This is a genomic window from Micromonospora sp. DSM 45708 (genome assembly GCF_039566955.1).
Classification (GTDB): Bacteria; Actinomycetota; Actinomycetes; order Mycobacteriales; family Micromonosporaceae; genus Micromonospora.
This window is the reverse complement of the sequence record NZ_CP154796.1, coordinates 2,158,853-2,216,523: the sequence shown is the minus strand read 5'-3', so window position 1 is coordinate 2,216,523 and position 57,671 is coordinate 2,158,853. Positions and strand designations below refer to the sequence as shown.

Here is a 57,671-nt window from a genome sequence, read left to right as displayed (position 1 = left end):
ACCAGCGCCGCGATGATCGACGGTCGCACGTTCGGCCAGCGGCCCGTGATCAGGATCTTGGCCATGACCATCCCGACCACGAACTCGAACATCCGCGAGATCGGAAGGTAGTAGATGAACCAGAGCTGGGGCCAGGAGAGCGAGGCGGAGACGGGGGTCGGCGGGCTGTCGGGCACGAACAGCCGCGCGGCCACCGGCACGAGCAGAGCGGCCACGGCAGCCAGCCCCGCGTACAGCCACAGCCGGCTGGGGCGGATGCGGTTGACCAGGATCAGCAGCAGCGGGAAGCACAGGTAGAACAACAGCTCCACCGACAGCGTCCAGGTCGGCGGGTTCACCGCGAGCAACATGTAGTCGAAGCTCGGCACCCAGGCCTGCATGAGCGGGAGGTTGGCCAGCGCCTCGGGCCACAGGATGGTGCGCCCCGCCACGAACATCAGGACCAGCAGGATGGCGTAGACCACGAGATGGTTCGGGAAGATCTTGAAGAAGCGCCGCCGATAGTAGTTCTTCAGGCCGTCACGCGGCTTGCCCGACCAGGTCAGGATGAATCCGCTCAGCACGAAGAAGAACATGACGCTCAGCGGGCCAAGGTTGCGGGAGAACTCGTTGTAGGCGTTCTGCACGCCCTGGTCGGAGAACAGCGGCTGAAACATCGCGTGGTGGATGAACACCAGGGTCGCGGCCACGGTCCGTAACGCCGTCAGGGAGGGAAGTCTGGTGCCGGAAGGCGTGGGGGAAGCCGTTGCCCCGTCCACCTTTTCTTGCACTGTCATCGGCGGCTGTCCTTTCGCTCCGGCCGAGGATCCCACGCGTCCACGGCGAACGCGTCTTCGGAAATGCGTTCATGTCGGCGCGCAGCGAAGGCCCGGGCGACGGGTCGGCGAACGTCATGCAGACCGATGCCGGCCGGCGGACCGACCGGCGTGGCACCTGCCGACCCCGCGACGCCCGCCGGGTGACATGGCACGGCGGGCGACGCGAAGTCATTCAATGTAGTCGGTCAGACGCGTAGCGTCAGCGCATTCGTACCCGGGTGAGTTCCCGTACGGCCACCGTCGGCAGCAGGACCGAGATGCCGCCGTGGCTGTGCAGCATGGACATGTCCCGCCACACCCGCTCGAGCCGCTCCCCGTGCCGGACCGAACTCGCGCCGGCGGTGGGCATCAGGTAGTTGGCCACCGCGTCCCAGCAGAGCTGGATCACGTGTCGGCAGATCGCCGAGAGCCGCAGGTCCTCTTCCCTGGTGACCGCTGCGGGGCCACGAACGCAGTTGTCGTGCCACTGCTGGACGCCGTTGAGCAGTGCGGCCTCGGCGGTGCCGATCATCCCGACGGCGTCGCCGTACCAGAACTGGTAGTCGGGATCGTGGTGACGGGCCACGATCGGCGGTACCAGTGTCGTTCTGTCCCGCAGGAGATCCTCGTAGATGTCGAGCGCTCCCCGCGCGATGCCCACGGCCAGGGCCGCGTTACCCAGGTTCGTGAAGGAGAGCGGCCCGCCGCCGTACTCCGGATTGCCGTGCAGGGCCCGGCCCGGCGTGCCGACCGAGACGTCGGCCTCCATGATCTGCACACCGGGGAGGGCAAGGTGGTCGGGGACGGAGGCGTTCTCCATGGTGATGCTGTGCGACCCGCTGCCCCGCAGGCCCAACTGCTGGCCCCAGTCGTCGAGCCGGGTCCACTGGCTACGCGGCGCGAGGAAGAACAGGGGCTTCGGAGGCGCCCCGTCGTCGCCGGAGATCAGGGCGTGTCCCAGGAAATGCGTCGCATAAGGGGAACCGGAGCAGTAGGACCACTTGCCGCTGATTGTCCAGCCGCCGTCGGCGTTGCGCACGGCTGATCCGCTGGGGACGGCGGTGCCGGGGCAGATGAAGTCGCCGACACCGAACACCTCAGATTGCGCCTGCTCGCCGAACATCGTGGCCACGATTTGCGTGTGCATGGCCCCGAGGGTGAACATCCAGCCGGTCGACGGGCATCCGCGCAGCAGGGTCGTGGAGACGCGTACGAAGGTGTCGAGACCGAATTCGTAGCCGCCGTAACGACGGGGCTGAAGAATGCGGTAGAAGCCGTTGCGGGCGAATTTCTCGTGGATGTCCTCGGCGTAGAAGCTACGTTCCTCGACCTCCGCCTGCCGGCTGATGAGCTCGGGGATCATCGCCTCGGCTCTCGCCAGCATCTGCTCCGCGGTGAGATCAGGCTCGGCCGGAGCAGAGAATTCGTGTTCGGCGGTGCTGCTGATTCGTGTCACGGTGCGCGATCCTTTCGGCTGCTGACGGTTCTCCCGTTCAGAGGCAGCGTGTCGGAGTCCAGTCCGCAGACGATCCGTGTCGCCGAGATGGTGCTGGTACCGCTTCGACGGCCTCGTCGAGTGTCCCAAGTCCGTGGTCCTGCCACATCTCTACGATTGCTGATCGACTTCAATGTGTGGGCTGTCCGTAGCGCAGTCCTGAAGGCGCTACTCGATCGACGCCGGCGGTACGTTCCCTCCTATGAGGTCTGGTCTGCCAACCAGTGGACGGAGATGAGGCGGCATGGGTTCCGAGTCCATCCAGGAACAGTTCGCCAGGCAGGTGGCCCGGACACCCGACGCGCCGGCGCTGACCGGGGGGAACACCCGGCTGACCTATCGTCAGCTCGATGAGCGCGCCGACCAGTTGGCGCATCGGCTGATCAGCCTCGGCGTGCGGCCCGGAGAGCCGGTCGCGGTGCTGCTCACGCGTTCGCCCGAGCTGGTGGTGGCGACCCTGGGCGTGCTCAAGGCCGGTGCGGTCTACCTGCCGTTGCACCACGCCCATCCGGTGGAGGCCAAGCAGCGGATCATGGACAACGCCGGCCGCCCGGTGCTGCTGGCCGATGAGGAGACCCGCCGCGCGGGCCTACCGGTCAGCAGGCGGACCGTGCTCGTCGACTCGGCCCCCGCGCGGCAGGAACAGTCGGTCGCCGCCCCGGACATCGACGTACGACCCGACGACGTGGCGTGCATCATCCACACCTCCGGTTCGGAAGGGCTGCCGCGTGGCGTCTGCGTGACACACCGGGGCGTGCTGAGCGTCGCGCTGGACTCGTGCTGGGACACCAGCCCCCAGGACCGGGTGCTCATGGTGGCGCCGTACGCGGCGGCGGTGTCGACCTACGAGATGTGGGTCCCGCTGCTGCGTGGCGGTCACCTGGTCCTGGCACCGCACGGTCGCCTCGACCTGGGCACGCTCCGGCGGCTGATCCGGGACCACGAGATCACCTCCGTCCAGCTCACCAGCGGCCTGTTCCGGGTGATCGCCGACCAGGCGCCGGACTGCCTCGCCACCGTCGGCGAGGTCTCGACCGGTGGTGATGTCATCTCGCCGGGCGCGGTCGAACGGGTGCTGAAGGCATGCCCCGGCATCACGGTGCGTGCCACCTACGGGGCGACCGAGGTCACGTTGTTCGCCACCACCACCACGATGACCGCGCCGTACGTGCCCGCGACGAGGGTGCCGGTCGGCCGCTCGCTGGACAACGGCGAGCTGTACGTGCTCGACGAGCGGCTCCGGCCGGTCGGTCCCGGCCAGGTCGGAGAGCTCTACATCGCGAGCGAGCGCCTGGCCCGTGGCTACCTCGACCGACCGGGCCTGACCGCGGAGCGTTTCGTGGCGAACCGGTTCAGCGGTTCCGGGACGCGCATGTACCGGACCGGCGACCTGGTCCGCTGGGCCACCGAGGACATGATCGAGTTCGTCGGCCGAGCGAACGACCAGGTGAAGATCCGGGGGTTCCGGGTGGGGACCGCCGAGGTCGAGGCCGCTCTCACCGCCTACCCGGAGATCTCCGAGGCGATCGTCGTGGCCCGGCCGACCGAGGACGGCGACCATAGTCTGGTCGGGTACGTCGTCGGCGAGACCGATGCGGTGGACCTCGCGGCGCTGCGCGGGCACGCGGAAAAGGTGCTGCCCGACTACTCGATCCCCGCCGCGTTCGTCGTGCTCGACTCGCTCCCGCTCACCGCGAACGGCAAGGTGGACCGCCGGGCGCTGCCCGAACCGTTGTTCGCCGGCTCGTCGACCCGCCACTCCCCGAGCACTCCCCAGCAGGAGACCCTGTGCGCCGCGTTCGCCAGCGCGCTGGGCGTGGCAGAGGTGGGACTCGACGACAGCTTCTTCGAACTCGGTGGCCAGTCGCTGAACGGGATCCGGCTGGTGCAGACGGTCAACGAGGCACTCGGTGTGGAGCTCACGCTTGACCACCTGTTCGAGCTACCCACCGTCAGCGAGCTGGACCAGTACCTCCTGGAACATGCCGAACCAGTTGATAGGAGCCGGGATGAGCCCCACTAGGACCACAGGTGTCGACGCGCCCGAGACGATCCCGCTGTCGCTGAACCACCAGTTCGTCGACGTATTCGATCACGGCAGTGACGACGGCCCGTTCGGTCCCCGGTACCACGTGGTGGACGCGTGGCGCGTCACGGGCGGGCCGATCGACGTCGCCGCACTGCGCGAAGCCCTGCAGGACGTCGTCAAGCGGCACGAGTCGCTCCGGACGCGCATCGTCGGCACGGCCGGGAACCGACACCAGGAGATCTCGCCACCCGGTCCGGTGAGCGTGGAGATCCGCGACCTTTCGGAGACGCCCGAGGCAGCGCGCGAAGACCGGGCCGACGCGCTGCGCGGGGAGGTCGAGAACGAGACGATCGGCGCGGACGAGACGCCCGCGCTGCGTGTCGTGCTGGGCAGGTTCGACGACCAGGACACGGTCCTGGTGCTGATGATCCATCACATCGTCTCCGACGGCATGTCCATCGAGGTGGTCATCCGCGACCTGGCCAACCGGTACGCGGCGAGGACCGGTCACACCGTCCCGGACCTGCCGGCGGCACCGCAGTTCCGGGAGTTCGCCGACTGGCAGCGCACCGGGGGCGGTGCGGGCACGGAGGCCAAGCGGGAGTACTGGCGTCGCAAGCTGGACGGCGGGCTGTTCTCGGCGCTCCCCACGGACATCCCACGGTCCGCGAACCTTCCCGAGTCGACCGCCGCGCACTGGTTCGTGATCCCGGACGAGGTCTTCTCGAACATCGACCGGCTGGCCAGAACCTACCGCGCCACGCGGTTCATGACGCTGGTCGCGATGTACAAGCTGCTCGTGCACCGGCTGACCGGCGCCACCGACGTCGTCATCGCGACGTTCACGCCGGGGCGTGGCGGGCAACTGTTCGAGAACACCGTCGGCCCGCTCTTCAACTTCCTGCCACTTCGCACCGACCTGGCCGGGTGCGGGTCGTTCGAGGATCTGCTCAAGAGGACCCGGACCACCTGCCTCGAAGCGTTCTCGCACGAGATGCCGACCCTGGAGATCTTCGGGCAGGCTCCGGAGCTGATGCGGACGGCCGCTTCCGACAACGCGGCGGCGGCCGTGTTCCAGGCCGTTCCCGACCAGCAGCAGTACGTCGCGGCACCGGGAGAGCTGAAGTACGGCCGGATACCGCGGATGACGGGTCTCCAGCCGCGGAAGTCCGCCGTGCCGGACGGTGCGCTGTGGACGCTGACCAGGGGGCCGTCGGGTGACGCGTCGGTGTCGCTCTCCTTCAAGCGGAACCTGTTCCACGAGGAGACCATCGCCTCGATGGCCGCGAACTTCGAGGAGATCGCCCGGACCTTCAGCTCCTCGCCGGACGCGCCGCTGAGGCTGAGCTGACGCGGCATCGCGCACCCGACCGCCGAGCGCAGGTCTGCCGAGCCGGCAGGCCTGCGTTCGACCGGCGTGACGACCTCGCCCGCTCGCCGTCGGCCCGGCCCGGCCGGCACCGGAACCCGCCGCCGTCGCCATCCGGTTCGGCAATTCGCGAGATGGAAACGACACCACGGCGGTCATTACCATGACATGGCGGTCGAATGTGGCGTTTCACCACGGCGATTCGACAGGTCTCCTCGGACCCGGCGCGGACGACGCGACCGTATCCGCTCAGCGACACGGAAGGAAAGTCATGACGAACCCGTTCGAGAACGAGGAAGCCAACTACCTGGTGCTGGTCAACGACGAGAACCAGCACTCGCTGTGGCCGGCGGACATCGAGGTGCCCGAGGGCTGGCGCACCGTGGTCGAGGCCAGTTCCCGTCAGACGTGCCTGACGTACGTGGAGGAGAACTGGACCGACATGCGCCCGACCAGCCTCGTCACGGCCACCGAGGCGGCTGGCTGACATCGGGTCGGTGACCACCGGACGTCGCGGCGAACGCGCCGTCGCCGGACGGCGGACCGGGCCGGCGCGCCGTCCGGAACCGGCCGGCCCGCCGGCCCGTCCCCGCCCGCGTCGACCGGGCGGCCGACCCGTTCTGCCGGGCCGTCGGGGACCACGACGGCCCGGTCCGCCCGCACCGCCGGGTACGTGACCACGACGGTGCGGGTCTTCGCCCGGGCCGCCTCGGCGGCGGTCCGGGCCGGCGCACCGGCGTAGCGGAGGGCGGCACCGGCTGCCCGCGCCGCCCACCCGGCCGGCACGGGAGCCGCCGCCGCTCTTCCCGCGCCGACGGACCGGTCGTCGAGGACGACCACACCGGTCGGGTCCGCTACGACCGGTAGCCGGCCCGCCCACCCGCCGGGCTCCGCCCCGCGGATATCCCGCATCGGCGCACGTCAGCGACGTATAGCCGCATCGGTAATCCCGATGGCAAACAAAATTCGGCGGAGCGTCGAGTTCGGACGCCCGGTTCGTCGCTGCTGTCCGGCATTGCCCTGCCGTTTTCTCCACCCTCCCCCGCAAACAGTGGGAATGCGGCATCAACGAGCTGCGCCCATCCGGCGGACAGGGCGTGACACCGGGTTCACACGTCATCGCGTTTTGTCGGACCTGTCTGGACACCTCAGGTTGCGGATCCGCACGGCTTTCTGTTTCGGGCCTTGAATCGGAGATCCACGTCGTGCATGATCACCGCGAATGTGCGACGCGCCCACCCGGCGGACAGTCGGGCTAATTCCGCATGCGTGAGGAAGGCCCAGCAGTGTGTGGTTAGTCAAAAGTGGATCGATGATTATCGACCCGGAGCTGGTGGGCCACAAGTTCGCCAGGCAGGCCGAGCTGGCCCGGGACGGATTTCCCGTACCGCCGTTGCTGTGTGTGCCCGCGACCGTATTCGACCAGGTCGTCGGCCCTGTCCTGACCGATGCCCGAGCCGTGTCGACCGAGTCGACGGCGGCGCTGCTCACGCGCGCGGAAGAGCTTCGGCGGAGAGTCCGGAACCTGACAATTCCATCAGAGCTTCTCGATGAAATAGGCACGCACTTCGACGAGATCGCCGGACCGGATGAACTGGTGGCGGTGCGTGCGTGCGCGGTGCCTCGACCGAATCAGCAGGAGTCGGGCGAAGATTCGGCGGAGGATCCGTTCGCCGGGCTCAGTGACAGTTTCCTGTACGTTGGGCGGGCCGGAGTCACCGAACGACTCGTCGCCTGCTGGGCGTCCGCGTTCAACCCGGAAGCAGTGCTCTACCGCGCCCGCCGGGGCCACGCCCCGTTCGCCGCGCGAATCGCGGTCGGGATTCAACGAATGGCCATGGGCACCCGGTCATTCGTCGCGTTCACCCGCGATCCACGCGACGGCGCGGCGCGGCTGGTGATCGCCGCCGCATATGGCATCGGCGAAGGGGTGGTCCAGGAGAAAGCCGATGTCGACCACTTTTTCGTGGACCCGGCGACCGGCGCGGTCGAGCCCCACGTGACGGTCAAGACCAGGTCGGTCGGGTGGGACCCGGCCCGTCACGACCAGGGGCCCGTCGACCTACCGGTACCCCCGGAACTGGCCACCGAGCCGGTGCTCACGGACGCCGACCTGGCGGCGATCGCGGAGCTGGCGGGACGGGTCGAGGCCCGCTTCCACGCGCCACAGGACATCGAGGGCACGATCACCGGGGACGGCGCGATCCACCTGGTCCAGGCGCGGCCGGTCGCGACACCGGAACACACCCCGGACCAGGCGGCAACCCCGGCACTGCTCTGGGACAACAACAACGTCACCGAGAGCTTCCCGGGCATCAGCTGCGCACTGACCTACTCCGTGGCCCGGGAACTGTACGAGGTCGGGTTCACCGACCTCTACCGGCGGATGGGCGTGCCCGCCCGCACCCTGCGGCGCGAGCGACCGACCCTGCGGCGGATGATCGGGCACCTCGACGGCCGGATCTACTACCAACTCGACTGCTGGTACCACCTGCACAGCATGATCCGGTGCTTCCGCCCTCTCTGGTCCACCTGGGAACGGTCCCTCGGGCTGGCCGCGACCGGCACCGGACGCGACGGGACGACGGCCCGGCGCGACGGCGCGCCGGGCGGGCGGCGCGGCTCCCGACTCACCGACGCACTCGACGTGCTGGAGATCCTCGCCCGGCTGGTCGTGCACCCGTGGCGGGTCCGCCGCTTCCTCCGCTGGTGGGACGGACACCACGCGGGCCTCGCCGACGTGGCGGCCAGGCGTCCGCGCGAGATGGTCGACGCCTACCGGACGCTGTGGGTGCAGGTGAGCCGCCGGTGGGGGGTCACCCTGGTCAACGGGATCTTCCTGTTCACCGCGACCCGGGCGACCGACGGGCTGCTGCGCCGGTGGGTGCCGGGAGCGGACCGCAGCCTGCTCAACGGGCTGCTGTGCGGCGGTCCGGAGAACCGCTCCACCGCCGCGCTGCACTCGGCGATCGCCCTGGCGGCGACCGCCGCCGAGGACCCGGACACGCAGGCGGCGCTGCGGTCCGGCGCGGACCCGGGGCAGGTCTGGGACGACCTGGTCGCCGGCCGCCACGGCGCACGGTTCCTGGCGGCGCTGCGCGAACACCTCCGCCACCACGGCGACCGGGGCATGCACGACCTCAAGCTGGAGACGCCCGCCCCACGGGACGAGCCGTGGAGCGTCCTCCAGCCGGTGCGGGCCTACCTGACCCGGGGACTCACCGTGGCGGCCAGCCGCGCCGCCGGGCGTCAGGCGCACGAGCAGGCGGTACGCGAGCTGCGCGAGCGGTGCCGGAACCCGGTGAAACGCGCCGTGCTGCGGGGCCTGGGCCGAACCATGCGTGCGTTGATCAACGTTCGGGAGGACACCCGGTTCTGCCGGAGCCAGCTCTTCGGCGACTCCCGGGTGCTGCTCATGCGCCTCGGTGCGGAGCTGGCCGCGCAGGGCCGCCTGGACCGGCCGGGCGACGTCGTCGACCTCACCGTCGACGAGGTGCTGGGCGCCTTCGACGGCACCCTCGCCGGCGCGGACCTGCGCGGGCTGGCCGCGGTCCGGGCCGCCGAGCGGGCCCGCTGGACGGACACCGACCCGCTGCCCACCCGGCTGCGCACCGATCCCGACCTGCCGCTCGCGGTGGCCCTGGCCGGCGTGCGCGCCACCGGCGGCGCTGCCGCGTCCGGGCCCGGCACACCCGTCGGACCGGACACGGACGTCCTCACCGGACTGGCCTCCAGCTCCGGCGTCGTCCGCGGCCCGGCCAAGATCGTGCTCGAACCGTCGATCGACGCCGAGCAGTGCCGCGACCACATCCTGATCGCCCGGGAGACCGACCCCGGCTGGCTGTACCTGATGCTCTCGGCCAAGGCGCTGGTGGTGGAACGGGGCACCCTGCTGTCGCACACCGCCATCACCGGACGCATGCTCGGCATCCCCACCGTGGTGGCGGTGGACCGGGCCACCGCCCGGATCACCGACGGCAGCCTCATCGAGGTGGACGGCACGGCCGGCACGGTGCGGATCCTGGACGGAGTCCGGTGACCGGCCGCTGGGGGCGGTACGTGGCCGCCGCGTACCCGCCGGCGGTCCACCTGCCGTTCATGCTCTCCTGGGCGATCGGCCTGACCGCCCTCTTCGCGGCGGTCACCGAGGTGCCACGCTGGCGTCCCGACGGCGGGCTCGCCGTCACCGCGGTCACGCTGGTGGTCGGCATGCTGCTGCTGCGGGCCATGGACGACATCCGGGACCACGAGTACGACCGCCGGCACCACCCCCACCGGCCGTTGCCCGCCGGTGTGGTCCGGGAGCGGGACCTGATGCTCCTCGTCGCCCTCGGCGCCGCCGCCCTGCTGCTGCTCAACGCCGGCCGGGGCGTGGTCCTGGCCGCGCTGGCCGGGCAACTCGGCTACGCGGCCGTGGTGATCACCCTGGACCGGGTGTACGGCTGGCCCTCCGGCGACCGGCTGGCCCTGCACCTCGCCGTGAACCTGCCGATCCAGCCGCTGCTCAGCATCTACGTGTACGCCGGCTTCCTGCACGCCCAGGGGCGGCGGCCGGACCTGGCCGGGGTGCTCGCCATCGTGGCGGTCACCCTCAGCGGGGTGTGCCTGGAGTTCGGCCGCAAGGCCACCCGCCGGCCCCGGGCCGGAGAGCGGACGTACAGCACGGTCCTCGGTCCGTGGGGGACCACGGCCGTCGCGCTCGGCGCCGCGGTCCTCGCCACCGGCATCGTGTTGGGACTGCTGCGGCCGTGGCAGTCCGGCGCCGGGCACGCCTGGGGCTGGCTGGCGCTGGCGCCGCTGGCGTTGCCGGTGGCCGCGGCGTCCCGGTTCGTCGCCGGCGCGCCCCGCTGGCCGGTGGGCCCCACCATCGCCTACATCCCGGTGATGTACGCGAGCTATCTCGCAGTCGGGTGGCTGACGAAGGGAGCATCAGCGTGATCCGCTCCGACGGCACCGGGTTCTGGGCACTGCTCGGGCCGGACCTCGCCGGCAAGTCCACGGTGTTGCGCCGCCTGCACGACGAGCACGGCTGGCGGGTCATCTCCTACGACGAGCGGTACCTCGGGCCGTACCCGCTGATCCGTCAGCTACGCAGCAGCTGGATCACCGACGCGTTCGGGTGGGCCGGCAAGCGCTACTCCCCGGAACTCGTGGTGTCGGTGCTGAACCCGATCGTGCTGTACTTCCGTGAGGAACTGGCGCGGGCCGCCGGCGCGGACCGGGTCGTCATCGACTCGTACTACTACAAGCTTCTGGTCAAGTGCCGCCTGCTCGGTGTGGAGCACACCCCCACGTTCGACTACTGGCGTTCGTTCCCGCAGCCCGGCCGGGTCCTCTACCTGGACGTGCCGGCGGAGACGGCCTGGGCGCGCAGCGGCGACGGCACCCGGGTCAACCGGTTCGAGCACTACGGACCGACCGTCGGCCGAGCGGATTTCGTCCGCCTGCAGACGGACCTGCGCGCGGCGCTCCTGGCCGAGGTCCGCGACCTGCCGGTGCGGATCGTCGACGGCGCGGCGCCGCCGGACGAGGTGGTCGCGGCGGTCCTGACGACGATGCGTGAGCCCGCGGTGGCCATGGCGGGCAGCCGGGCGGTGGGCCGGTGAGCACCCCGGTGGACCTCGACGGACCACCGTCGCAGAACCGGTTGGCCGAACTCCTCGCCGCCCGCGCCGCCTGGGTGGGCCACGAGCCGCACCGGCCGGCGGACGACACCGGCGGTTGCACCGTGCTGGTGCTGCTGCGCAGCGTCGACCTCGACGACCTGGTACGCGGCGCCCGGCGCTTCGCCGCCGGGCTGTCCGACGGGGAGGCGGACGCCTGGCGCCGGTCCTGGACCCGGACCCGGTTCCTGTTCGGCAACCCCGCCAACCTCACCGCCCGGACCCCGGCCCGGGTCGTCGCCCCGGCGGGCAGCGCGGCCTGGTTGGGTCCCTTCCCGGCGGGCCGGTTACCGGGGCTGAGCCGACTGCTCAAGCCGGTGACCGGGGTGCTGCCGCCCCTGCCGGAGCGGATCGACCTCCCAGCGGTCGAGCCGGCCGCCGCACCGGCACCGGCCCGCGCCCACCGGGAACTGCACCTGGCCGTCCGGTCGCTGACCCTGGCCGAGTACCTCGTGCACCTGCACCACACCCTGGCCGAGTCGGTCCTGCGCGGCGCCCTGCACCCCGACGAGCCACTGCGCCTGATCCACCGGACGGACCTCGACGCCCGACTGGTCCGCACCGAGCCCGGCTACGCGCGGGTCCACCACGCCCGCCGCGACTCCCCGGCACTTCGCCTGTTCGCCTGGCTCTCACCGGAGCCGGGCGGCCGTGCGCCCGACCGAATGATGAGGACACACATGGATGCACCGGACTTCACCGAGGCCGACCTCTCCCGCCTGGCGTTGTCCGCGCGGTTGCAGGCGCTGTCCGAGGCGCTGCGCCTGGCGGTCGCCACCCCCGACGGGGAGGAGCCGCTGGCCCCGAGGCTGTGGAGCCTGCTCGGCACCGAGGTCCCCGAACTGCACGACGCGATCGTCGGCTACCTGCGCAGCACCGGCGGGTCCTGGCAGGACGTGGCCCGCCTGAGCGGCCTGACCGGCGAGCAGGCACGGGACCGCTGGGCCGACGCGGCGACCCCGCACCTCACCGATCCGGCCGCGACCGCCGCCGAACTCGACGCCTGGTACAGCCGGCACGCGCAGCTGGAGCCACTGGCCCGGGTCCGCGACCCGTTCACCCGGCTGCTCAGCGGGCGCACGCCGCAGGAGCGCCAGTGCCTCGTCTGCGCCAAGTACGCCGGCCTGCCGGTGCCCGCCTGGGCCGGCTTCCCGACACCGCCCGGCGGACACCTCGTGGACGACGGAACGTGGCGGGTGGGCCACGGGCCCACGCCGTACTGGCCGCTCGGCACCCTGCTCATCGAGTCCCGCCGGCACTTCCTCGACTACGCCGACTTCACCGACGAGGAGGCGGCCGGCATCGGCGCCCTGGTGCGGCGGTTCACCGGCCCGCTCAAGGAGGTGACCGGGGCGCCCCGGATCCACATCTTCTCCTGCATGGAGGGCACCGAACACTTCCACCTGTGGATGGTGCCCCGCACCGTCGGCGGCGTGGCCGGCCGTACCTTCATCGCCGACCCCGGCTACTGCACGCCGGTGGAGGCCGAGGAGGTGGTCGGTCGCCTCCGGAAGGCGCTGGAGGAGTCGGCGGCGGACCGATGACCCACCCGCTCCCGACCGGGGCCGGGTCGCGGATCCTGCTGGCGCCGGTCACGGTCAGCCCCACCAAGCCGTTGACGCCGACCCACCTGAAGTACCTGCTGTCCCTGGACGTGATCGTCCGGGTCAGCGCGCTCTTCGCCGACGTGACAGTCGCGTACCAGCACGGCGCGTACGCGGGCAGCCAGCAGGTGGCGGGGTTCTGGGACTACCTCGACCGGCACCGTCCCGGGACGGCGTACACCGGTCTGGGCGAGGTCGAGATCGGCGAGCTGTACGTCGCGTACCACCAGACGCCGCGGCTGCCGTTCGCCGCGATCGAACCGACGGTACGGCGTGCCGAGGCCGGCTGGCTCCACCCGGCCAGCGCCCGTCTCCTGGACATCTGGCAGGACCACTACGACCTGTTGGGGATGTTCGACCCGGAGCTCGGCCGGCACGGCCCCGAGCTGATGGGCGAGGCCGACCTGCTCGACCTGCTCGTCCGCCGGAACCTCTGCATCGACGGCCGTCCGCTGGGCGCTCCGGTGTACCTGGACGCGACCTCGGCGGGCCACTCGCTGCGGGTCGTCCTCGGCGCGGACGGGCAACCCAACTACCTGCTCTACCTGCTGCGGGAACTGGTGCCGCTGCTGGCCGACCACGACCTGGTGGTGCTGGCCCACGACGAACAGCTCCGCACCGACTACCAGACGGTGAGCCAGATCCTCACCGCGCTCGGCGCCCGCGTGGTCCGGTTCGAGGTGCCCCGGGTGCCGATCGACGGCGTCGCACAGTCGAGCCGTCTCGGCGGATGGCAGGGGTACACCCTGGACGCCATCGCCGACCGGTTCGTCGACGAGTACGGCGTCGACGCGTTCCGGCTCGGCCTGCGGCTGTACCTGATCGCCGGGCTCGGGCGCACCGCCCGGGAGAGCTACTCGGCACTCCAGCTCAGGCGGTGGATCCGCCGCGCGCAGCGGCTGCTCGACACCCACGCCGGTCGGGACGAGCAGGGCACGACCGGGGGGCCGGTCCCGGCCGGGCTGTGGGGCGCGCTGACCGCCCGGCGCGGCTACGCGGACCCGTACCGGGTGGCCACCACGCTGATGAGCCGGCAACCCACCGTGCCGGTGGGCGCGCTGCTGGACGCGGTGACCGGCCCGGTCCGCACCCGGGCGACAGTGGGCGGTGGGCGATGACCGGGGTGGCGGTGGCGACCGCCGACCGGGAGCTTCTGGTCGCCGCGGAGTCGCTGGACTTCGCGCGTACAGTCGACCGGTCCGTGCTGCACCGGCGGAACCTGACCGAGGTGTTCCTGACCGACGTCCGGCCGGTGGGCCCGCACGGCTTCGTCGCGGCGGCCCTGCTGCCGGCCGTCCACCCGTACTACACCGGGCACACCGGGGCGGCCAACCGGCTGCTCGACCCGGTGCTGCTGGTCGAGTGCTGCCGGCAGGCCGAGACGTACGCCGCCCACGTGCTCTTCGACGTCGAGCCGCAGGCGGCCTTCGTGCTCCGGGGCTGGTCCGCCGAGCTGTTCCGGCCCGGGTTCGGGGCGGCGCTGTCGGACCCGGCGTCCGGCCCGACCGAACTGCGGATGACGGTGACCACCGGTGCCCCCCGCCGGGTCGGGGGCCGGGTGCGGGGGCTGGACTACGAGTTCACCCTCCGGATCGCGGGCCACCGGATCGGCGTGGTCCGCATGGCGGTCGGCTACCTGGCCCCGGACGCGTACACGGTGGTCCGGTCCCGGGGGCGCGGCGGGCCGCCGCCGAGGTCGTCCCGACTGGACCCGGCGGGCGACGCCGGCGAGCTGACCGCGCCGCACCGCGTCGGCCGCTGCCGCGCCACCGACACCGTGCTGCTGGACGTGCGGACCGCCGAACGGGCGGTGACCGCCGGCCTGCGGGTGCCCGTGGAGAACATCAGCTTCTTCGACCACGACCACGACCACGTGCCGGGAATGGTGCTCCTGGAGGCCGCGCGGCAGCTCGCCACGCTGGCGACGGCGCAGTGGGGCGGCGGCGCGGCGCACCGCACCGTCATGTGCCGGATGACCGCGTCGTTCTCGGCCTACGCGGAACTCGACCGACCGGTCGCGCTGACGGCGGTACCGGCCGGGGCCGACGGACCGGCGGCGGACCCGGGCGGGGCCGCGGAGGCGTCCCGACCGGTCGACGTGACGTTCCACCAGGGCGGTGCCGAGATCGCGCGGATGGGTCTCACCATGGCGCTCGACGCCGACACCGCCCCCTCGACCACGGACCGGGGGCAGGTGTGACGCGGCGGGCGGCGGTGGTCGCCGGGCTGGGCGCGTGGGTGCCCCCGAGGATCGTGACCAACGGGGAACTCGCGGCGTGCCTGGGCGTGGACGAGGACTGGATCGTCACCCGCACCGGCGTCCGGCAACGCCACGTCATCGCGCCGGGCGAGGCCACCAGCGACCTCGCGGTCGAGGCGGGCCGGCGGGCCCTGGCGTCGGCCGGCGCGGCCGGCGCCGACGTGGTCGTGGTCGCGACCAGCACACCGGACCGGCCCTGCCCGGCGACCGCGCCCGAGGTGGCCAGCCGACTCGGCCTGGCCGGCGTGGCGGCGTTCGACGTCGCGGCGGTCTGCGCGGGGTTCGTGTACGCCCTGGCGACCGGGGCGGGCCTGATCGCCACCGGCACCGCGACGAGTGTGCTGGTCATCGGCGCGGACACGTTCTCCACGATCCTCGACCCGGACGACCGGACGACCCGGGCCGTCTTCGGCGACGGGGCGGGAGCGGTGCTGCTGCGCAGCGGCACCGCCGACGAGCCGGGCGCCCTGCACGGGTTGAGCCTGGGCAGCGACGGCGGCCGGAGCGAGCTCATCCAGGTGCGCGCGGGCGGATCTCGCCAGCGCTCCACCGGCCTGCCGGTCAAGCCGGAGGACACCTACTTCGAGATGCAGGGGCGGGCGGCGTTCGCCGAGGCGGTACGCCACATGTCGGCCTCGATCGGACGCACCACCGAACTGGCCGGCTGGGCGTCGGCCGACGTCGACCGGTTCGTGCTGCACCAGGCCAACCTGCGGATCATCGCCGCCGTCGCCACCCGGCTCGGACAGCCGGTGGACCGGTTCGTCACCAACATCGACCGGGTGGGCAACACGGTGGCCGCGTCCATCCCCCTGGCACTGGCCGACGGTGTCGCCGCCGGCGCCGTGCGACCCGGGCACCGGGTGGTGCTCGCCAGCTTCGGGGGCGGACTCACCTGGGGGTCGGTGGCGCTCGTCTGGCCGGAGTGCCGGGCGGTACGACCTGGCGGAACTGACAAGAGCTAGCGGGAGCATACGGATGAAGACAATCGAAGACCAGATCATCGAGGTGCTGGCGACCCAGTTGAAACTGGTGCCGGACGGCATCGAGCCGGACATGACCTTCGAGTCACTCGACATCGACTCGCTGGTGATCGTGGAACTCGGGCTGCTGCTCGACGGCGCGTTCGACATCGCGATCGACGACGGGGAACTCACCAACGAGATGACCATCAGGGACGCGGCGCGGCTGGTCGAGACCAAACAGGCGGTCGCCTGATGGCGGACCGCCGGGCGTCCTTCGGGGTGGCGGTCACCGGCCTCGGCCTGGTGACCCCGGCCGGAATCGGGGTGGCGGCGAACTGGGAGCGGATCCGGTCGGGGCTGAGCTGCGCGCGCGTCGACGACAGCCTCCGTGACGCGCCGACCGCCCTCAGCTGCCGGGTGCCCGGGTTCGAGCCGGAGGCCGCGCTCGGCGGCTTCGCGTCCTGGCAGCTCGAACGGTTCGCGCAGTTGGCGATCGTGGCGGCCCGGGCCGCCGCCCGGGACGCCGGCTGGCAGCCCGGCGGTTGGGACGGCGCCCGGGTCGGTGTGGTCCTCGGCAACTCGCTCGGCGGGGCCGGCACCCTGGAACGGCAGCACACCGCGCTGACCGGGGGCGGGCCGCGGAAGGTGTCGCCGTTCCTGATTCCGATGTACATGGTCAACATGGCCGCCGGATACGTCGCGCTGGACCTGGACGCCCGGGGTCCCAGCCTGGTCACCGCCACCGCCTGCGCGTCGGGGACGACGGCGGTCGGCGTGGCGCGGGACCTGCTGCGCACCGGGGCCTGCGACATCGTGCTCGCCGGCGGCACCGAGTCGGCACTGACCCCGCTGGTCGTCACCGGGCTCAGCCGGATGGGCGCGCTGTCCCGGCGGGCGGACGCGCCGGCCGAGGCGTCCCGGCCGTTCGACGCCGACCGGGACGGGTTCGTCGTCGCGGAGGGCGCGGGCGTGCTCGTCCTGGAACGGGTCGAGGACGCCCGGGCCCGGGCCGCCCGGACCCGGGCGGTGGTGCGCGGCTACGGCGCCGCGACCGACGCGTACCACGCCACCGCTCCGGATCCGCAGGGACGCGGCATCGAGCAGGCGTTGCGGGCGGCGCTGGCCGACGCGGGGCTCGGCCCCACCGACGTCGACCACGTCAACGCCCACGGCACCTCGACCCCGCTGAACGACGTCACCGAGGGTCGGATGCTGCACCGCGTGCTGGGCGACCGGCCGCTGGTGACCTCGACCAAGGGGGTGACCGGGCACACCCTGGCGGCGGCCGGCGCGATCGAGGCCGGGTACACCGCCCTCGCCATCGCACACGGCAGCGTCCCGCCCACCGCGAACCTCGGCCGGCTCGACCCGGAACTCGACATCGACGTGGTGAGCGGTGCGCCTCGACCGGCCCGGATCGACGTGGCGGTGAGCACGTCGCTGGGCTTCGGCGGGCACAACGCCGCACTCGTGCTGACCGCGGCGTGACCCGCCACCCGCCCGAACGACCGACCCATCGACCGACCGACCGTCTGGAGAAGAAGTGAGCAAGCTGGACAAGATTCGTCTCGTCGCCCTCGACAGCGACGGGGTGGTGCTCAACGACACGTACAGCCCGGTGATCGAGAGCTTCGTGACCATGCACGGCGGGACGTACACCGCCCACGTCGAGCGGCACGTCTGGGGTTCGCCGCAACTGGCCGCCGGGCAGAACATGGCCCTGGCCTGCAAGCTCCCCTGGTCGGCGAAGGAGACCATCGCGGCGTTCTTCGCGCACCGCGAGGAGTACCTGAGGACGCACCCGGTCGAGGTGACCGAGGGCGCCGAGGAGCTGCTCGCCACGCTGCGGGAGGTCGGCGTACGGGTGGTGTGCTACGGCGGCCGGAACCGCGAGTACACCTTCGACAGGTACCTCGGCCACCTCGCCGGGTACTTCGACGCCGAGATCCCGTACGTCGACGTGAACGACTTCCGGCCCGGCACCAAGGAGATCGTCCGGGACATCTTCGGCTACGAGTTCGACGAGGTCGTCTTCGTCGACGACATCAACCGGGTGGCCGAGGTCGCCAAGGCGCTGGGCACCGGTTTCATCGGCGTGCCGGCCAGCATGCCGCACAACTTCCAGCGGGAGGAGATGGTGGCCACCGGGGTGCGGTACCAGGTCGACGACATCCGGAAGATCGACGCCGACCTGCTCCGCACCGTCGACCAGGAGCTCGCCGCCGGCACGCTCTGGTCGGGCCGATGACCCGATGACCCGACAGACTCCCCGGTCCGTCGCGCTGGGCGCCACCGGCCCACCGGTCGGCCGGCAGGGGCTCGGCTGCATGGGAATGAGCGAGTTCTACGGCCCGACTGACGTCGAGGAGTCACTGCGGACCCTCGACCGGGCGCTGGAGCTCGGGGTGACGCTCTTCGACACCGCCGACGCGTACGGGCACGGTCGGAACGAGGAGTTGCTCCGGCCGTTCGTCCGGGCCAACCGGGACCGGGTCGTCATCGCCACCAAGTTCGGCCTGGTCCGGAAGGCGGACGACCCCCGTTACCGGGGCGTCGACAACTCACCCGGATATCTCCGCCGCGCCGTGGAGGCGAGCCTGCGACGTCTCGGTGTCGAGACCATCGACCTCTACCACGTGCACCGGGTCGCACCGGGGACGCCGGTCGAGGAGACCGTCGGCGCCCTGGCCGAGCTGGTCGCCCAGGGCAAGGTCCGGCATCTGGGCCTCTCCGAGGTCACCGGCGCGCAGTTACGGGCCGCCCACGCGGTGCACCCGATCGCCGCCGTGCAGTCGGAATGGTCGCTCTTCTCCCGGGACGTGGAGACGACGGTCGTGCCGACGGCGGCGGAACTCGGCGTGGCGCTGGTGCCGTACTCGCCGTTGGGCCGGGGTTTCCTGGCCGGCGCCGTCACCAGCGTCGACCAGCTCGCCCCGGACGACTTCCGGCGGCACATGCCGCGCTTCACCGGTGACCGGGCCGGGCACAACGCGGCGCTGCTCGCCCCGGTCCACCGGATCGCCGCCGCCCGCTGCGCCACGGCGGCGCAGGTCGCGTTGGCCTGGGTGCACCACCGTCAGGCCGTGCACGGCCTGACGGTGGTGCCGATCCCCGGCACCCGGAGCCGGGCCCGGCTCACGGAGAACGTGGCCGCGGCCGACCTCGTGCTCACCGAGGGGGAACTGGCCGAGCTGGAGCCGATCGCCGCCCGGGTGGCCGGTTCCCGGGACGCCGGGCTGACCATGGCCGCCGTCCGCCGGGACTGACACCGACGCCCGCCCGCCCACCGCACCCGTCCGCGCTGACGGGTGCGGTGGGCGGGCATCCGGCCGGCGGCTCAGCCACGCCGGGCGGGCTCCCCGCCGCCGGACGCCCGTCCGGCGGCCGGGATCACCAGGTCACGGGCAGCTCGGACACCCCGTAGACGGCCGCCTCGCGCTGGAAGGGAAGCTGGTCCGGCTCGACGGCCAGCCGCATGCCCGGAATCCGGCGCAGCAGCGTCTCCAGGACCGCCTCAATCTCGATCTTGACCACGTGCTGTCCGAGACACCGGTGCAGTCCATGGCCGAACGACACGTTGCCGGCGTTGGTCCGGCGCATGTCGAGCGAGTCGGGATCGTCATACCACTGCGGATCGAAGTTCGCCGTCGGCAGGTAGACCAGCACCGCCTCGCCGGTCCTGATCGGCTGTCCCCCGATCTCGGTGTCGCCGACGGCGATCCTGGGCAGTCCGGTGTGGAAGTTGGTGCTGTACCGCAGCAACTCCCCCAGGCCGCCCGCGATCAGACTCGGGTCGTCGCGCAGCAACGCCAGCTGGTCCGGGTTGAAGAACAGGGCGGCCAGGCCGAGGGAGACCCCGTGCACCGCCGGCTCGTACCCGGCGACGATCATCACCCGGGTCATGCCGATGATGTCGGCCCGGCTGAGCTCGCCGTTCGCCTCGTGCTGCGTGATGAGGCGGCTGAGCAGGTCGTTGCCGGGATTCGCGGCCTTGGTCTCGAGGACGTCGACGATGACGTCGGTCAGCTCGTCGCTCGCCCCGTCGAGCTTGTCCTGGCCGACGTAGTGGTCGGCGAACGTCGAGGCGATCCGCAGGAACAGCTCCTTCCTGTACGGGATGTCCAGGACCAGGCACATCACCTGCGCCGCCAGCGGCTCGGCCAGCTCGGCGACCAGGTCGGCGGGGGGTGACTTCGCCAGCAGATCGTCCACCAGCCGGTCGACGATCTGCTGGATCCGCGGCCGCCAACGGGCCGCCGAGCGCTGCGTGAAGTCGGCGTTGACCATGGCGCGCTGCCGGGTGTGTTCGGGCGGATCCATCCGGGCGAACGTCGGGTTGTCCTCCGTGAGCGTCTCCGACCCGGCGCTCAACAGCGGGAAGCCCGGACGGCGGTTGTCCGCGCTGAGCCGCTCATCCGCGAGCGCGGCGCGGACGTCGTCCCGCCTGGTGATGAACCAGACCTTGCTGCCGTCCCACATGGTGACCTGGCTGACCGGACTCTGGTCGCGGAGCATCTGGTACCTGACCGGCGGATGGAACGGTGACCTGCCGTCGCGCTCGGCACGGTAGTCGTAGATGTCGGTCACGTCGGTGCCGCTGCCATCGCTCATGCCCCGCTCCATTCGCCCGCTTCCTCCACGGAAAGCGTCGCCGTACAGCTGTTCGATCAGCGTGGCGTTCGATGCCTTTCGTCCGCATCTCCGCGGTTGCGGCGCGGCCGGCGCGGTGAGGCGCCCCGGACCGGGCCGGACAAAGAGCACGATCCATGGGATGCGGTGGCCGTCCATATGGGATCGTGGGCGCGCGGCGTCGGAACACGCCGCCCGGCCCGGGCCTCAGCGACGGCAGGAGCGTGACCCGGCCGGCGCCACGGGTCACAGCTGGAGGCAGAACGCCATGGCGCACATCGATCTCGGGGTCGACGAGAAGCAGTTTCCCGGCATCTCCGGCCCCATGCGGTACCGTCCGGAAACGGCGAAGCCGCTCAACGAGCTGGCCGAGGTACTGCTGCGCGCCCCGCACCCGCTCCCGGCCGGGGAACGCGAACTGATCGCCGCGTACGTCTCCGGGCGCAACGAGTGCAACTTCTGCTGCTCGTCGCACTCGGCGTTCGCCGCCGCGCAGCTCGACGAGGGCATGACCCTCGTCGACCAGGTCCGCGCGGACCTCGACAGCGCGCCGATCTCGGCGAAGCTGCGGGCGCTGCTGCGCATCGCCGGCGCGGTCCAGATCAGTGGCCGCAACGTCACCCCCGAACTCGTCGCCGACGCCCGCGCCCAGGGCGCCACCGATCTGGAGATCCACGACACCGTCCTGATCGCTGCCGCGTTCTGCATGTACAACCGCTACGTCGACGGCCTCGGCACCTTCGCGCCCGTCGGTCCGGACGCCTACGCCGAGACCACCCGCCGGATCATCGAGGCCGGCTACGGCTCGTCGGCCCCGGTGCGGCCGACGAGCTAAGCACGGACGAGGAAGACCGCGTCCGGTCCCCCTGCGACGGTGAAATAGGCGGGCATCATACCGAACCCGTCAACCATGCAGTTGGAGGGATCAATGGGCCGGAACCGCTCTCTGCTCGGCGCCGCCAAGCAGTACCAGGCCGACATGGTCGACCGGCTGGACACGCTCGTCTCCTGCGAATCGGCGCCGGGCTCGCTGCCCCATCTCGCCTCCTGTGCCGACCTGCTCGCCCGCTGGGGCGAGCAGGTCCTCGGCCGGCCCGCCCAGCGGGTCGAGATCGACGGCCTGCCGCACCTGCTGTGGCCGGCCGTCGACCAGCGCGTGCTGCTCCTCGGCCACTTCGACACCGTCTTCCCGGTCGGCACCGTCGGGTCCCGACCGTTCACCGTTCACGGGGACGTCGCGACCGGCCCCGGCGTGTTGGACATGAAGGCCGGCATCGTGCAGATGTTCACGGCGCTGCGCCTGATCGAGGACACGTCGGCGGTGGGCGTGCTGCTCACCTGCGACGAGGAGACGGGTTCCGTCACGTCCCGGCCGCTCATCGAGCGGGAGGCACGGCGGTCGGGTGCGGTCCTGGTCTGCGAGGCGGCCACCCCCGAGGGGCACCTGAAGGTGGCCCGGAAGGGCGGCTCGGTCTACCGCCTCACCGTGTCCGGCCGGGCCGCCCACGCCGGCGTCGAGCCGCAGCGCGGGGTCAACGCCACGGTCGAGGTCGCCCACCAGGTCCTCACGTTGGGCCGCCTCGGCACGGCGGACAGCGACGGCACGTCCGTCACACCGACGCTGCTCTCCGCCGGCACCACCACGAACACGGTGCCCGACTCCGCCTGCCTCGCCGTCGACGTGCGGGCCTGGACCCGGCACGAACTCGAACGCGTGGACCACGCCATCCGCGGACTCGCGCCGGTCCTGCCCGAGGCGACGCTGGACGTGCAGGGCGGGATCAACCGCTATCCGATGTCTGCGGAACTCGCCCGCCCGCTGCTGGAACTGGCCCGGTCGGCGGCCCGGCAGATCGGCGTCCCGAGCCCCGACGGCGCGTACGCCAACGGCGCGTCCGACGGAAACTTCACCGCCGCGATCGGGGTGCCGACCCTCGACGGCCTGGGCGCGGTCGGCGGCGGGGCGCACGCCGACGACGAGTACGTCTGCCTGGACCGGATGCCCGAGCGGACGGCGCTGCTGGCCGGCCTCGTCGACACGCTGTCCATCGTGGAGCGAATCGTGCCGTCACCGGGGGACGACATCCCGTAACCTGCTCTACGTCGGCGAACGACCGGCAGCGAGGGGTCGGCGGCGTGGTGACTACGGAACAGGGCGTGCCAACCTCCGTACCCCGGCTCGGCGTCGAGGAGGAGTTCCTCGTCGTCGACGCCGCGCACCGTGGGGTCGTGCCGGAGGCGGCAACCGTCGTCGACCGCGCGCGACCGGCCCTCGGCCCGCGGGTGGGTGGCGAGATCACCAAGTTGCAGGTCGAGACGCGCACGGACCCGTGTCAGCGCGTCGACGTGCTCCACGCGCAGCTCGCCGACGGGCGGGCCGCGGTGCAGTCCGCGGCCCGGTCGGCGGGCCTGCGGGTGATCGCCAGCGGCTCGCCGGTGCTCGGTCACGCCGTGCCGCCGCCCATGACCGAGGGGCCCCGGCAGGACCGGGGCAACGCCACCTTCCGTGGGCTGCACGACGAGCTGGCCATCTGCGCCCTCCACGTCCACGTGGAGCAGCCCGACCGGGACCGCGCCGTACTGATCGGCAACCACCTGCGCCCGCACCTCCCGGTGCTCCTCACCCTCACCGCCAACTCGCCCTACTGGTCCGAGCGGGACACCGGATACGCGAGTTGGCGCACCATCACCTGGGGACGCTGGCCGGTGGCCGGCCCGCCGCCGTACCTGACGTCCGCGCAGCAGTACGACGATCACGTCGACGCGCTGCTCGAAGCGGGCGCGCTGGTCGACCACGGCACGATCTTCTGGGATCTCCGCCTGTCGACGAGGCACCCCACGCTCGAGGTGCGGGTGGCCGACGTCCCGCTCACCGCCGCCGAGTCCGCGGCGTTCGCCGCCCTGGTGCGGGCGCTGGCGGTCGTCGCCGGGGAGGCCGTCGACCGGGGCGACGAAGGGCCACGCCCGGTTCCCGAGCTGATGCGACTCGCCTACTGGCGGGCCGCCCGGGACGGCATGGGGGGCCAGGGCATCGACGTCGCCACCGGCCGTCCGTTGCCGGCGACGACCCTCGCCGAGAGACTCGTCGAGCGCGCCCGACCGGCGCTCGACGAGGCGGGCGACCGCGAGCGGGTGGAGGCCTGGCTGGCCCGGCTCGCCAGCGGCGGCGACGGCGCGACCCGTCAGCGCGGCGCCCTCGCGCCGCGTGGGCGCCTGACCGACGTGGTCGACACGATCGCCGGGCAGACCGCGCCCGAGCGCGAGGAGCGCACCTCTGAGTAACGACAGGCGACCATTCCTGGGACATGCTGGACGCACCTGAGCAGGGGAGGAACAGGTGAACGACACGAGCCTGCTACCCACGGTCCCCATCCGTCACCGCCGCCGCCCGCCGGCGGACATGGTGCGCGAGGCGGAGGCGTTCGCCGACCGGATGGCACAGCGCCGCTCCGTGCGGGACTTCTCCAGTGACCCACTGCCCGACGGGGTGGTCGAGGCCGCGATCCGGGCCGCCTCGACCGCACCCAGCGGCGCCAACGTGCAACCGTGGCGTTTCGTCGTCCTGACCGATCCGGCCCGCAAGCGCCGGCTGCGCGAGGCAGCGGAGGCCGAGGAGCGCGCGTTCTACGACCACCGTGCCTCGCCGGAGTGGTTGACGGCGATCGCCGGGATCGGCACCGACTGGCGCAAGCCGTTCCTGGAGACCGCACCGGTCGTCATCGTCGTGTTCGAGGTCCACCAGGGACCCTCCAGTCCGAAGCCGTACTACGTCAAGGAGTCCGTCGGCATGGCGGTCGGCGTGCTGATCACCGCGCTGCACCACGCCGGCCTGGTCACCCTGACCCACACGCCCAGCCCGATGCGGTTCCTCAACGAGGTGTGCGAGCGCCCGCCGGAGGAGCGCCCGTACGTGGTGATGCCCGTCGGGTATCCCACCCCGGACGCCCGCGTCCCCGACCTGACCCGCAAACCGCTGGACGAGGTCATGGTCTCCCGGTGAGATCCTCGGTCAGGAACTCGACCAACGGCCCGACGTGGCGGTCCGGGCGCCGCCACTCGGCCAGCAGGTCCTCCAGCAGGTGCTGCTCGGCGACCAGCTCGGCGCCCCGGTAACGGCGGATCACCGGGTGGATGAAGGCGCTCTCCCGGGCCCGGTCGGGCGTCGGGTGCCGGTCGATGGCGAAGACGTCGCCATAGTCGTCGCGGCCCCACCGGAGCCCGAGCGTGTACCAGTGCGTGGCGTCGGCGAAGCGTTCGACGGCGTAGTCCTCCGGCAGGTCCTCGTAGTGGTGGAAGTCGCCGGTCCCGCCGTCGCGGACGAAGACGTCACAGAGGTACTCGAACTGGGTCCACAGCGCCGAGGACCAGTTGACCCGGTCGAGCATCAGCTTGGTCAGCGACGCGGCGTCCGCCGGCGTCGTCGTGTACGGCAGCGGCACGTCCTCGTAGCGCTCACGCAGGATGCGGGTGAACGTCCGCAGGTTGTACCGGAATCCGTCGATGAACGGCGACGACGCGTGCTTGACGTCCCGGTCCTGGGCGATGGTGCCGGCGAAGTACAGGCCGTCGACGTTGCGCGACTGCCAGTCCGGTCGTAGGCCGGGCATGCGGCCGTCCCGGACCATCTCGGGGCGGGACGTCTCGTCGAACATCGACGTGTCCATCCGGAAACCGGTGCACCTGAGCACGGTGTGGTAGTCGAGCTCGGCGGTCTCCCCCTCGGCGTGGGTGTACGTGATCGACACCCGGAACCGCCCGTCGACGGGCCGGATCTCGTCGATCGTGCAGTCCAGCACCGAGTGCAACGTCTTGAACTGGTAGCTGTCCAGGATCGCGCCGTACTGGCCCCGGACGTCGCCCGGGTGCTTGGTGTTCCACGCCAGTCGCAGCGGCTGCCGGCTGGCGAGGTGCACCATCGAGGCCCGGCCGAGGATCGCCGACGCGGTCTCGAAGGCGGAGTTGCCCTTGCCGATGATCAGCACGCGCTGGCCGTCGTAGGCCGTGGGATCGACGACCATGTCCTCGTACCCGATGGCATGTTCGATGCCCTTGATCGCCGGCACGAACGGCCGGCCCCAGCCGGTCGCGACGACCAGGCAGCCCGCGCGCACGTCGCCCCGGTCGGTACGCACCGTGAAGCCGTCGCCCGTCCGGGTGATCCGCTCGACCGTCGTGCCGTACCGGACGTGGAGCTGGTGCACCCGTTGGAACTCGGCGAGGTAGCGCACCAGGTCGTCGGCCGCCGGCAGGTACTCCTCGCTGAATCGCGGGAACAGCAGGTCCGGCTCGTCGTTGAGCAGCGAGTTCCAGTCCCAGCGCAGGCGGATCTCGGGGTCGACGCTGTCGGTGTGCACCTTGTTCAGGGAGATGAGGCGGCGGTGCCGCGGGAACCGTCGGAAGAACCCGCCGGGGGCGTCGCCGCGTTCCAGCGTCAGGTAGTCGGCGCCCTGCCGCTGGAGGTAGTAGCTCAGTTGCAGTCCGGCGGGCCCCGCCCCGACGATGACGTACCGGTGTTCGCTGCTGACCATGCCGCGCCCTTCGACGGAGAGGTGAGTCCATCGACCATGGAATGTGGAACGAGGCGTGTCAATGCCGGAGGGGTCCCGCCCCGCCCTCACCGGTCGGCGCGGTCGGCGCCGAGGGCCGCGGGCGGGGTGGCCATCCGATGGTTCTGGCCGGGAACCTGGAAGTGGTGGAACGTGACGGTGGCGCTGAGATCGAGCGCGTGCACCCAGTGCCACCAGCCGACGGGAATGAGCAGCATCTGGCCCGGTTCGAGGATGGTCTCCAGCACGGTGGCCTCGGCGTAGCGGGGATGCCGGTCCAGGTCGGGCCGGGCCGCGTCCACCGCGCTGAACGTCCCGCCGCGCGGATAGACCAGGTGCCGCTGGTACGACGGGACCAGCCGGACGTGCTTGCGGCCGAGCACCTGGCAGAGCAGCACGGTGCTGTTGTCGACGTGCAGCGGGGTCACCGTGCCGGCGGGGCCGAGCAGCAGATGTCCCCCGCCGGCGGGATCGACGAGATGGCTCGGTGGCCGCACGTCCTCGGCGAGCGACCGGAGCGAGCCGTTCCAGTTCTCGTTACGGGGCACCATGTAGTAGTCGTTGGTGCGTGTGCCGGAACTCAGCAGCATCAGGTAGTCCCGGAACGGCATGGTGGTGCGGTGCCGGTCGTACTGCCAGGCGTGGTCAGGGTTGGCCTCCCGGCCGGTCATCACCTCGACCACGGCGTCCGGGCACCGGCGGGCCATCGCGTCCAGCGTCCAGTTCCGCGCCGGCCAGTCGGCCATCAGTCCGTCGAGGACGACCGGACGGTTGGCGTAGTAGTAGCGGCCGAAGAACTCCGCCGCCGTGATGTCGGCGCGTCGGTCCAGGTCCCGGCCGCCGTCGTCGTCGCGCAGCACCCGGTAGGTGTCGAGCACCGACTCCATCCAGTCGTAGCGCAACGCGAGCCGGCGGCAGACGGCGAAGTACGGGTGCGCGTCCAGGGCCGCCAGCTCCGCGTCGACCGCGTCGGCGTCCGCACCCGCGGCGACGGCCGCCGCGCGGGCCTGCCCGGTGGCGACCCCCATCGCCAGGTTCTCGGCGAGCCACTCCCGCCAGGCGGGAAGCAGGCCCGGCGCGGCGGCCACGGTCACCGGACGACCGCCAGACGCACCGGCGCCGGCGGTACGGTCTCGTCCGCGCCGGCCACGGTCGGCGGCGGGGTGAGCCGGGGCACCCGGGTGTACTCGGAGCAGTTGACGTAGGAACCCTTGACGTGGGCCGGGATGTGGTCCGGCGAGGTATCGGTCATGCCGAGTAGTCAATCGCCGCGCCGTCCCGGCCCACCAGGGACGCCGGTCCCGGCCGACCCGGGACGACGACACCTGACCGGACGGTGGAGGTCCCGCGTCCCGCCCGAACGGGACATCCACACCTGGCCGGCGGGACACCACCGGTCGCAGGCTGCGCTGCGCGTCCACCGACCTCCGGCGGACGCGGAGCGATCCGGAGGAAATCCAGTGGGTGTGATGGTGTGGGCTCCCGGCCGCCGACGGCGGTGGCGGGCGCTGGTAGCCGCGGTCGTGGCGGCGGTGGTGGTGATGTCGCCGACGCCGGCCGTGGCGGCGGAGGACCCGGTCGACTTCCAGGCGGCGAAGTTCCACGACGGCGTGTTCGCCGCCTACCTGCGGGCACACAACGGTGGCGTCGCGGGCCTGAAGAACCTGGTGCTCACCGCGGAGCTGCTGGACTGGCGGGGGCGCAACCCCGGCGCGTCCCGCGACGACGTGACACGGCACCTGGTCGCCACACGGCAGGCGGTCAACGCGGCGGGCATCTCCGACACCACCGCCCGCACCACGTACGCCACCGCGATCAAGGTGATCGACGCGATCTCCGGCATCCCCGGGGTCAGCATCGGCGCCCCGCTGGTCAAGGGGCTGCTGGACGCCACCGTCGGCGGCACCATCACCGCCTCGGCCGAGGTGGAGGACGCGGTGACCAGCGCCTACCAGAACTACCGGTGGATGGACGCGCTCTACGCGCAGCAGGAACGCGCGTGGGGCCAGCTCACCCGGGCGGCGGCGCAGGACGCGGACCTCGCGGCGGCGTGGGACGGGGAGATCGGCGCGCAGCTCAACGTGCGCGCCACCGCGACCACCGAGCAACTGCTCGCCGACCCGCTGCTCGCCTCCTTCGTCAACACCGAGGCGATCCTGGAGCACCTGGGCAACGAGCAGGCCTACCTGGCGGCGCTGCGTGCGCAGCTGAGCGGGGCGCTGGACCAGGTCGCCGCGCAGAATTCGCAGATCATCGACAAGCTGGCCGCCGCGGACCTGAAGTATCCGGTCGGTCCCGGCCCGAAGCCGACGCCGCAGGACTACACGGCCGCGCTGGCCGAGGCCGCCAACCGGCAGGTGGCGATCGACGCCGCCGACTCCGCGGTGACGATCCTGGCCACACTCGCCGGGTTCGCCGACGCGAAGGCCGGCAAGGACGTGCTGGCGATCGGCAAGGCCGCGGTCGGCATCGCCACCGCGATCAACAAGTACCTGCCGACGGTGGCCGGGCTCAGCCTCAGCGACGCCATCGGGTCGCTGAGCACGGTGGTGCTCACCGGCAACGTGCTGGGCGCGGTGATGACGCTACTGCCGATCTTCATGGGTTCCGGCCCGAGCGAGCACGAGCTGGTGATGCAGGAGATCGGCAAGCTGCGCGAGCAGGTCGGCGAGCTGCGTACCGAGATGCACGAACGGTTCGACCGGGTGGAGGCGATGCTCTCGGCGATCTACGACGACGTCATGTCGGTCCTGCTGAAGATGCGCGACGACATCGGCGTCGTGATGCGCGACATCGAGGCGATCAAGCACCAGATCTACGGCCTGGAGACCAAGGTCGACCAGCTCAGCCTCTCGATGCAGGAGGCGCTGAAGAAGAACGCGCTCGCCGACGCCGAGTACGTCATCAACACCTTCGTCGGATACAAGGCGCGCACCGGGCGTCCCCTCTCGGTGGCCCAGTACGACGAGACGGAGGGCCGGCTGTTCACCGCCGCCACCTCCACGGCCGCGGGCGCGCCCTTCGTCCTCACGCCGGCCGAGTGGTCGCAGTCCACGATCGAGCCGGTGAAGGTGCTCGACGAGAAGACCCCCTACGGCGCCATCGACTACCTGTCCTATCTGGCCCGGAAGTGGGATCCGGGGTATCCGGCCACCGTGAAGACGCCGCACGCCGGGGTCTGGACGATGTCGACCCGGCCGTTCACCGCGCTGGCGTTGGAGAACCCGACGCTGGCCGGCGACATGATCGGCGACGACTCCTTCGCCGCCCGGATCGGCCGCTCCGGCCAGCAGATCCTGGACGCCAGCAGCCGGTTCAGCCGGCCCAGCGCGGACGGGCACCGCAACGCGTTGTTCACCGGCCTGGTGGAGAACTACAAGAGCGCGGTCAACGCCCAGTCCGCCGAGCTGCGCAAGCTGCGCGACGTGGCCACCGGCGGCGGCTACAACCCGTGGTACGGCCCGGACCAGGCGCCCCCGACGCGCCTGACCAACACCCGCAAGTACTGGACCACCGACAAGGAGCGCGGCTACAACGAGGACGCCAAGATGTCCGGGTGTGCGCCGTACAGCCCGCTGCCGCGGGTGCGCATCCCGGCCAACGTGAACCTCGGCGACCTGCCGAACGCGTTCCAGCTGCTCACCCACGGCACGAGCAAGCAGTTCCAGCCGCACTTCCGGATCTGCTACGACGCGGAACTGGTCAACCACACGACCACCACCGGGCCGCGCACGGAGACCACCAGGGCCGACCTCCAGTTGACCGTGCACGCGCAGATGAGCGTCGACCAGGGCGGCTTCTGGATGGACGTGCGGACGTGGCGCAACACCAGGAGCGCCGGCATCGTCTGCTCGTGGAGCACCCGCGACAACCCGCCCACCGGCTACTGCTACGACGAGGTCTACTACATGACCTATGGCGTGGAGACCCACCTGACCGCGTTCGAGTCGGGCGCGCGCTTCGCCGACAACGCCGAGCGGCTGACCATCGCCCGTACGCTGGGCGACCGGATGCTGTGGGGCAAGCAGAAGCGCTACTACCAGTTGGCCAACCAGAGGTTCGGCGACCCGACCTCGGAGCTCCGCAAGGCCGGCAACAAGGTCACCGAGGCGTTCCGGCTGCTTCAGGCGTACACCAAGCTCGGCTTCCCGGTGGCGTTGGACTCCGACGCCTCGCTCAGCGGCTATCTGCTCGGCGGGAACCTGCTGCCGAGCGACTACCGCCACCCGGGCGCGCCGATCGGCCGGGAACTGCCGGACACGCACATCGGTCGGGCGTACGAGGTCGCGGAGGCCGACTACGCGCCCTGCACCCAGGCGACACCGGGTGACCCGTGCCCGGAGTCGATCTCCGAGATCGACCCCCGGGTCGGGCAGGCGCCCATCTTCAACACGGCGTGCTCGGGCGCGGACAGCCCGAACTCGCCGAACGAATACCTGGGCAACTGCATCCACGCGGTCGCCATCGAACGGGCGGGTGAGCTGGCGGCGGTCTACGAGACGTACTCGCAGCGTCTCGCCGCGAACGTCTACCGGGAGCGGTTGCCCGACGTCGCCGCCGTGGTCGACCAGCTGAAGGTCAGCGGCAAGGCCGTCGCACAGAGCTGAACCCCCGGACGACGGGCCGGTCGCCACGACCGGCCCGTCGTCCGGCGCACGCCGTTTCGGTGGTCCCGCCGACGGCACCGGACTGAGACAGTGGACCCGACATGTCGAACGCACCCGGGACGCGGCGATGGGCCGCGTGGACCGTTCTCGCCCTCACCGCCCTGCTCAGCCTCGGCGCGATCGCCGCCTGGCCCGTGGCGACTCCCCCGCTCACCGCCACCGGGCTCTACTCCCTCGTCGACCTGCTCGACGGCCTCGTCTACGGGGCGGTGGCCTGGTTGCTCCTCAGCCGGCAACGCACCGGCAGCCGGCTGCCCGGCGTGATCGCCTGCGCGGCGGCGCTGGGCAGCGCGCTGTCCGCGTGCGTCGCCCAGTGGCAGCTCGCCGTCGGCGGACCACCGCTGCTGGCCGTCCTGCACCACGTGGCCTGGGTGCCCGGCCTCTACGCACTCGTCGTGGTCATGCCCTGGTTGCTGCCTGACCGGCCACTCGGCCGCCTCGACCGACTCGCCGCCGCCACCGGTCTCGGCTACGTGGCGTTGACGACGGCCGCGCTCGCCACCGCGCCACCGCCGTTGGGGGCGCTCCCGCTACCGCCCGAGCTGCGCGCGGTTCGGGCCGCGCTGCTGCGCCCGCTGGCGCCGGTCCTGCCGTGGGCGCTTGTCGGTCTCGGCCTGCTGGCCTGCGCCGGGTTGGCATGGCGGTGGCGGCGCGGTCCGGCACCGCAGCGCCACGGCCTCGGCTGGGCGACCGCCGGCAGCGCGCTGCTCACCCTCAGCTTCGCCGCCTCCCTCCTGCCACCTGTCGTTCCGTCGACCGTGCCTGCGCTGCTGATGCTCGCCTCGCAGGCGTTCTTCCCGGCCGCAGTGGCGGTGGTGGTGCTACGCCAGCAGTTGTGGGGGCTGCGGGTGGCCGTGCGCCGCACCCTGGTCTGGTACCTGATGACCGCCGTGGTGATCGCCGGCTACTGTGCCGCGGTGGCCCTGCTCGACCGGTTGCTGCCGCGTGCCCTGCCGCTGCCGCAGCTCGTCGTGACCGCCGCGCTCGCGGCGGCCTTCCAGCCGATCCGCCAGGCGGTGCAACGACGGGTCGACCGGCTCGTGCACGGCGAGGCGCCCGAACCGCTGCTGCACCGGGTGGTGCACAGCGTCGGCAGCACCACCGACATCGGCGCGACGATCGCCGCCGCGCTCCGGCTGGCCGAGGTGCGCATCACCGAGGACGGCCCACAACCCCCACCCCACGACCACGGCCCCCCGGTCGCCGTGCCGCTGACCAGCGGCGACCGACTGGTCGGCTACCTGCACGCCTGGCCCCGGCCCGGCGAGCTGCTCGACGGCCGGACCCGTGAGTCGCTCGCCGTCCTCGCGCCGGTGGTCGCCGCCGTGGTGGACCTCGCCGGCACCAACCGGGACCTGGCCCGGTCGCGGCAACGGCTGGCGGAGGTACGCGACGAGGAGCGCCGCTCCCTGCGCCGGGACCTGCACGACGGCCTCGGACCGGCGCTCAGCGGCATCGGGTTGGGGCTGGCCGCCACCCGCAACCTGCTGCGCCGCGACCCGGACCGGGCGGAGAACCTGCTGGACCGGTTGACCGACGAGCTGACCGCACGCGCGACGGAGGTCCGGGAACTGGCGCACGGCCTGCTGCCCCCGGTGCTCGCCGACGGCGGCCTGGGCCCCGCCCTGGACCTGCTCCGCGACCAGTACGCGCGGGCCGGCCTGCACGTCGCGGTGCGCGGGCCGGCCACCCTGGACCCGCTGCCGGAGCCGATCGCCACCGCCGCCTACGGCGTCACCGCCGAGGCGATCCGTAACGTGCAGCGGCACGCCGGGGTGGACCGCTGCACCGTGGCCCTGGACCGGCGACCAGACCTGTTGCGCGTCACCGTCACCGACGACGGTCGGGGCGTGGCGGCCGGACCCACCAACCACGGGGTCGGCCTGCACGCCATGCGGGAACGGGCGCAGGCGGTGGGCGCGACCCTGACCGTCGGCCCGGCCGGCGCCCGCGGCACCACCGTCTGCCTGACCATCCCCCTGGAGCGGCCGTGAGCGACAACCCGATCCGCGTCGTCGTGGTGGACGACCACCCGGTCTTCCGGCTCGGCATGAGCGCGCTGCTGGACACCCTGGCCGGCATCGAGTGCGTCGGTGAGGCCGCCGACGCCGCCGACGCCCTGACCCTGGTCGCCCGGGTACGCCCCGACGTGGTGCTGATGGACCTGCACCTCGGCCAGGGCTCCGGGATCGAGGCGACCCGGCTGCTGCGCCGCGCCCACCCGGCGGTCCGGGTCCTGGTGGTGAGCATGCTCAACGACGACGCCTCCCTGGTCGCCGCGCTACGCGCCGGGGCGCGCGGCTACGTGCTCAAGGGCGCGTCGGCCGCCGACGTGGAGCGCGGCATCCGGGGCGTGGCGGGCGGCGACCTGATCCTCGGCGCGCCGCTCGCCGACCGGGCGGGCGCGCTGCTCGGTGCCCGCGCCGACGCCCCGTTCCCGCAGCTCACCGACCGGGAACGCGAGATCCTGGTGCTGCTCGCCCGGGGCCTGGCGAACCCGATGATCGCGAACCGGCTCGGGCTGAGCGCCAAGACCGTGCGGAACAACGTCTCGGCGATCCTGGTGAAGCTGCACCTGGGCAGTCGGGCCGAGGCCATCGCCCTGGCCCGTGACCACGGGCTGGGCGCGCCCAGCCCCGCGGAGGCGCCACCGGTCGACAGCCGGCGCGCGTGACCCCCCGGCACACCGCGCCAAGCCGACGACAGGGAGTCCACCGACTACGGTCCGGCCCCAAAAGGCGCCGAACACAGCAGGAGAGTTCCCCATGGATCGAGAGCTGTCAACAGCTCGTGCCGCACCCCGCACGGAGCGATGTTCCCGCCGGCCCGCGACCGCGACCTTCCCCGAGGCCACGACCGGGGCACCCCGGTCGGACAGCCTTGCGGAAATGGTTCCCGCCCCGGCGAATCGCTCTGTTCGCCGCCATACGGCGACACTCCTTTCAAAAGCACCGGCACAGACGATTCATCGCGCAATCCCCATTGTTCGATGGTCCGTCATCGCGCCACGACGGCCCGCCCGCACAAACGACCAAAGTGGATCATAAGCGGGAAATTGCGTAACCCAGCGCACTTCCGCGAACACGGCCGGTGTATCAACCGGGAGATCCAAAGAAAAATACAAGACTGTAAATTCGTTGCGATCCTTTTTAAGCTGACCGTTCCCGGAACCGCCGGTCCCGATTCCTACGACGCCGGTCGGATATGTGTCTCGACGCTTCGAGGGTGACCAGGCGTTCCGTTCTTGTTCCGAGACAGGGAGGTGCCATGCTCGGCGGGAGTAATTGTTCACTGCCCGTCCTGGTCGGCCGCGACCACCAGCGGGACCTGCTGCACGCGGCGGTGGACCGGGCCCGGCAGGGGCACGGCGGCTGCGTCTTCCTGGTCGGCGAGGACGGCACGGGCAAGACCCGGCTGGTCCTGGAGGCGGTACGTCGGGCCTGGCAGTCCGGCATGTCGGTGCTGCCCGGGCGGGCGGGCAGCACGGGACCCGTCGTGCCGCTGCGCCCCCTCACCGAGGCCCTGGCGCACCTGTCCCGCAGCGAACCCATCCTGGAGCATCCCAGCCTGCGCCCCTACCGGTCCGCCCTGGGCGGGCTGCTCCCCGAGTACCGCTCCCCCGACGCCGCTCCGGTGCCGACCTCGCCGGTGCTCCTCGGCGAAGCGGTGCTGCGGCTGCTGTCGGTCGCGGGCGCCGAGCGCGGCTGCCTGTTGGCGCTCGAGGACCTGCACGACACCGACCGCAGGACGCTGACGGTGGTGGAATACCTCGCCGACAACCTCGTCGACCAGGGCACCCTGTTGCTCGCGACGGTGCGGCAGGGCCCGGGGCCGGCATGGGACCTGACCCAGTCGCTCGGCCGGCGGTGCCGCAGCGCGCTCCTGCCGCTGGACCCGCTGGACCCGCCGGCGGTCCGCCTGCTCGCGGCGTCCCGGCTACGACTGTTCCCCCACCAGGTGCCGGAGGCGGTCGTGACCCGGCTCTGCCGAGACAGCGCCGGCAACCCGTTCCTCGCCACCGAACTGCTACAGGCCATGCTGGACAGCGGCGCTCTCGTCGTGCACGTGGGCGGGTGCCGGCTGGTCGACGAGGTCCCCACCGCCGTGCCGTCGAGCGTCCGGCACACCGTCGCCGGCCAGGCGACCCGGCTCGGGCCCGCCGGCCGCCGCCTGCTCACCGCCGCGGCCGTGATCGGCGAACGGTTCCCCATCTCGGTGCTCGGGCAGGCCCTGCGGCTGGACCAGGACGATCTGCTCCGGCACGTACGCGCGGCGGTCACCGCCGGGCTGGTCGTGCCCGGCCCCGACGACCACGACTGGTACGCCTTCCGCAACCCGACCACCGCCCTGGCGCTGCTCGATCTGCTCACCCCGGCCGACCGGGCCGTCCTGGCGCAGCGGGTGACCGAGGCGGTGCACGAGCTGCACCCGGAGCTGACGGGGGGATGGTGCGCGTTCGCCGCCCGCCTGGCCGGCCGGGGCGGCGACCCGGCGCGGGCGGCCCGGCTGCTGACCCTCGCCGGCCGCCGGTCGCTCGCCACGGGCCGGCTGCACGCGGCCGTCGAGACCCTGGAGCAGGCGTGGCAACTCGCCGAGAACGGCCCGGACGCCCCGCTGCGCGCCGAGGTGCTGCACGAGCTGCTCTGCGCGCTGGTGGAGACGGGCGACGCCGAACGCGGGCTGCGGCTCCTCGACAGCCTCGACGACCTCTGCCACCCGGACGTCCCGCCCGAACGGCTGGCCGGCGTGCACGTGCAGCTCGCCCGGCTGGCCGGCCTCGCCGGGCGGTGGGCCGACGCGATCGTCCAACTGGAGACGGCCCGGGCGGTCCTCGGCCCGGACGCCCCCGGACCGCAGACCGCGTACCTCGACGCGGTCGCGGCCCACCTCGCGGTCGGCACGCCCGACCAGGCGGTCCGGCTCGCCGAGCGGGCGGTGAACGAGGCCGAGCACGCCGGGCTGCCGGCGGTGGCCTGTCTCGGCTGGCAGGCCCGTGGCCTGCTGGCCCGCCGACGGGCGACCGACGAGGCACAGACGTGCTTCTTCCGGATCCGGCAGCTGGCCGACCGCCACCACCTGCCGCTGTGGCGGGCCCGGGCCACCCTGCTGCTCGCCGAGCACCAGTGGTTGCTGACCGGCGACGCCGACGCCCTGCGCCACAGCGCGGAACGGAACGGACGGCTCGGCTCCCCGGCGCTGCGCCACACCGGGCACGCCCTGCTCGCCTGGCACCACGCCCTGCGGGGCCGGTACGACGAGGCGGAGCGCCTCGTCGCCGAGAGCGCGGCGGCGGCACAGCGGCTGGGACTGCACGACGTGCTCGTCCGGTCCGCGCTGGTACGCGCGATCTGCGCCGGACACCGGGGCCGACGGCCGGAGCTGGACGAGGCGCTGGTCGACCTGCGGCACCACGACGGGACCGGATCGCCGTACCTGGCGCTGGCGCACGGGATGGCGTACGCGGTCTGCGCGCTGCTGGAGGAGGACCCGGACCGGGCGCGCGACGAGCTGGCCCGGGCGGCCCGGTACGACGCGGAACGGCCCGCGCCCTATCCGCTGGCCGGCGCGCACGGGCTGGGCTTGCTGCTGGACGTGTTAAGCGGTGAGGCGAGCTGGTGTCGCGGGCGCACGACGAGCGACAGCGACGCGGGTCGCCTGCACTGGAACCGGCAGTTCGGGTCGCTCGCCGAGGCCGTGCTGCTGGGCCGGCAGGGCCGGCGCGAGGAGGCCGCGGCGGCGGTGACGGCGGTGCGGCGGGACGCGCACGCGCACCCGATCGCCGTCCACCTCGGCCTGCGCCTCGTCGCCGGAGCGGCCCGGACGGACCGCTGGGGGGACCCGGTCGCCTGGCTGCGCCAGGCCGAGGAGCACTTCCGCCAGGCCGGGCTCGGGGCGCCCGCCCGGGGCTGCCGGGCCGAGCTGCGCCGGTGCGGCGTGGTGGTGCCGCACCGCCGCGACGCCAGCCGGGTGCCGCCGCCGCTGCGGCTCAAGGGGGTGACCGAGCGGGAGTACGAAGTCCTCGAACTCATGGCGGACTGGTCCGACAACCGCAGCATCGCCAGCGAGCTGTTCATCTCCCCACGCACCGTGGAGAAGCACGTGGCGAGCCTGATCGCCAAGACCGAGCAGACGAACCGGGCGGCGCTCAACCGGTACGCCGCCCGGTTCCGCGAGCGGGTCAACCCGGACTGACCGCCCGGTACCCTCCGCCGAAGAAGACGGCCGGCTCGGCACCCGCACGGCTCTCGCACCAGTACGGCGTGCCCAGCACCAGCGCGTGGTCGGCGACCCCGATCACCTGGGTCACGGTGCAGACCGCGACGGCCAGCGCCCCGTCGAGCAGCGGCAACCCGTCCCGGTCGCGGTGCGGCACCCCGGCGAAACGGTCCGGGGCGCTGCCGGCGAACTGGTCGGCCAGGTGGCACTGCCGCTGGTTCAGCAGGTTCACCGCGAACACGCCCTCGGCGGTGAGCGCCGCCAGCGTACGGCTCGCCCGCCCGAGCGAGACGAGCAGCAGGGGCGGGCTCAGCGACACGGAGGTGAACGCGTTGACCGTGCAGCCGACCGGTCGCCCGTCGGCACGACTGGTGACCACGGCGACACCGGTCGCCCAGTTGCGCATGAACTCCCGCAGCAGCGGGCCACTGACCCGGCCGGGCCCGGCCGGGTCGCCGGCGGGCGCGGACGGGACCTCCGCGCCCGCCGGGGACCGGTCGGCGGCCCCGACGACCGGGTGGGGCCCGTCGGGCTGCGCCCCGGCGCGCGGGCCCACCGGCCCGACCGCTGTCGAGTCCCTGATCGAGGCCGTGGTGGTCATCGCGCGCCGGCCAGGTCCAGCCGCTCGGCCGCGCCGGCCGTCTCGTCGGCCCGGGCGGCGTCGGTGTCCCCGAGTTCCGCGTGACACCGGGCCCGCTGGTTCAGCAACTCGCCCCGGTCGGCCCCGGGCAGGTCCAACGCGCGGCCGTAGTCGGCCACCGCGTCGGCCCACCGGCCCGACGCCTGATGGACGAAGCCCCGGTTGTACCACAGATCCGGATTGTCGGGCTCGACCGCCAGCGCCGCGGTCAGGTCCGCGACCGCCGTGGCGTGGTCCCCGCCGTCGAACGCGAGGGCGGCCCGGCTGGCCAGCGCGGCGACCAGTTCCGGGTCGGCGCGCAGCGCCGCGTCGAAGTGCCGCCGCGCGTCCTCCCCCTCGCCGTCGGCAAGCGCGAGCACGCCGCGCAGCTGCCGCAGGCGGGGCTCGTCCGGGTCCCGCAGCAGCCCCTCGTCGAGGTGCGGCCGGGCCTCGTCCAGCAGCCCGTCGTCGAGCAGCAGGCTGACGAGGTTCACCCGCGCGTCCACCTGCTCCGGCTCCAACTCGACGACGTAACCGAAGTCGGCCACCGCACCGGCCAGGTCACCCAGCTCGGTCTTGATGTCCGCCCGGTTGTAGTACAGCTCGTAGAACGGCGGCGACAGGCTGATCGCGGTGTCGCAGTCGGCGACGGCGCCGGCCAGGTCGCCCAGCCGGCGTCGCACGTCGGCCCGGTCGAAGTAGTAGTCGGCGTAGTTCGGGTCCAGCTCGATCACCTTGGTCAGGTCGGCCAGCGCCTCGTCCAGCCGGCCGAGCGCGAGGTACGCCTTGCCCCGGTTGTGCACCAGCACCGACCGGTGCAGCCGGTGCTTGTCGCCGGGCAACTCCCGGTCGAGCCGGCGCAGCCCCTCGTCGACCAGCCGCAGCGCCGCCGGCAGCCGGCCCAGCCGCATCTCGATCAGCGCCAGGCCGTTGTTCTGGAACACCGAGTGGAAGGCCCGCTTCTCCAGGTCGGGCAGGAGCGAGGCGATCGCGATGGAGTTGTTGATGTAGCCCCGGGCCAGATGGTGGTCCCGCAGCTCGGCCGGGTGGAAGCGGGTGTAGAGCATCGCCAGCGCGTACCCGGTGGACATCTGTAGTTCCGGGTCCGCGTACCGGCTGCGCAGGTCCAGGTAGGTCGGTTCCGCTTCCACGGTGCGCCCGAGCACCACCATCGCCGAGCTGGCCCGGGTGCTCAGCAGCCAGAATCGTTGCATCTGGGTGTCCGGGTCCACGATCGCCCGGCCGCGGGTCCCGTAGTCGATCACCGCGTGGTAGTAGCCCATCGCGCCGCAGTGCCGGGCCGCCTCGTAGAGCGCCTCCGCGCCGGCACCGGCCGGATCGCTGCCGCGCTCCAGGTGCCACGGGATCGCGCCCAGTTCCAGGCTCCACTCGTCGCGCTCGCGCAGCCGCGCCGCGCGCGCGTCGTGCAGCCGTACCCGCTGGTCCGCGTCCGTCTGCTCGTACGCGGCCAGCTCCGCCGGGTCGGTGGACGTGCCGTCCGCGTCGACGTACGCCCGCGCCAGCTCCTCAGGGTCGCGGCCGGCGGCGGGGCCGGGCCGGGGCAGGTCCGGCAGCCGGGTCGCGTACCGCTCGAGCGCGGCGGAAAGCTCGGGCTCCAGCGGACCGCCGTCGGTGCCGATCGTCACCTGGACCCGGTCCGGCCGGACCCGGCGCAGGAAGATGGCGAGGAACTCCTGGTCCGTCGGGTCCGCCTGGTCCACCCGGTCGAACGCCACCCGCAGCGGCAGCCGGCCGGTGGCGGTGGCGTGGCCGGCGACGAACTCGGTCGCCCCGTGCGCCAGCCGCCGGGTCCGGTTCGCCGGGTAGATCCGGGTCCGCTCCTCGGGTACGGCGAGGGAGGTGAGGGTCTCGGGCGCGGCGTCGATCGCGCCGCGCAGCTCCGGCGCGGCGGAGAGGATCTCGGTCAGGTGCCGGCGGACGAGGTCGGGCCGGCGCTCGTAGGTCTCCGGCACGATCAGCCGCAGCAGGCTGCCCAGGCCGGTGTACGGGCCACGCAGGCCCCGGTGCGCGTCGACCGCGAGGTCGGCCCGCTCGCCGTCGGCCGGCGACGGCCCAACCCGCCATTGGTGTGCAGTCATGCCTTGCTCCTCGGTTGGGATGGGTCCGGCGGCTCGGTGGCCGTCGTGGACGGTCGTGGTGGGCGGGCGGGCGGCGGTCAGCCGGCCGGAGCGGGGCTCGGGCTCTTCGCCCGCCGGCGCTGGATACGCCCGGCCAGCAGCGGCAGCAGCACCAGCTCGAACGCGACCAGCAGGAGGGAGGCGACCGAGTCCCAGAAGCCGGGCCCGGTGGGCGAGCCGTCGACGAGGGCGCTGACGACCCGGGTGCCGAACTCCCAGATCAGCGGCGCGGTCCAGAGGGCGACGGTGACCAGCAGCACCCCGACGCCGGCGCAGGTGACCAGCGCGAACCAGGGGGCGAGCCGCCGGTCACGCGGCGACCAGTCGCCGTCGGTCCAGTCGGCGCGGCGTACCCAGGGCAGCCAGCCGAACCGGTCGCGCAGGTACGCCCGACTCACCTCGTCCAGGTTGGTGCAGCCCAGGGCCGTGGTGGCGACGTAGTACATGTCGGTGCGGAGGAAGACGTAGAACTGCCAGGACATCCGCAGCAACACGGTGTACGCCACCGCGAGCGCGAGCCGTCCCGGCCAGGACAGCCCGCCGGACAGGTCGGCGGCGGCGGCGAGCACGAGCGCGCCGAAGAGCACCGCGTCGGCCAGCAGACCGGCCGTCATCGGCAGGTACCGCCGCCGCGCCGGTACGGTGAGCAGCGCGTCCAGCTCGGTCTCGACCACCACGTAGTAGAGCCGGCGGCCGATCCGCATGCGGGTGGGCAGGCCGAGGCGGCGGGCCGCGAGCAGGTGGTAGAACTCGTGCCAGAGGATGGCCGGCGACTGGCAGAGGGCCAGGCCGAGCTGCACGCCGAGCAGGGACGGCACGAAGAACACGTTGCCGGCCTGGGGGCGCAGCTCCGGCCGGTTCACCATGGCGACGGCCGCAGCGCCGATGACCAGCAGGTAGACGACCCAGGCCAGCGGGGAGAAGGCGGCCCGGCCGAGCCGGTGGAAACGCACCTTCGGCGGTGTGGCCAGCGGTTCCCCCTCGGCCCGGACGAACCTCAGCTCGCGCATCGCGTCCAGGAAGTCGGCCATGTCGACCGTCTCGCCGTAGGTGCGCCGGTACCACTGCTCGGCCTCGTCGACCGGCATGCCCTCGGCGAGTCGGCGCAGCAGCGCGACGCCGTCCTCGGGCAGCATGGCGAAGGAGGCGGCGTCGACGCGGCCGACCGTGATGCCGTCCCGCTCCGGCACGTACGTGAGCGGGTGGAACTCCAAGCGGGTGGGTGACATCGGCCCTCCATCGCGGTGACGGCCGGTGACGGCCGCCCCGGCGCCGAAGACGCCGGGGCGGCCGGACCGGTCAGCAGCAGTCCGTGCAGTACAGCGGCGCAGACGTGGTGAGCTTGATGGAACCGGTCTTGCGGATCGTGATCTTCTTCATGACGTTCACCTCCTCGGACGGGCGTCGGGGTGGCTGGCCGGCCGGGGCCTGGGGAAGAACCTGCCAGCCCGGCGGGCCGCACGACATGGGGAGCGGCCCCCAAACTCCCGGCGGGCGGTGGCGCGAAGACGGGGCCGTTCCCCCATGTCCGGGACCGGGCCGCCGCGCGACGCTGTCGCCATGCGAGATGACGCACTGTCGGTGATCGTCAGCGGCTCGAGCGCCGCGATGGCGACCTCGGGGTACCTGTCCTGGCTCCGCCAGGAGATCGACCTGCCGCTGCGGGTGCTGCTCACGGCGAGCGCCGAACGTTTCGTGCCGCCCCAGGTGGCCGCCTGGTACGCCGACGAGGTCTACCGCAGCACCGATCCGGCGCTGAACCCGACCGAGTTCGCGAAGCGTTCCCTCGGCCTGGTGGTCCTGCCGGCGACGGCCAACATGCTCGCCGCGACGGCCCTCGGCCTGGCCGGCACCCCGGCGCAGACCGCGCTGCTGGCCAGCGACCGCCCGTCGCTCTTCTTCCCCAGCATGAACCGCTCCATGTGGGTCAAGCGGGTCACCCAGCGGCACGTCGAGGCGCTGCGCGACGAGGGCCACACGGTGGTGGAACCGCAGGAACGGGTGATCTTCGAACTGTGGCAGCGGGAGAACGCGGTCGGCATCGCCATGCCGCCGCCGGACGCCGCCGCCGAGCTGATCGTGAGCTGGCTGGAGACCACCGTCTCCGCCGAGGGCGAGGAGACCACCGAGGTCGAGCAGACCGCCGGCCCCGTCACCTGAGCCCGGCCGGCACCGGCTCGGGCGGCCCGGCCGGTCGGGCGCTGCGGACCCGGACGGCGGCCCCGCCCACCGGGCCGACGCCCCCGGCGTGTGCGGACGGGGCGTCGGTGGCGGAGGTTCCGGTCTCGTCCCCGGGCGGTGTCCTCACGGACGTGCGGACGCCCTGCCGGTGACCGCCTCGGTGAGCAGGGCCACGTCCGACGCGGCCATGTCGATGCCGGTCGCGCGGACGCTCGCGCGTAGCGACCCGGGTCTGTTGACCCCGACCACGGGCACCACCTGCGCGCCGACGGCCAGCAACCACGCGAGTGCGACCTGCTGTGGGGTGCACGAGTACGCGGACGCGAGGCGGGCGGTCTCGGGGACGACCTCGCCGAGTCGCCGGGCGACACCGGCGCCGCCCAGCGGCGCCCAGGCGAGGAAGGCGAGGCCGAACTCCGCGCACACGCGGACCTCCGCCAGACCCGCGGGATTGACCAGCGACAGTTCGTTCTGGACCGCCACCAGCGACTCACCCAGGGCCTCGCGGCCCTGGCGGATCTGATCGGCCGACACGTTGGACAACCCGATGCCGCGTGCCCATCCGGCGGCCACGATCGAGGCGAGGGCGTCGAGCGACTCGGCGAAGTCGACCTTCGGGTCCGGACGGTGCAGGGTGTAGAGGTCCAGACTGTCGCGGCCCAGCCGACGCAGCGACGCCCGGCACGCACCGAGAAGGTAGTCGAAGCTGCCGTCGGTGTCCCACCTCCCCTCCGGGCGGGTGTGGCCGCCCTTGGTCAGCACGACCGGCCGGGACGCGGCGGGGAGGCGCCGCACCGCGGCCCGCACCACCACCTCACCGAGACCGAAACGCCCGGAGCGCGGGGCGTAGGCGTCCGCCGTGTCGATCAGTGTGACGCCGGCAGCGGCTGCCTGGGCGACCAGCGAGTCGACGCGGGCCTGGAGGTCGGGCGGCGCCGCCCGGCACAGGTCGGCGAGGCCGAGCACCATCCGTACCGGCGGTCGGAGGAGGTCAGCGGACATCGCTGCCCGTCACGTCGTCGACCACCGTCCGGGTGGGCACGCGCTCCCGGGTGGCGGTCGCCGCCACCGCGATCATGGCCGTGAAGGCGGCGACGATCAGCAGGGCCCGGTCGAGTCGCGAGACGTCCGCCACCAGGCCGAGCAGCGGTGGGCCGAGCAGGAAGCCGGCGTACCCGATGGTCGACACGACGGTGATGCCCTCGGCCCCCCGCCCCGGAACCAGCTCCCCCGCCGCCGACATGGTCACCGGGAAGACGACCGAGAGGCCGACGCCCCACAGCAGCGCACCGGCCATCACCAGGGGCGTCGCGTCCGCCAGGCAGACGAGGAGCACCCCGGCCGTCGCCGTCGTACCGCACACCCGCAGGACTCCGACCCTTCCCCACCGGTTCACGGCCCGGCCGCCGTAGACCCGGCCGAGCACCATGGCCGCGCTGTAGGCGGCGAAGCCGGCCGCCGCGGACGCCTCCGACACCGCCTTCGTGTCGACCATCGTGAGCGCGAGCCAGTCACCGGCCGCACCCTCACCGAACGCCGTGCTGACGGTGACCAGGCCGACCAGCAACGCCGGCGGATACCACCACATGCTGCGCCGGCGCGCGCCGGACGGCCCACCACGATCGGGCTGCGTGCCGTCAGGACGAGGATCGGTGTCCGGGAGGAAGGCGCGCACGGCGAGGGCGGTCGAGAGGACGACGGCCGCGGACACCACCGTGAACTGGGCGAGCGGACGCAGGCCCAGGCGACCGCAGAGCGCGGCGAAGCCCGCCCCGGCCACCACGCCGGCCGAGACGCAGGCGTGCAGCCACGGCAGCCGCGCCCGGCCGTCGCGTTGTTCCACGCGGTGTCCCTGCACGTTCATCGCCACGTCCCAGACACCGATGCCGGCGCCGACAAGGAACAGGGCGGCGCCGAGCAGGGGCACCGACGTGCTGAGGCCGGCACCCACCCAGGCGGTGCCGCACACCGCCGCCGCGGCCAGCACGACGCGGGCGCTGCCGAAGCGTCGTGTCCAGTGAGCGGTGAAGGGCATGGCGACCAGGGACCCGACACCGACGGCGACCAGCGCCAGACCCAGCGGCCCGGTCGCTGCCTCGACCTGGTCACGCAGGGCCGGCACGCGGGCGAGGCTGGCGCCCACGATGACACCGTTGAGGAAGAACACCACGGTGACCGCGCGCAGGGCGGAATCGGTGGGGAGACGGCCGGCCACGGTCAGGGCAGCGCCTTCGCCAGCAGCCCGGCGAGTCGGCGGGACAGGGCGAGGGTCGTCAGCGACGGGTTGGCCGCGCCGCTGCGAGCGAAGGTGGACGGGCCCACCGCGTAGAGCCCTCGGATGTCCCGGAACTCCTGGCGCTCGTCGAGCAGACCGCCGACGGGCAGCGTGCCGCCCTCGTGGTCCACCGTGCCGAGCAGTGAACACCATCCGGTCGGCGTCCCGACCTCGACGTCTCCGCCGAGGCCGAGCAGCACGTCGGCCACCGTCCGGTCCGGGTCGTCGAAGGACGGGAACGACACGTCGCCGGGCGGCAGGCCGACGAGCGCCGCCAGGTCCTGCCAGAACGCGGTCAGGATCCGCCGACCCTCCTCGACGACATCCCGGTCGGCCGGCGACAGACCGGCGTGCACCGTCGTCGGCCAGGGCCACCGGGCGTCGACCCGGCACCGCACGCTTGCGTACGAGTCGGAGACCTGCTCGCCCGTCGCGAACGCCTCCAGCACCACCCGCTTGCCGTCGCTGCCGGTCAGCGGATAGAACCGGGTGAACAGGCGCGTGCGGGAGCCGGCCACCGGCATCTGGTGCGACGAGTCGGCGAGGGCCAGCTCGGCGATCGCGGGCGGCAGTCGATCGACGTCGAGGACCACCATGATGCCCTGCTCGATGTGGTCGGCGAGCCCGCTCAGCTCGGAGCCCGACGAGACCCCGACGTCGTGCCGGGCCTGGATCGCCAGCCGGCTGTTCTCGATGGTCCCGGCGGCGAGAACCACCGTGTCGCAGCGTACGTCGCCGGTGTGTCCGGCACCGTCGACGACGCGGACGCCGACGGCTCGTCCGTCGTCGACGAGCACGCCGAGGACCCGCGCGTCGGTGCGGAACCGCGTCGAGGGGGCCCGGCCGGGCGTCGTCCAGTACGACAGCGGGCTGTAGGCCTCCCAACCGGCGCGACCCGCCGGCCGTAGCGCCTTCGGCGTCGGTTGGAGACGCCATCCGGCCACGGTCAGCGGTGGCGGGGGCGGCGGCGCCGGCACCTCGGACCGCCACCGCGCCAGGTCGTCGCTCACCCGCTCGTACAGGCCCGGTCCACCGTTCCAGGACTCGGTCAGGTCGGTGACGACGGTTGCGGGCCAGGGCGGGCTGGCAAGCGCCCACGGTTCGATCGGCAGGATGACGCCGTGCCAGTAGAGCGACCGTCCGCCCAGGCGGCGGCGCAGCCCGCCGTGCCGGGTGTAGAACGGCGGGGTGGCCGATTCCCACGGCCGCCACAGGTCAGCGGCGGTGTCCGAGTCCAGCCACATGTCGAGCGCGGCCCCGGGGTCGTGCACGGCGTTGACATGCCGCCGGTCCCCGTCGGGTCCCGCCTCGACCACGACCACACCGTCGACGCCCGCGACGTCCAGGTGGCGAGCCAGTTCGAGCCCGGCGAGACCGCCACCGACAATCACCACGCGGGCCGGCCCGTTTCCGTCATCCGGTTGCTCCACCACGCTGCGCCCTCCACCAGATTTGCCGGACGTGTTCGATCGTCAATTGCCGGGTCGACGGGCGCACCGTTTGCGCCGGAACAATGAGGAAGTATCCCCGAAGACGACTGTCACCTCGGCCCCCGGACGCCGATCGGAAACGATGCCCGAGCCTGCGAGTCTCGTTTGCGACTAAGTGACGCCAACCGCATACTAGATCAAGAACATTCTTCCGTCAAGACCCTTGCCGAGCATTGTGACAGACGTATAAAGTGTCAGGTTCATTGGCTGCCTTTAATGGTTCATCAATCGGGGGAACGATGGCGATGACTGACGGGCTGCGCGTCGAACCTCATGCGTACGACCGCAGTGCCGCGCTGTGGAGCCTGCACCAGCACGACGATGCGTTCCCGCGAGCGGGCATCGTCGACGTCCTGTCAGATCCCCGGAACGCGCACCTGTTGGAATATGTTTCCGAAGAGGCGTTCACGCATGTCTTTCCCGGCGACGAGCAAGAAACATCGAGCGAGAGACTCCTGTCGGACCTGCACCACACAATTGCCCGGTCCCCCTCGTTCCACCTGTGGGCCAACATCCCGCTGTGCCGATACCGATGCAATTTCTGTCAATTTCCGATCCTGGTGCTCAACCACCAGACCGACACCGCCGAGGCAACCGCGCGGCGGTGGGTGGACGCCAACATCGCCGAGGCCGGGCTCTGGCTGGCCGCGGTCCCGTCCATGCGGCAGACACCGGTCGGTGAGTTCTGCCTCTTCGGCGGCACACCCACGGCCGTCCCGCCCGCCGAGCTGGACCGCCTTCTGACGTTCTACCGGAAGAGCTTCCGGTTCACCGAGGACACCTCGCTGCGCGCCGAGGGCAGCCCCGACAGCATCACCGACGACCACCTGGGCGTCCTGGCCGCGCACGGCTTCCACACGCTGACGTACGGCGTCCAGTCCTTCGACGACGAGCTGCTGAGACTCGCGAACCGCCGCCACACCGGGCAGCAGGCCCTCGCCGCACTGCGAAACGCGAGAGCCCGGGGTTTCGACCGGGTCGACGCGGACCTGGTCTGGGGCCTGCCGGGTCAGTCGGTCGACGGTTTCCTGCGCGACGTCGACGTCATGGTCGACGAAGGCTTCGACACGGTCGTGATGATCAAACTGCACCTCCGGTCCTTCGCCGAGGTGCAGTCGGCAATCGGCCATGTCTCACCCGCGGTGTGGGAAGACGCCGGGGTGCGGGCCCGCATCGCAGCCGAGGGACACGCCTGGCCCACCCTGGGGCAGCAGTACCAGATGCGGGAAATGGCCGTGGAGAAGCTTCTCGGCGCGGGCTACTACGAACACCCCACCACGTACTTCCCCAAAAAATCCCTCGGGCCGCAGCGCTGGCGCAGCCTGAATCTCGACCAGCACCTCCAGGTCCCACAGGTCGGTATCGGATTGGGCGGTTACAGCTGGAGCGACCTGTCCGAGGCGAGCGCCGTCACGCGTCCGGCCACCTATCTCCAGGAGATCGACGCCGGCCGCATCCCGTTCGACACCATCACCGCCATCTCACCGCGCGAGCGGGAGACGCGGGCCATTCGAATGGCGCTTTCCACGTGCCAGCCGCTGCGCGCCGATGTGCACGGCGCGAGGTTCCCGGAGAGCGAATCACTGCTCCGCGGCCACTGGGGCGAGCGGTTCCTGTCGCTGGAGCGGCGCGGACTGGCCCAGATAGACCGGGCGGCGGGAACCGTGACGCTCACGTCCTCCGGCGCGACCCTGGTCGAAGCAATCATGCAAACCGAAATCCGCTGAACGGCCGGAAGGGGCCTCGCATGAAGTTCGGGCTTGTCTCGGGGGACGGGCTGCCGATCAGCGGCCTGCTGACAATCTTTCGCAACGTGTTGGACATCGGTATCACCGACGGCCTCGTCGAATTACCGGTGCCGGCCGACCTGGGCTACTCGTGGCGACCGGACAAGGGCGACTTCTACCCACGCGGTGCCATCGTCGACGGCTACCCGTCCTGGCTGCACGTCCTGGACAGCTCTTCCGTGGTCACCGCGGTCCACGGTGACCTGCCAGAACGGTGGCAGGACCTGCGCCGCCAGGTCGCCCGGGCCACGGACCTCACCGCCGGGGAGCGGGCCGACCTGCGCTCCCGGATCGCCGCGATGACGACAGGCTACCGGGACTACTTCCTCCGCTGGTTGGCGGAATACGACGTCGACTGGGTGGTCGCCGTCAACATGACCCTGTCCGACGCGGTGCCGGTGACGGCGGGGCTGCACGCCGCCGTCCGGGCCCGCTACGGCTCCGGCGGACGGCCGGGCGGAGTGCTGTTCTGGGACCACGATCTCTTCGGGTCCTGCGCCATCGTGGAGGACGGTCAGCGGGTGTATCCCGCCGCGCCGAACGAGTTCACGCCCCTGCCCACCGCCGAGGACCACGTCCGGTGGGTGGTGATCTCGGAGGAGCTGGCCGCGGAGGCCCGCGAGTACCCCACCGACGCGGTGCCGAGAGTGCTCCCGAACGTCCTGCCGACCGTGCCGACCGGGCACCTCGAGGAACGGCATCACGCGTTCCTGCGCCAGCATGGGCTGGCACCGGATCGCCCGCTGGTCCTGGTACCCGTCAGGATGTTCCGGATCAAGGGCGTCGAGATCGCCGTCGAGGTGTTCGCCGCGGCCAGGGCCGCATGCGTCCGGTCGGGGCTGCCCGCCCCCTACCTCCTGGTGTTCGGCAGCCTGGAGGAGGACGCCGACTACGCGGCCGAGGTGCTGGCCCTGATCCGTGAGCTGCGGGTGGAGGAGGACGTCGTTCTCCTCGGCGGTGTTCCACTGGGCAGCTACCAGGACGGCGGCGGCCGTTGGCGTCTCGACGAGGTGGACCTCCTGCGGGTCGCCGCGTCCCGCGACGGGCTCGTCCTGTTCACGCCGAACGTCACCGACGTCGAGACGATCGGCCTCGGGCCGGCCCTGGCGTCCGCCGCCGGGCTGCCCAGCGCGGTGACCCCCTACGACGCCTTCGACCAGGTCTACGGCTCGGACTTCCGCTGCCTGCGGCTGGGCGCGACAGCCGGGTCGAGGAGCGGTGCCGGCAGCGAGGTCGCTCGGGCGCTGCACGACCCCGCGTCCCGCCTCGGGGCCGGTGGCGGCGCGACGAACCGGGCGGCCCTGGACCGGATCTTCCCCACCGAGCCGTGGCGTCGGATGCTGCACGACCTCCAGGCCCACCTGTCCGGGGAAGCGGACACGCGGTCACTGCCCGCCACCCCCGCGCCCAGCTTCAGTCAGACTTGATCGATGATGCTTCAGCCGGCGGAACTGCACCGATTGACACTGCGGATGACCGGCGCCCGACCGCGTGCGGAACTGTTCCGGGTAGCGCACCTCTCCACCGTCCACGGGATGACCCTCGACGACGGCCGGGAGGTCGTGGTCAAGGTGCGGCAGGCCGCTGCGCGGATTCAGGCGTGCGAGGCGGTGCACCGGCACCTGTGGTCGGCGGGCTTTCCGTGTGCCCGCCTCCTGGCCGGACCGCTGGAGGAGGACGGCCGGTGCGTCACGGTCGAGGAACTGGTCCGCCCAGCTCCGTCCGAGACGGGGATGGCCGCCGACGTCACCGATTCGGCTGCCGGCCTCGCGCGCCTGGTGACCCAGGCCTCGTCGATGGGGCCGCTGCCCGCTCTCGACCCGCCGCCCCCGTGGGTCTGGTGGGACCACCGCCAGGAGGGCCCCTGGCCGATCCCCGACGACCGTCCGGAGGACCTCAACGCGCACCCTGGGCCGGCATGGCTCGACGAGGTCGGCCGTCGGGTACGCGAGCGGTTGCGGGCGTACCGCCTGCCACCGGTCATCGGCCATGGCGACTGGGAGGCGCAGAACGTGCTGTGGAACGGCGGTCGGCTGCACGTGGTGCACGACTGGGACAGCGTCGTGAGCCTTCCGGAGGCGGCCGTCGCCGGCGCGGCTGCCGGCGTCTTCGCGGTGGTGGGCGGTGTGCCGGGGGCCCCGACCGTGCGGCAGACGGCGGCATTCGTCGACGCGTACGAGCGGGCGCGCGGTCTGAGCTGGAGCCGTGACGACCGGGAGGTGTGCTGGGCGGCCGGGCTGTGGGTCCGGGCGTTCAACGCGAAGAAGGCCTCGCTCGACCCCGGGGGTGACGCCGTCGCGGCCGGCTTCCGGGAGGAAGCCCTGGAGCGGCTGCGACGCTCCGGCGCCTGACCGGGAGGACGAATCATGGAGACACCACTTCACGACGACCTCCTCCTGGCGCACCGCCTCGCGGACCTCGCGGACGAGACGTCGTTGCCCTTCCACCGGCGGCAGGTCCCGCACCACAGCAAGCACGACGGGACACCCGTCAGCGCCGCGGACATCGCCACCGAGGCGGCCGTGCTGAGGAAGCTGGGCGACGAACGTCCGGACGACGCGGTGCTGACCGAGGAGAGCGGTGGCCACGGTGCGGCGGAGCGCCGCTGGATCATCGATCCGATCGACGGCACCGAGTCCTTCCTGGCCGGCGGGCGGGCCTGGGGCACGCACGTGGCACTCGAGGTGGCGGGCGAGGTGCGGGTCGCCGTCATCACCAGACCGTGCGACCGCCTCCGCTGGTGGGCCGTGCGTGGCGGAGGCGCATACCGGAGCGACTCCGCCACCCCGATGGCCACCGGGACGCCGTTGCGGGTTTCGGCCCGGTCACACCTGCGGCACGCCCGCGCCGGGGGTTTCATCTCCGTGGACAGCGGCGCACGCGTCGCACTCTCGGGTCGGGCGACCTGGGTGGAGGACCCCGTTTCCATCGTGGGCGCGCTGCTCGAGGGCTCGGTGGACATCGTCCTGGACGACGGCGGGCAGGTCTGGGACGTGGCGCCACGGACCCTGCTGGTCAGCGAGGCGGGCGGGCGGTTCTGCGACCCGCACGGCGGCAGTCGCCTCGACCTGGGCGGCGGCCTCTACACCAACAACCCACTTCAGGCACCGGTGCGCGAGCTGCTGCGCGGACACCGTTTCGACGGCCCGCCCCGGACGGTGTGGCGATGACCCCGGTGCGCGCCGGCGGGACCGCGGGCTGCCGAGCGCCGGTGCCGACCACTCGGGGAAGCAGATGACAGGCATGCCGCTCGACACGACCATCATGCGTTACACGCTGAGCCCGCGCGACGTGGCGGTCGTCCGGTCCGTCATCGACGAACTCGACGGGCTCGTCGAGCCGCCGACCGATCCCGCGTTCTACGACCGGCACTGGGACGCCTACCTGCGTCTGCCCACCGGTCTACGCGTCTTCCTGGAGCGCTTCCGCCGCGACGAACCGGCAGCCGGGTGTCTCGTCCAGGGGTTTCCCACCCCGGACGAGGAGGTGGATGCGACACCGGATCACTGGGAGAGCGCCCTGGCGAGCCGCACGGGCAGCCGGCAGGAGATCTTCATGGCGCTGTGCGGACTCGCCCTCGGCGACCCGTTCACGTGGTCCACGCTGCAGACCGGCGCGATGATCCAGAACATCCTGCCGATCCGCGGGGAGGAGCAGCGGCAGAGCGGTCACAGCAGCGACGTCTTCCTGGAGTTCCACACCGAGGACGGCTTCCATCCCGCCCGCTGCGACTACCTCCTGCTGTTCGGCATGCGCAACCATGACGCCGTCCCCACCTACCTCGCGTCGGTCCGCGACGTGCGACTCAGCGACGAGGACCGGGCCGTGCTGTCCCGGCCGCGGTTCCTGATCCGGCCCGACGACGAGCACGTTCGCCAGCTCCGGCAGCGGCATCCCGACCATCCCGCCCTCGGGCGGGCGACGGCGATGCGGGAGGCGCCCGAGCCGGTGTCGGTGCTGTTCGGTGCCGAGCTGCACCCGTACCTGAGAATCGACCGGCCGTTCATGCGGTGCGTCGACGACGATCCGGTGGCGCAGCGGGCCGTCGAGGCGCTCATGACCGAGCTGCGCCGGGTGAGCCGACCCGTCGTGATCGAACCGGGGTCGCTGCTCGTCGTCGACAACTACCTCGCGGTGCACGGCCGCAAGGCGTTCCGCAGCCGGTACGACGGCACGGACCGGTGGCTGAAGCGCATGATCGTCAGCCGGGACCTCCGGACCACCGCCGTCAGGGGTCACGCCGCAGGTGGGCGCGTGCTCTTCTAGCCGGCGATCAGGGAGCGACACACCGCCGGGCGTCGTGCCGTGGTACGCGGCCCGGTCGGCCGGGTCACCGTTGCAGGGCGGCGGCGAGCGCGGCCAGGTACGCGCCGGCCCGCGCCCCGTTGACCAGCCGGTGGTCGTAGGCCAGGCCGAGGTCCGCGACGGTCCGCTCCCGGACCGAGCCGTCGGCGTCGAGCACGACCTCGCGCTGCACGTCGGGCACCGACAGCGCGCAGGTGACGCCGGGCGGGATGATCGGCCGGGCGTGGGTCACGCCCGGGGTGTCGTTGAGCGCGACCAGGAAGGTCATGCCGACCATGTCCTCCTCGGACAGCCGGTTGCGCAGCGCCCTCATGCGCAGCGCGACCACGGCGTCGGCGAGGTCGCCCAGGTCCAGCTTGGCGGCGTCGCGGATCACCGGCAGGAACAGCCCGGTGCCGACGTCCACGGTCAGCCCGATCGCCGGCTGCGCCGCGTCGCGCACCCGGCCGTCGCCGGTGAGCGTGGCGTGCAGGTCGGGGAACCGGTCGTGCAGCGCGGCCACGGCGGCGATGACGACCTCGGTGAGGCCGACATCGGCGCCGGTCTCGTCGGCGGCCCGGCGGGCGTACCCGAGGGCGGCCGTCACGTCGACGCGCACCACGGTGAACGCGGCCGGGATCTCCCGGTGCGAGGTCGCCACCACCTCGGCGACGCGGCGTTGCGCCGGTGGCAGGGGCCGTCCGACCGGCGACGCCACCGGAGGCCGGTCCGCAGCCGCCGGGACGGTGACCGGGCCCGACGGCGGTTCCGAAGGCGGCGACGGCGGTTGCGGGGGCGGCGACGTCGGGGCCGGCGCGGCGTCGGCGGGCAGGATGCGGCCGATGGTGGCCCCCGGGACGCAGTCCGCCCCGGCGGCGACGTCGTGCCGCAGCACGCCGGCGTGCGTCGCGGTCAGCTCCTCGATCGCCTTGGCCGTCTCGACCGCCGCGATCGGCTCCCCCACGCCGACGGTGGCGCCGGCCGGCGCCAGCCACTCCAGCAGCAGGTAGCTCTCGTCGGTCGGGTTCAGCGTGGGCACCCCCACCGGGACACCCGGCTCCACCGTCCCCGCCGGACGCGACACGGCCGGCGGTGGGCCGGCGCCGGCCGCCCGCGGCGCGACCGGCCCGCCCGCCGGCACGCGCATGATCCGGTCCAGGATGGTGTCCGCGCCGAGCAGGACCGCGCGTTCCAGATGCGGGGCGGACGGGATGACGCGGTCGGCGGAGCTGACCAGCTCGACCGGCCGGCGCAGCAGCGGCCACGCCTCGGCGTGCAGCCGGGCGGCGACCTCGCTGCCCCAGGTGCCGCCGGCCGTGCTCTCCTCGGCGACGATCACCCCGGCCGCGCCGTCGAGCACGCCGCGCAGCCCGTCGACGTCGACCGGGTAGAGCCGGGCCGGCACCAGCACCTCGACTGCGCGACCCCGCCCGGCGGCGTCCCGCGCGGCGGCGATGGCCCGGTCGGCGACCCCGCCGGGCGCGATGACAAGCGTCGGCGCGGTGTCGGCGGCCGGGTCGTGCACGCGGGCCCAGTTGCGGTCCGCGCCCCGCATCTCGACGGCGAGGCGGTCGTCGACGCGCCCGTCGACGTACCGGCGGCGGGTGTAGAGGACCTTGTCCTCGAACAGCATGGCCGGTTCACCCCGGCGCAGCGCGGCGGCGAGCACGTCGGCCGCGTCGTGCAGGGGCGACAGTTCGAAGAGCGCGAGGTGCGGGATGCCGATGAAGTGCTTCTGCACGCTCTGGCTGTGCGTCGCGCCGTAGCCCCGCCCGCCGCCCACCGGGCAGCGGACCACCACCCGCATCGGGACGCGCTCGCCGTACATGCTGACGGACTTGGTGAGGAGGTTGAGGATCGGGTCGAACGCGAGGCCGGCGAAGTCGCCGAACATGATCTCGACGATCACGGTGTCACCGCAGAGCGCCAGGCCACCCGCGACGCCGGTGATGCCGTTCTCGCTCAGCGGCGTCGACAGCACCCGGTCCGGGTAGGCGGTGGACAGCCCCCGGGTGACCTTGAACGCGCCGCCGTACGGGTCGGCGACGTCCTCACCCAGCAGCCAGACCCGGTCGTCGGCGGCGAACAGCTCGTGCAGGGCGCGGTTGAGGTTCTCGCTCACCCGTTCGGCGCGGGTCACGCCACGCCGCCGCTCACCAACGGCCGGGACCGCACCTCGGCCGAGACGTCCGCGACCCGCCGCCGGGCCCGCGCGTCCGCGGCCGAGAACTGCCCCGGGTACGCGGTCGCGTAGCGCTCCAGCCAGTCGAGCCGCCGCAGCTCGCGCAGCTCGTCGGCGTCGCGGGAGTCGTCGCCCTTGCTGTGCGGGCCGAGCCGGACCGTGTGCTGCACCAGCACGTGCGGCTGCCGGGTGGCGCGGACGCGTGCGACGTGCGGCGCGGCACCGGCCCGCACCTCGTTGACGTCCAGCGAGTCCGACTCGCTGACGGTGATCCCGAACCCGGCGACCCGGCCGGCGATGGTGCCGGCCAACTGCGCGGTGGTCGGGGTGGACTGGGCGATCCGGTTGTGCTCCACCACCACCAGCAGCGGCACCCGCCAGAGCTGCGCCATGTTGAGCGCCTCGTAGACCGCGCCCTCGCCCCAGGTGCCGTCGCCGATGTAGGCCGCCACGATCCGGTCCTGCCCGGTGCGGTTGAGGTGCAGCCCGACGCCGACCGCGGCGGGCAGGCTCTCCCCCTGCACACCGGTGGACAGGAACCCGTCCCGGCGCAGGTGCTGGCTGCCGCCGTGCCCGCGGCACACCCCGCCGTCCCGGCCGAGCAGCTCCGCCAGCAGGCCGTGCGGGTCGGCGCGGTGGGCCAGGTAGTGCCCGTGCCCCCGGTGGTTGCTGAACACGAAGTCCCCGGTCAGCAGCGGGGCCAGCGCGACCGGGATGTGCTCCTGGCCCAGGCAGGTGTGGGTGGTGCCGGCGAGGTGGCCGTCGGCGTACAGCCGGAGCAGTTCCTCCTCGAAGCGGCGGATGAGCAGCCCGGCGTCGAGGTCGGCGTCGCCGAGCGGGGACGGCGCGTCGGCCGTCATTCCTCGACGCCCCGCCGTGCCAGCAGCGCGCGCAGGTCCGCCACCGACCGCACGGCGCGGATCTCCCGGGGGGTGATGGTGACCCGGTAGGCGTCCTCGACCGCCGCGACGATCTGGAGGTGGCGCAGGCTCACCCAGGCGGCCGTGGTGGCCGGCCCGGTCTGCGCGTCGACCTCGTCGACCGGCAGCTCCAGCACGTCGGCGACGAGCCGCACCAGCCGACTGGACATGCCGTGTCCCTTCCGGAACGGATCTCCGGCGGCAGCGGCGGCGGCGCGCTGGCACACCGACCGGGTGATCGACGCCTATACCTCGATGATGGTACAGGCCCAGTGCATGCCCCGGCCCAGCGAGATCAACGCGACCCGGTCGCCCGCGCCGAGTTCCCCGGCGGCGAGCAGGCGGCTCAGCCCGAAGAGCTGGTCCGCGGCCCCGAGGTGCCCGTGCTCGGCGGCCAGCTCCCGGTTGGTCCGCGTCAGCGGCACCCCGTGCGCGGCGGCCAGGGACGCCATGGCCCGCTCGTTGTCGCCGACCAGGATCAGCCGCGCCAGGTCGGCGACCGTGACGCCGGCCCGGGCGCAGGCCCGCTCGGTGACCCGCACGGCCCGTTCGTCGAGTTCGCGGGCGAACTGCGCGAACTGTTCGGCGTCGTAGTCGAAGAACTCCATCACGTGCCACCCGTCGAGGGCGGCGGGCGGTTCGCCGCCGGGCCCGAAGGGCGCCGCCGCGCCGCCGGTGTCGAGCCGGTGGAACCCGGCGTAGCGACCGTCGGTCGCGGCCTCGGTGGCCAGCCAGCGCAGCCGCGGGTGCCCGCGCCGGGCCACCGTGGCGACCGCGCCGTCGGAGAACACCATGGGCTGGGTGTCCATCCGGTTCCAGTACGCCTCGCAGGTCCGGTTCGCGGCCACCACCAGCGCGGTGGCGTACCCCCGGTGGGTGGCGAACCGGCCCGCGACGGTGTCGAAGCTGAGCACACCTGTGGTGCAGGCCTGGGTGAGCAGCACCGCCTCGGCGTCCACCACGCCGAGCCGGTGCGCCAGGTCGGCGGCGGCGTCCCAGTAGAGGTGTTCGGTGACGTCGGTGACGGCCAGCACCAGCAGGTCCACCTCGGCGGCGGCCAGCGCGGCGGCGTCGAGCGCCCGGCGGGCGGCCCGTTCGGCGAGGTCGGTCACGCCGACCTCCGGCGCGGCGCGGTGCACCTGCCGGTAGCCGTAGCCGAGGACCCGCTGCACGTCGTCGGTGTACTCACCCACCACGTCGGCCACCGGCGCCGGATCGCCGAGCGCCTCGCCGAAGGACACCAGCCCGAAGCTCATGTTCGCCCGTCCCGCCGCGGTTCCGTCGATGCCTACCATTGCCGGATGCCCCGAGAGCATCTCACGCCCCTGACCGGAACGCCGTGGCACGTCTGGCGTTCCGCGCTGCTGCGCTCGGCCGGCTTCCCGGCCGACGGGATGCGACGGTTCGCCGCGCCCGCGCTCGCCGCCGTCGCCGACGCCCACCTCGCCGGGGCCTGCGACGAGGCCGCGTTCGACGCCGCGTTCGACGCCGCCGCCGCGGAGCTGGGCCGGGCGGTTCACGACGTCGCCGGGAACGACGCGTTCCGCACGGCGCTCACCTGGCAGAACCCGGCCGTGCTGGTGGCCGTGGACGCGATCCGGCGCGACGGCCCGCACGCCCCGCGCAACCTGCGCCGGCGCCACCGGGAGGAGGTGGTGGCGAAGTACTGGCAGCGCTACTGCCTCAAGAACGACACGGTCGGCTTCTTCGGCCCCATCTGCTGGACCGAGCTGGGCGGTCCGGGTCCGGTCGCCACCGTACGGCCGGGTCCGGCCCTGACCCGCGACCACCGGGTCTTCCTGGAACGGTGGGGGCTGGACGCGCTCGGCGCGGCGTTCGCCCGCGCGGCCGGCGTCCGCGACTGGCTGCCGGTGCGCCTGTCGCCGGAGCTGACGCTGCGGGACCGGGTGCTGCGGCACCCGCACCGCGCGCCGCAGGCGCTGCCGGCGGGGACGGCCGCGCTGCTGGCGCTGGCCCGGCGGCGACCGCGCGTCGCGGACCTCGTCGCCGCGCTGCTCGCGGACCCGGCCAGCGGTTTCCGTCGCGCCGCCGACGTGCACGCGCAGCTCGACGCGCTCGCCGGCAGCGGCGTGCTGCGGATCGGCTTCGACCTGCCGGTCGACCTTACCGCCGAGGACGCGCTGCGCGACCAGCTCGCCGCGATCGGCGACGACGCGCTGCGCGCCCGGCTGCTCGGCGAGCTGGCCGACGTCGGCGCGCTGCGCGACGCGGTGGCCGCCGCCGACGACCCCGACACCCTGGCCGCGGCGATGTCCACGCTGGAGCGCCGGTTCGTCGAGCTGACCGGCCGGCCGGCGCGGCACCAGCCCGGCGAGGTGTACGCCGGGCGCACCCTGTGCCACCTGGAGACCGTACGTGACCTGGACATCCGCTTCGGCGACGCGCTGCTGCGCCGGCTCGCCCCGCTGGAGCCGCTGCTGCTGTCGGCGCGGTGGCTGACGGCGGCGATCGGTGACGCGTACGCCGAGGCGCTGGCCGCCCTCCACCGCGACCTGTCGGCCGACGCGGCGAGCCCGGACGTGCCCCTGTCCGAC

The 57,671-nt window shown here is 72.8% G+C and carries 45 protein-coding genes (2 of these 45 running past the window's edge); 29 read left to right on the top strand and 16 right to left on the bottom strand.

Features of this window, described 5'->3' with window-relative positions; genetic code table 11:
* Together VKK44_RS09895 and VKK44_RS09890 are read right to left on the bottom strand one after the other, a co-directional pair.
* Window positions 1-689: the 5' portion of an acyltransferase family protein gene (locus VKK44_RS09895; RefSeq protein WP_343446576.1), read on the bottom strand. It extends 424 nt beyond the left edge of the window; only the first 689 of its 1,113 coding nucleotides appear in the window; its start codon is at window positions 687-689; the stop codon falls past the left edge of the window.
* 328 nt (window positions 690-1,017) lie between these two features.
* Window positions 1,018-2,160: an acyl-CoA dehydrogenase family protein gene (locus VKK44_RS09890; protein WP_458351659.1), complete on the bottom strand. Its 1,143-nt coding sequence runs from the start codon at window positions 2,158-2,160 to the stop codon at window positions 1,018-1,020.
* Between the two features lie 376 nt (window positions 2,161-2,536).
* Here VKK44_RS09890 and VKK44_RS09885 point away from each other — a divergent pair, with 376 nt between their 5' ends.
* The 14 genes from VKK44_RS09885 to VKK44_RS09820 all read left to right on the top strand — a co-directional run bounded on the left by VKK44_RS09885 (window position 2,537) and on the right by VKK44_RS09820 (window position 19,448).
* On the top strand, window positions 2,537-4,315 hold the full coding sequence (locus VKK44_RS09885) for a non-ribosomal peptide synthetase (protein ID WP_343446575.1): 1,779 nt from the start codon (window positions 2,537-2,539) through the stop codon (window positions 4,313-4,315).
* Window positions 4,302-5,672 (top strand): condensation domain-containing protein, encoded by a 1,371-nt coding sequence (locus VKK44_RS09880; RefSeq protein ID WP_343446574.1) that lies wholly within the window; start codon window positions 4,302-4,304, stop codon window positions 5,670-5,672. The genes VKK44_RS09885 and VKK44_RS09880 overlap by 14 nt, the downstream gene beginning before the upstream one ends.
* Window positions 5,673-5,961: 289 nt before the next feature.
* Window positions 5,962-6,177 (top strand): MbtH family protein, encoded by a 216-nt coding sequence (locus VKK44_RS09875; RefSeq protein ID WP_343446573.1) that lies wholly within the window; start codon window positions 5,962-5,964, stop codon window positions 6,175-6,177.
* A gap of 825 nt (window positions 6,178-7,002) precedes the next feature.
* Window positions 7,003-9,729 carry a PEP/pyruvate-binding domain-containing protein gene (locus VKK44_RS09870; protein ID WP_343446572.1) on the top strand — a complete coding sequence of 909 codons (2,727 nt, stop codon included), beginning with the start codon at window positions 7,003-7,005 and terminating at the stop codon, window positions 9,727-9,729.
* Window positions 9,726-10,628 (top strand): UbiA family prenyltransferase, encoded by a 903-nt coding sequence (locus VKK44_RS09865; RefSeq protein WP_343446571.1) that lies wholly within the window; start codon window positions 9,726-9,728, stop codon window positions 10,626-10,628. The genes VKK44_RS09870 and VKK44_RS09865 overlap by 4 nt, the downstream gene beginning before the upstream one ends.
* Complete coding sequence (locus VKK44_RS09860) at window positions 10,625-11,296, top strand: dTMP kinase (RefSeq protein WP_343446570.1); 672 nt, start codon at window positions 10,625-10,627, stop codon at window positions 11,294-11,296. The genes VKK44_RS09865 and VKK44_RS09860 overlap by 4 nt, the downstream gene beginning before the upstream one ends.
* The gene (locus tag VKK44_RS09855; protein WP_343446569.1) at window positions 11,293-12,897 is read left to right on the top strand and encodes a DUF6182 family protein; all 1,605 of its coding nucleotides are present in this window, start codon (window positions 11,293-11,295) and stop codon (window positions 12,895-12,897) included. Before VKK44_RS09860 ends, VKK44_RS09855 begins: the two co-directional genes overlap by 4 nt.
* Entirely contained in the window at window positions 12,894-14,075 is a 1,182-nt protein-coding gene (locus tag VKK44_RS09850; RefSeq protein ID WP_343446568.1) for a hypothetical protein, read from the top strand. Before VKK44_RS09855 ends, VKK44_RS09850 begins: the two co-directional genes overlap by 4 nt.
* Complete coding sequence (locus tag VKK44_RS09845) at window positions 14,072-15,157, top strand: AfsA-related hotdog domain-containing protein (RefSeq protein WP_343446567.1); 1,086 nt, start codon at window positions 14,072-14,074, stop codon at window positions 15,155-15,157. The genes VKK44_RS09850 and VKK44_RS09845 overlap by 4 nt, the downstream gene beginning before the upstream one ends.
* A complete protein-coding gene (locus VKK44_RS09840) occupies window positions 15,154-16,182 on the top strand; it encodes a beta-ketoacyl-ACP synthase III (RefSeq protein WP_343446566.1) in 1,029 nt (342 codons plus the stop codon). The genes VKK44_RS09845 and VKK44_RS09840 overlap by 4 nt, the downstream gene beginning before the upstream one ends.
* A gap of 13 nt (window positions 16,183-16,195) precedes the next feature.
* A complete protein-coding gene (locus VKK44_RS09835) occupies window positions 16,196-16,435 on the top strand; it encodes an acyl carrier protein (RefSeq protein WP_343446564.1) in 240 nt (79 codons plus the stop codon).
* Window positions 16,435-17,670, top strand: a complete 1,236-nt coding sequence (locus VKK44_RS09830) for a beta-ketoacyl-[acyl-carrier-protein] synthase family protein (protein WP_343446563.1) — start codon at window positions 16,435-16,437, stop codon at window positions 17,668-17,670. Before VKK44_RS09835 ends, VKK44_RS09830 begins: the two co-directional genes overlap by 1 nt.
* Window positions 17,671-17,725: 55 nt before the next feature.
* Complete coding sequence (locus tag VKK44_RS09825; RefSeq protein ID WP_343446562.1) at window positions 17,726-18,430, top strand: HAD family hydrolase; 705 nt, start codon at window positions 17,726-17,728, stop codon at window positions 18,428-18,430.
* Between the two features lie 4 nt (window positions 18,431-18,434).
* Window positions 18,435-19,448 carry an aldo/keto reductase gene (locus VKK44_RS09820; protein ID WP_343446561.1) on the top strand — a complete coding sequence of 338 codons (1,014 nt, stop codon included), beginning with the start codon at window positions 18,435-18,437 and terminating at the stop codon, window positions 19,446-19,448.
* A gap of 124 nt (window positions 19,449-19,572) precedes the next feature.
* Here the strand turns inward: VKK44_RS09820 and VKK44_RS09815 are convergent, their stop codons facing one another.
* A complete protein-coding gene (locus VKK44_RS09815) occupies window positions 19,573-20,793 on the bottom strand; it encodes a cytochrome P450 (RefSeq protein ID WP_343446560.1) in 1,221 nt (406 codons plus the stop codon).
* Between the two features lie 286 nt (window positions 20,794-21,079).
* On the opposite strand from VKK44_RS09815, the gene VKK44_RS09810 reads away from it, so the two are divergent.
* The 4 genes from VKK44_RS09810 to VKK44_RS09795 all read left to right on the top strand — a co-directional run bounded on the left by VKK44_RS09810 (window position 21,080) and on the right by VKK44_RS09795 (window position 24,811).
* Window positions 21,080-21,646: a carboxymuconolactone decarboxylase family protein gene (locus VKK44_RS09810; protein ID WP_343446559.1), complete on the top strand. Its 567-nt coding sequence runs from the start codon at window positions 21,080-21,082 to the stop codon at window positions 21,644-21,646.
* A 93-nt stretch (window positions 21,647-21,739) separates the two neighbouring features.
* A complete protein-coding gene (locus tag VKK44_RS09805; RefSeq protein ID WP_343446558.1) occupies window positions 21,740-22,903 on the top strand; it encodes a M20 family metallopeptidase in 1,164 nt (387 codons plus the stop codon).
* A gap of 65 nt (window positions 22,904-22,968) precedes the next feature.
* Window positions 22,969-24,093, top strand: coding sequence for a carboxylate-amine ligase (locus tag VKK44_RS09800; protein ID WP_343446557.1), 1,125 nt, complete (start codon window positions 22,969-22,971; stop codon window positions 24,091-24,093).
* Window positions 24,094-24,211: 118 nt separating this feature from the next.
* On the top strand, window positions 24,212-24,811 hold the full coding sequence (locus tag VKK44_RS09795; protein ID WP_343447728.1) for a nitroreductase family protein: 600 nt from the start codon (window positions 24,212-24,214) through the stop codon (window positions 24,809-24,811).
* Here VKK44_RS09795 and VKK44_RS09790 read toward each other — a convergent pair.
* The 3 genes from VKK44_RS09790 to VKK44_RS09780 form a co-directional block, all read right to left on the bottom strand.
* The gene (locus VKK44_RS09790) at window positions 24,795-26,339 is read right to left on the bottom strand and encodes an NAD(P)-binding domain-containing protein (protein ID WP_343446556.1); all 1,545 of its coding nucleotides are present in this window, start codon (window positions 26,337-26,339) and stop codon (window positions 24,795-24,797) included. The genes VKK44_RS09795 and VKK44_RS09790 overlap by 17 nt on opposite strands.
* 86 nt (window positions 26,340-26,425) lie before the next feature.
* On the bottom strand, window positions 26,426-27,451 hold the full coding sequence (locus VKK44_RS09785; protein ID WP_343446555.1) for a cupin-like domain-containing protein: 1,026 nt from the start codon (window positions 27,449-27,451) through the stop codon (window positions 26,426-26,428).
* A complete protein-coding gene (locus VKK44_RS09780) occupies window positions 27,448-27,609 on the bottom strand; it encodes a hypothetical protein (RefSeq protein WP_343446554.1) in 162 nt (53 codons plus the stop codon). The genes VKK44_RS09785 and VKK44_RS09780 overlap by 4 nt, the downstream gene beginning before the upstream one ends.
* 217 nt (window positions 27,610-27,826) lie before the next feature.
* On the opposite strand from VKK44_RS09780, the gene VKK44_RS09775 reads away from it, so the two are divergent.
* From VKK44_RS09775 to VKK44_RS09760, 4 genes are all read left to right on the top strand, one after another.
* On the top strand, window positions 27,827-30,964 hold the full coding sequence (locus tag VKK44_RS09775) for a hypothetical protein (RefSeq protein ID WP_343446553.1): 3,138 nt from the start codon (window positions 27,827-27,829) through the stop codon (window positions 30,962-30,964).
* Between the two features lie 101 nt (window positions 30,965-31,065).
* Window positions 31,066-33,018, top strand: a complete 1,953-nt coding sequence (locus VKK44_RS09770; RefSeq protein WP_343446552.1) for a sensor histidine kinase — start codon at window positions 31,066-31,068, stop codon at window positions 33,016-33,018.
* Complete coding sequence (locus VKK44_RS09765) at window positions 33,015-33,698, top strand: response regulator transcription factor (RefSeq protein WP_343446550.1); 684 nt, start codon at window positions 33,015-33,017, stop codon at window positions 33,696-33,698. The genes VKK44_RS09770 and VKK44_RS09765 overlap by 4 nt, the downstream gene beginning before the upstream one ends.
* 593 nt (window positions 33,699-34,291) lie before the next feature.
* The gene (locus VKK44_RS09760; protein WP_343446549.1) at window positions 34,292-37,216 is read left to right on the top strand and encodes a helix-turn-helix transcriptional regulator; all 2,925 of its coding nucleotides are present in this window, start codon (window positions 34,292-34,294) and stop codon (window positions 37,214-37,216) included.
* Here VKK44_RS09760 and VKK44_RS09755 read toward each other — a convergent pair.
* The 3 genes from VKK44_RS09755 to VKK44_RS09745 all read right to left on the bottom strand — a co-directional run bounded on the left by VKK44_RS09755 (window position 37,203) and on the right by VKK44_RS09745 (window position 41,226).
* Window positions 37,203-37,841: a flavin reductase family protein gene (locus VKK44_RS09755; protein WP_343446548.1), complete on the bottom strand. Its 639-nt coding sequence runs from the start codon at window positions 37,839-37,841 to the stop codon at window positions 37,203-37,205. The genes VKK44_RS09760 and VKK44_RS09755 overlap by 14 nt on opposite strands.
* Window positions 37,838-39,958 (bottom strand): tetratricopeptide repeat protein, encoded by a 2,121-nt coding sequence (locus VKK44_RS09750; protein ID WP_343446547.1) that lies wholly within the window; start codon window positions 39,956-39,958, stop codon window positions 37,838-37,840. Before VKK44_RS09750 ends, VKK44_RS09755 begins: the two co-directional genes overlap by 4 nt.
* Before the next feature lie 77 nt (window positions 39,959-40,035).
* Complete coding sequence (locus VKK44_RS09745; RefSeq protein WP_343446546.1) at window positions 40,036-41,226, bottom strand: hypothetical protein; 1,191 nt, start codon at window positions 41,224-41,226, stop codon at window positions 40,036-40,038.
* Window positions 41,227-41,557: 331 nt separating this feature from the next.
* Here VKK44_RS09745 and VKK44_RS09740 point away from each other — a divergent pair, with 331 nt between their 5' ends.
* Entirely contained in the window at window positions 41,558-42,157 is a 600-nt protein-coding gene (locus VKK44_RS09740; protein WP_343446545.1) for a flavoprotein, read from the top strand.
* A gap of 144 nt (window positions 42,158-42,301) precedes the next feature.
* On the opposite strand, the gene VKK44_RS09735 is transcribed toward VKK44_RS09740, so the two are convergent.
* From VKK44_RS09735 to VKK44_RS09725, 3 genes are read right to left on the bottom strand one after another with little or no spacing between them, the layout of a single operon-like run.
* Complete coding sequence (locus VKK44_RS09735) at window positions 42,302-43,180, bottom strand: aldo/keto reductase (protein ID WP_343446544.1); 879 nt, start codon at window positions 43,178-43,180, stop codon at window positions 42,302-42,304.
* Window positions 43,170-44,393, bottom strand: a complete 1,224-nt coding sequence (locus tag VKK44_RS09730) for an MFS transporter (protein ID WP_343446543.1) — start codon at window positions 44,391-44,393, stop codon at window positions 43,170-43,172. Before VKK44_RS09730 ends, VKK44_RS09735 begins: the two co-directional genes overlap by 11 nt.
* A gap of 2 nt (window positions 44,394-44,395) precedes the next feature.
* Complete coding sequence (locus VKK44_RS09725; RefSeq protein ID WP_343446542.1) at window positions 44,396-45,886, bottom strand: GMC family oxidoreductase; 1,491 nt, start codon at window positions 45,884-45,886, stop codon at window positions 44,396-44,398.
* Window positions 45,887-46,188: 302 nt separating this feature from the next.
* Here VKK44_RS09725 and VKK44_RS09720 point away from each other — a divergent pair, with 302 nt between their 5' ends.
* The 5 genes from VKK44_RS09720 to gntD all read left to right on the top strand — a co-directional run bounded on the left by VKK44_RS09720 (window position 46,189) and on the right by gntD (window position 51,996).
* Complete coding sequence (locus tag VKK44_RS09720) at window positions 46,189-47,670, top strand: radical SAM protein (protein ID WP_343446541.1); 1,482 nt, start codon at window positions 46,189-46,191, stop codon at window positions 47,668-47,670.
* Window positions 47,671-47,690: 20 nt separating this feature from the next.
* On the top strand, window positions 47,691-49,157 hold the full coding sequence (locus VKK44_RS09715; protein ID WP_343446540.1) for a glycosyltransferase family protein: 1,467 nt from the start codon (window positions 47,691-47,693) through the stop codon (window positions 49,155-49,157).
* Window positions 49,158-49,265: 108 nt separating this feature from the next.
* Complete coding sequence (locus VKK44_RS09710; protein WP_343446539.1) at window positions 49,266-50,081, top strand: phosphotransferase; 816 nt, start codon at window positions 49,266-49,268, stop codon at window positions 50,079-50,081.
* A 15-nt stretch (window positions 50,082-50,096) separates the two neighbouring features.
* Window positions 50,097-50,900, top strand: a complete 804-nt coding sequence (locus VKK44_RS09705; RefSeq protein WP_343446538.1) for an inositol monophosphatase family protein — start codon at window positions 50,097-50,099, stop codon at window positions 50,898-50,900.
* A gap of 73 nt (window positions 50,901-50,973) precedes the next feature.
* Entirely contained in the window at window positions 50,974-51,996 is a 1,023-nt protein-coding gene (gntD, locus tag VKK44_RS09700; protein ID WP_343446537.1) for a guanitoxin biosynthesis L-enduracididine beta-hydroxylase GntD, read from the top strand.
* 64 nt (window positions 51,997-52,060) lie between these two features.
* On the opposite strand, the gene VKK44_RS09695 is transcribed toward gntD, so the two are convergent.
* The 4 genes from VKK44_RS09695 to VKK44_RS09680 form a co-directional block, all read right to left on the bottom strand.
* On the bottom strand, window positions 52,061-54,154 hold the full coding sequence (locus VKK44_RS09695) for a 2-oxo acid dehydrogenase subunit E2 (RefSeq protein ID WP_343446536.1): 2,094 nt from the start codon (window positions 54,152-54,154) through the stop codon (window positions 52,061-52,063).
* Window positions 54,151-55,056 carry a thiamine pyrophosphate-dependent dehydrogenase E1 component subunit alpha gene (locus VKK44_RS09690; protein WP_343446534.1) on the bottom strand — a complete coding sequence of 302 codons (906 nt, stop codon included), beginning with the start codon at window positions 55,054-55,056 and terminating at the stop codon, window positions 54,151-54,153. Before VKK44_RS09690 ends, VKK44_RS09695 begins: the two co-directional genes overlap by 4 nt.
* A complete protein-coding gene (locus tag VKK44_RS09685) occupies window positions 55,053-55,286 on the bottom strand; it encodes an acyl carrier protein (RefSeq protein WP_281939165.1) in 234 nt (77 codons plus the stop codon). Before VKK44_RS09685 ends, VKK44_RS09690 begins: the two co-directional genes overlap by 4 nt.
* Before the next feature lie 75 nt (window positions 55,287-55,361).
* The gene (locus tag VKK44_RS09680) at window positions 55,362-56,372 is read right to left on the bottom strand and encodes a 3-oxoacyl-[acyl-carrier-protein] synthase III C-terminal domain-containing protein (protein ID WP_343446533.1); all 1,011 of its coding nucleotides are present in this window, start codon (window positions 56,370-56,372) and stop codon (window positions 55,362-55,364) included.
* 45 nt (window positions 56,373-56,417) lie between these two features.
* Between VKK44_RS09680 and VKK44_RS09675 the strand changes: the two genes are divergently transcribed.
* Window positions 56,418-57,671, top strand: the 5' portion of a protein-coding gene (locus tag VKK44_RS09675; RefSeq protein WP_343446532.1) for a lantibiotic dehydratase. 1,062 nt of this gene lie beyond the right edge of the window; the window shows 1,254 of its 2,316 coding nt (coding positions 1-1,254); the start codon lies at window positions 56,418-56,420; its stop codon lies off the right edge, out of view.

Coding starts and splice junctions, on each gene's coding strand:
- VKK44_RS09795 (WP_343447728.1), top strand. CDS start 24,212: ATGGTGCGCGAGGCGGAGGCGTTCGCCGACCGGATGGCACAGCGCCGC.
- VKK44_RS09775 (WP_343446553.1), top strand. CDS start 27,827: ATGGTGTGGGCTCCCGGCCGCCGACGGCGGTGGCGGGCGCTGGTAGCC.
- VKK44_RS09850 (WP_343446568.1), top strand. CDS start 12,894: ATGACCCACCCGCTCCCGACCGGGGCCGGGTCGCGGATCCTGCTGGCG.
- VKK44_RS09720 (WP_343446541.1), top strand. CDS start 46,189: ATGACTGACGGGCTGCGCGTCGAACCTCATGCGTACGACCGCAGTGCC.
- VKK44_RS09810 (WP_343446559.1), top strand. CDS start 21,080: ATGGCGCACATCGATCTCGGGGTCGACGAGAAGCAGTTTCCCGGCATC.
- VKK44_RS09715 (WP_343446540.1), top strand. CDS start 47,691: ATGAAGTTCGGGCTTGTCTCGGGGGACGGGCTGCCGATCAGCGGCCTG.
- VKK44_RS09705 (WP_343446538.1), top strand. CDS start 50,097: ATGGAGACACCACTTCACGACGACCTCCTCCTGGCGCACCGCCTCGCG.
- gntD (WP_343446537.1), top strand. CDS start 50,974: ATGCCGCTCGACACGACCATCATGCGTTACACGCTGAGCCCGCGCGAC.
- VKK44_RS09790 (WP_343446556.1), bottom strand. CDS start 26,339: ATGGTCAGCAGCGAACACCGGTACGTCATCGTCGGGGCGGGGCCCGCC.
- VKK44_RS09830 (WP_343446563.1), top strand. CDS start 16,435: ATGGCGGACCGCCGGGCGTCCTTCGGGGTGGCGGTCACCGGCCTCGGC.
- VKK44_RS09690 (WP_343446534.1), bottom strand. CDS start 55,056: ATGACGGCCGACGCGCCGTCCCCGCTCGGCGACGCCGACCTCGACGCC.
- VKK44_RS09870 (WP_343446572.1), top strand. CDS start 7,003: ATGATTATCGACCCGGAGCTGGTGGGCCACAAGTTCGCCAGGCAGGCC.
- VKK44_RS09880 (WP_343446574.1), top strand. CDS start 4,302: ATGAGCCCCACTAGGACCACAGGTGTCGACGCGCCCGAGACGATCCCG.
- VKK44_RS09770 (WP_343446552.1), top strand. CDS start 31,066: ATGTCGAACGCACCCGGGACGCGGCGATGGGCCGCGTGGACCGTTCTC.
- VKK44_RS09780 (WP_343446554.1), bottom strand. CDS start 27,609: ATGACCGATACCTCGCCGGACCACATCCCGGCCCACGTCAAGGGTTCC.
- VKK44_RS09835 (WP_343446564.1), top strand. CDS start 16,196: ATGAAGACAATCGAAGACCAGATCATCGAGGTGCTGGCGACCCAGTTG.
- VKK44_RS09685 (WP_281939165.1), bottom strand. CDS start 55,286: ATGTCCAGTCGGCTGGTGCGGCTCGTCGCCGACGTGCTGGAGCTGCCG.
- VKK44_RS09750 (WP_343446547.1), bottom strand. CDS start 39,958: ATGACTGCACACCAATGGCGGGTTGGGCCGTCGCCGGCCGACGGCGAG.
- VKK44_RS09890 (WP_458351659.1), bottom strand. CDS start 2,160: ATGATCCCCGAGCTCATCAGCCGGCAGGCGGAGGTCGAGGAACGTAGC.
- VKK44_RS09805 (WP_343446558.1), top strand. CDS start 21,740: ATGGGCCGGAACCGCTCTCTGCTCGGCGCCGCCAAGCAGTACCAGGCC.
- VKK44_RS09680 (WP_343446533.1), bottom strand. CDS start 56,372: ATGAGCTTCGGGCTGGTGTCCTTCGGCGAGGCGCTCGGCGATCCGGCG.
- VKK44_RS09760 (WP_343446549.1), top strand. CDS start 34,292: ATGCTCGGCGGGAGTAATTGTTCACTGCCCGTCCTGGTCGGCCGCGAC.
- VKK44_RS09875 (WP_343446573.1), top strand. CDS start 5,962: ATGACGAACCCGTTCGAGAACGAGGAAGCCAACTACCTGGTGCTGGTC.
- VKK44_RS09820 (WP_343446561.1), top strand. CDS start 18,435: ATGACCCGACAGACTCCCCGGTCCGTCGCGCTGGGCGCCACCGGCCCA.
- VKK44_RS09815 (WP_343446560.1), bottom strand. CDS start 20,793: ATGAGCGATGGCAGCGGCACCGACGTGACCGACATCTACGACTACCGT.
- VKK44_RS09710 (WP_343446539.1), top strand. CDS start 49,266: ATGACCCTCGACGACGGCCGGGAGGTCGTGGTCAAGGTGCGGCAGGCC.
- VKK44_RS09885 (WP_343446575.1), top strand. CDS start 2,537: ATGGGTTCCGAGTCCATCCAGGAACAGTTCGCCAGGCAGGTGGCCCGG.
- VKK44_RS09845 (WP_343446567.1), top strand. CDS start 14,072: ATGACCGGGGTGGCGGTGGCGACCGCCGACCGGGAGCTTCTGGTCGCC.
- VKK44_RS09740 (WP_343446545.1), top strand. CDS start 41,558: ATGCGAGATGACGCACTGTCGGTGATCGTCAGCGGCTCGAGCGCCGCG.
- VKK44_RS09755 (WP_343446548.1), bottom strand. CDS start 37,841: ATGACCACCACGGCCTCGATCAGGGACTCGACAGCGGTCGGGCCGGTG.
- VKK44_RS09735 (WP_343446544.1), bottom strand. CDS start 43,180: ATGTCCGCTGACCTCCTCCGACCGCCGGTACGGATGGTGCTCGGCCTC.
- VKK44_RS09745 (WP_343446546.1), bottom strand. CDS start 41,226: ATGTCACCCACCCGCTTGGAGTTCCACCCGCTCACGTACGTGCCGGAG.